Origin of the sequence: Halorubrum sp. ASP1 (genome assembly GCF_005435135.1) — an archaeon.
Taxonomy (GTDB): Archaea; Halobacteriota; Halobacteria; order Halobacteriales; family Haloferacaceae; genus Halorubrum; species Halorubrum tropicale.
The window spans coordinates 1-56,181 of record NZ_SGUA01000003.1 but is presented as its reverse complement, the minus strand read 5'-3'; the positions used below and the strand labels follow the sequence as shown (position 1 = coordinate 56,181).

Genomic DNA, 56,181 nt, shown 5'->3' with positions numbered 1-56,181 from the left:
TTTCGAAAGAACTCTCTATGCAAGACTCGCGCCCTCCATGCAGCACGAATCAGCTGAACCACTCGTCTCCTGTCAGTATCGGCCTGACCGATACAGAGGATGTATCTGACGAGACGGGTATGGGAAGATACTTTTTGAAAAGGACAAAAACCGACGTATGAATCGTCGTGCCCTCCTTGCCTCGCTCGCTACCTATGGGGCCGCCTCGACGTCCGGGTGTCTAGATAGTCTCGCGGGGATTCCGAACGAGTCGTTCCAACTTGGCTACGTCGCAGTTCACAACTCCACCGAGAACGCTCACCAGATTGCAATTCGGGTGAGACGCGACGGCACAAACGTTCACCGTTCGACACACGATATGGCCGGACAGGACGGGGCCGTCGTCGAGAGCGCGATTCCGGAGTGCGACTGGGGGAGTGCCCGTGGACGATACGAAGTCGATGTTCGAGTCGACGATAGCGACTGGGTTACCGAGTCGTTCCAAGGGTACGAGACAGACGGTGGCGACTGTTCGATTGCAATTGCCGAGGGCACGCTCTGGGAAGGAGAACGCCTCGACTTCGGCTACCGCCGAGCGTGTGATTACGATAATCCTCCTGATGGTCTTTGTTCGTTTGACTCGTGATGCACTCGCGCTCTCTATGCAGCACAGCTCTAAAGACATATCACCTACTGAGGGGTTCAACGAAGCCAAACGAGCGACAGCGCCTGGATCTAATTCCCGGTCCAGCGCAGTATCGCGAGCGTCCCCTCGAAGAGGGCGATCATCGTGAGCGTCACGATGATCGGCGCCATCCCGGTCGGGTCCGGGCTGAACAGGAACGCGATCCCGAGGAACGTCCCCCAGAAGATCAGCCGCTTCGCCTCCAGCCACTGCCGGGTGACGAGGTTCATCATGATCGCGAGCATGATGAAAAGCGGGATCTGGAAGACGATCGCCATGAACGCGAGCATGATGACGATCAGGTTGAACGTCTCCGCGAGCCCGAAGGCGATCGTCGCCGCGTCGGAGGTATAGGTGGTGAAATACGAGAAGATCGCTGGCAACACGAGAAAGTGCGCGAAGGCGATTCCGATCCCGCCGAGGATGAGGCTCGTCGGCACCGCCGCGAGGTAGTAGCGCCGCTCGGTCTGGTACAGCCCCGGCCGCATGAACCGGTACGTCTCGTAGACGAACGCCGGGAGCCCGACCACGACGCCCGCGAGGCCGGCCACCTTCAGCCGGGTGAGCGGGAGTTCGAGCGGGCCGTACAGTCGCGGCCGGTTCTCCATCGGCGCCGGGATGTGGTAGCTCCAGAAGTAGTTGATGAGCTCCGTCGACTCGGTGACGACGACGAGCGTCGCGAGGCCGCCGATGAGGAACACGACCGCGAGCCGGCGCATCATCTCCTCGATGTGCACGGCGAGCGGCATCTCCTCGTCCGTCTCCGGGCCCTCGATCCCGTCGAACGGCTCGTCGTCCTCGGTCGTCGGCACGCCGGCGGTCGTGGGGTCCGCGGCCTCGGCGGTCGTCGCCGGGGTGCCGCCGTCGCCGGCGGCCTCGGCGTCGTCCACCGTCGCGTCGTCGGCCGACAGTTCGCCGTCCGCAGACGCCTCGTCGTCCGCAGACGCCTCGGCCTCGACCGACTCCTCGTCGGCCTCGTCACCGTCGTCGAGCGCGGCCGACCGACCGGCGTCCTCGGCCTCGACCACCTCGTCCGGGTCCGAGAGCGTCTCCGGCGACCCGTCGTCGTCGCCGTCCGTCTCGCCCGCCGTGGAGTCGTCGTCGCCGTCGGTCGACCCGACCTCGGGCTCGACCTCGGGTGTCACCTCGGACTCGACGCCCGCGGACGGCTCCGCGTCGGTCTCGGACCCGTCGTCGACGGCGCCGTCGCTCTCGGGTTCGGCCTCGTCGGTCGACCCGTCAGCGGCGGCCGAGTCGTCGTCGCGCGACCGGTCCGAGTCGTCCATTCAGTTTCCCTACGCGACCGGGCGGTTATCAACCTTTTCGGATAGCGGCGCCGCGCGGGACCGATCGGCGTCGCTCCGCGGGCCGTCCCGGAACGGCGCCGGCGGCGGCGCCCGCGGTCGAAAAGGTTGATAACGGCGACGGCCCTCGCCCTCCGTATGGCGAGCGCCCTCGACGAGGACACCCAACGGTCGATCGCGGAGGGCCAGGAGACGGCGAAGGCGTTCCTTCGCTCGATCCAGAAGGACCTCCAGAAGGTGTTCGTCGTCTTCCTCATCGGCTTCCTCGCGACGTTCTGGGCGCTGCGCACGTACATCTGGGACCGGCTCCGCGAGGTGACGGAGTCGAACATGAGCGCCGCGGTCGCCGAGGAGGCCGACATCATCGCGACGACCCCGTTCGAGGTGATCCTCCTCCAAGCGAAGATCGGACTGATCGTGGGCGCGATAACCGCGATCCCGCCGCTGATCTACGTCACCCGCGACGAGCTCCGCGCCCGGGGGATGTGGCCGCAGTCGCCGATCGCTCGGTGGAAGCTCGCGCTGCTCGGGCTGCTCGGCGCCGGCCTGTTCTCCGCCGGCGTCGCCTACGGCGTCTTCGCCTTCTTCCCGCTGATGTTCGGCTTCCTGGCCGAGTTCGGCCTGGAGGCCGACATTCAGCCGACCTACGGGATCGTGATGTGGACGGAGTTCATCGTCTTCCTCTCGCTGTCCTTCGGGCTCGCCGGACAGATGCCCCTCCTCATCACCGGGCTGTCGTACGCGGAGATCGTCCCGTACGAGACGTTCCGGGACAAGTGGCGCTACGCGGTCGTCGCCATCTTCGTGTTCGGCGCCGTCTTCTCCCCGCCGGACCCGTTCACGCAGCTCCTGTGGGCGTTCCCGCTGGTCGCGCTGTACGGGTTCAGCCTCTACCTCGCGAAGCTCGTCGTCACGGCCAAGCGGAGCTCCGACCGCATCCACGTGCTCGGCGCGGTCCGGGACCACTGGAACGTCGTCGGGGGCGCGACCGTCCTCGGCGGCGCGCTCGTGTACGGCTTCTACGAGTACGGCGGCCGGACCGCGGTCAACGACCTCCTGCGGCTCGCGGGGAGCACCCGCCGCTTCCTCGCGCCGGGCGAGGGGCTCGGCCTCGACCCCGCGACCGCGCTCTGGATCTACGCCGCCCTCTGGGCGCTCGCGTTCGCGGCCGTCGCGACGCTGTGGGCGGTGTACACCGACCTCGACACGACGAGCGCGGGCGCGCAGTACGGCGACCCGACCGCGATCGACGTGGGCGAGCTCGACGCCGCGGGGGTGCGGGCGGCCCCCGCGGACGCGTTCGCCGAGATGGGCGAAGAGGAGTCGCTCGCGCTGGCGCAGGCCGCGATCGACGACGACGACCCGGAGAAGGCGCAGGCGATCCTCGACCGCTACGACGAGGTGAACGAGGGGAGCGACGACGACGGCGAGTCGGACGCGAGCGACGCCGACGCCGCGGGCGACGCCGGGGACGGCGGCGACGGGCTGGTCGGCTCCGTCCAGAACCGGACCTCGCGCGCCGGCTCGACGTTCCTCGCCGAGCTGACGGACGGCAACGAGGAGGCGGCCGAGGACGACATCGGCGGCTACTACAAGGACCTCAAGTTCATCTTCGACTCGCTGCGCACGCGGTCGTTCCGGATCGTCGCGGTGTTCGGCGCCGTGATGGCGGCCGCGTTCACGTGGCTGTACCTCGGCGGCCTCGGCACCGTCCGCGCCGACCTCGAACGGCGCGTGCCGGCGGAGGTGGAGGGCGGGATCAACATCATCACGCTCCACCCGGTCGAGGCGCTCATCTTCATGGTGAAGTTCTCGGTGATGCTCGGCATCTTCGCCGCGTTCCCCGTCGCCCTCTACTACGCGTGGCCCGCGCTCCGCGAGCGCGGCTTCGTCGCCGGGCGGATCTACCAGGTGTACCTCTGGGCGGGCGCGCTCGGCGCCGGGATGATCGGCGGCTTCGCGCTCGGGTACACGACCATCGCGCCCGGGATCATCGGCTGGCTCGTCACGGACGCGCGCCTCGCCGACATGGTCATCACCTACCAGGTGAGCGACTTCCTCTGGCTCGTCATCTACACCACGATCGGGATCGGCTTCCTCGCGGACATCCCCATCGCGATGGTGCTCCTCAACAACGCGGGCGTCCCGTACCGCGTGTTCCGGGAGCGCTGGCGCGAGGTGACGATCGGGATCATGCTCGTCGCGGCGGTGTTCACCCCCGCCGACGTGATCACGATGTTCCTCGCGACGATCCCGCTAATGCTGGCGTACGGGATCGGCGTCGGCGTCCTCTTCCTCGTCACCTTCGGCGGGCGCCGCGACCTCTCGCCGCCCGCGGAGTTCATCGGGGAGTGAGCCGCGCGCGCGCTCGGCGCGGTCGCCGGCGGCAACGGCCTCGCGAGGCCCCCGCGACCGACGACTATTCCCGCGCGCGCCCGCAACGGCAGAGTAGAAATGAGCAAGGACTACATCGAGGTCCGCGGCGCCGAGGAGCACAACCTCAAGGACCTCGACGTCCGGATCCCGCGCGAGGAGTTCACCGTCGTCACCGGGCTCTCGGGCTCGGGGAAGTCGTCGCTCGCGTTCGACACCGTCTACGCCGAGGGGCAGCGGCGCTACATCGAGTCGCTGTCCGCGTACGCCCGCAACTTCCTCGGACAGATGGACAAACCGCAGGTTGAGTCCGTCGAGGGGCTCTCGCCGGCCATCTCCATCGACCAGAAGAACGCCGCGAACAACCCCCGGTCGACGGTGGGGACCGTCACGGAGCTCCACGACTACCTCCGCCTGCTGTACGCCCGGATCGGCACGCAGTACGACCCGGTCACCGGCGAGGAGGTCGGCGAGCAGTCCGCCCAGGACATGGTGAACCAGATCCTCGACCTCCCCGAGGACACCCGCGCGAAGATCGCCGCGCCCGTCGTCCGCGACCAGAAGGGCGCGTTCGAGGACCTGTTCGAGGAGCTGGTGTCGGACGGGTACAGCCGCGTCGAGGTCGACGGCGAGCCGGTCGACCTCACGCTCGACGACCCCGAGCTCGACGAGAACTACGACCACACGATCGACGTGATCGTCGACCGCGTCACCGTCTCGCCGGACGCCCGCTCGCGGATCACCGACTCCGTCGAGACCGCCCTCGAAGCGGCCGGCGGCGTCCTCAAGCTGATCGTCCCGGACCCGCCCGAGGACGTGCCGTTCGCGTCGAACGCGCGCTCGACGGGGTCGCTCGCGGCCGACGCCGACGGCGACGACCGGCTCGTCGTGGAGTTCTCCGAGGAGCTCGGCAACCCCAACTCCGACGTGCAGTTCTCCGCGATCGAGACGCGCTCGTTCTCCTTCAACAGCCCGTACGGCGCCTGCCCCGAGTGCGAGGGGATCGGCTCGACGAAGGAGGTCGACGAGGACCTCGTGATCGAGGACCCGTCGAAGCCGCTGAAGCACGTGTTCGAGCCGTGGAGCTACGACCGCACCTACTACTCGCGACAGCTCGACAACGTCGCCGACCACTTCGGCGTCGACCTCGACGCGCCGTTCGAGGAGCTCGACGAGGAGATCCGGCGGCAGTTCCTCTACGGGACCGACGACCTGGTCCACTTCGAGTGGACGACGAAGAACGGCACCCGCGAGAAGACCGAGCGGTTCGAGGGCGTCATCCCGAACCTGGAGCGCCGCCACGTCGAGACCGACTCCGAGCGCGCCCGCGACCACATCGAGGAGTACATGGCCGTGACGACCTGTCCCGAGTGCGAGGGGACGCGCCTGAAAGAGCAGTCGCGGCACGTCCTGGTCGCGGGCACGTCGATCACCGAGGTCAACGAGCTGTCGATCGCCGAGGCCCGCGAGCACTTCGAGGGGATGGAGGCGGAGCTGACCGAGCGCGAGACGACCATCGCCGAGGAGATCCTCAAGGAGATCCGCGCGCGCCTCGGCTTCATGGAGGAGGTCGGCTTGGAGTACCTCACCCTCGACCGCGAGGCGTCGACGCTGTCGGGCGGCGAGAGCCAGCGCATCCGGCTCGCGACGCAGGTCGGGTCGGGGCTCGTCGGCGTGCTGTACGTCTTGGACGAGCCCTCCATCGGGCTCCACCAGCGCGACAACGACCGGCTGCTCGACACCCTCGAAGGGCTCCGCGACCTGGGCAACACCCTCCTCGTCGTCGAGCACGACGAGGAGACGATGCGGCGCGCCGACGAGATCATCGACATGGGCCCCGGCCCGGGCAAGCGCGGCGGCGAGGTCGTCGCCCAGGGCGACTTCGACGAGGTCGTCGCCGCCGAGGAGTCGGTGACCGCCGACTACCTCGCGGGCCGGAAGGGGATTCCGGTGCCCGACGAGCGGCGCGAGCCCGAGGGCGAGCTCGTGGTGCGGGGCGCCCGCCAGCACAACTTGAAGGACTTGGACGTGCCGATCCCGCTCGGCACGCTGACGACGGTCACCGGCGTCTCCGGCTCCGGGAAGTCGACGCTCGTCAACGACATCCTCTACAAGGGGCTCGCCCGCGAGATGAACGACAACACCTCGGTCGACCCCGGCGCACACGACGCGATCGAGGGGCTCGACGACGTCGAGACGGTGCGGCTCATCGACCAGTCGCCGATCGGGCGGACGCCGCGCTCGAACCCCGCCACGTACACGGACGTGTTCGACCACGTCCGCGAGCTGTTCGCGGAGACGAAGCTCTCGAAGCGTCGCGGCTACGAGAAGGGGCGCTTCTCGTTCAACGTGAAGGGCGGGCGCTGCGAGGAGTGCGGCGGGCAGGGCACCGTCAAGATCGAGATGAACTTCCTCTCGGACGTGTACGTCCCCTGCGAGGAGTGCGGCGGGGCCAGGTACAACGACGAGACGCTCGACGTGGAGTACAAGGGGAAGACCATCGCCGACGTGCTCGACATGAGCGTCGCGGAGGCCCACGAGTTCTTCGAGAGCCACCGCGGGCTCGAACGCCGGCTGAAGCTGCTGAAGGACGTGGGGCTCGGCTACATGGAACTCGGCCAGCCCTCGACCACGCTCTCGGGCGGCGAGGCCCAGCGCGTGAAGCTCGCCGAGGAGCTCGGGAAGCGCGCGACCGGCGACACGCTGTACCTCCTCGACGAGCCGACGACGGGCCTGCACAAAGAGGACGAGCGCAAGCTGATCGACGTGCTCCACCGGCTCGTCGACGCCGGCAACACCGTCGTCGTCATCGAGCACGAGCTCGACCTCGTGAAGAACGCCGACCACGTGATCGACCTCGGCCCCGAGGGCGGCGACGGCGGCGGCGAGCTGGTCGCGGACGGCACGCCCGAGGAGATCGCCCACGTGGACGCCTCCCACACCGGGCGCTACCTCCGGGACATGCTCCCGAAGGTCGACCTCGAAGGCCCCCGCGACGACCGCCGGAAGCCGGCGGTGGCCGACGACGACTGAGACGCCCCACCGCGAGCCCGGCGTCTACCCTCGAAGCGGGCGGCGACCGGACGTCCCCGTCACCCCCGCGACGGCGAGGAGCGCGATCAGGTCGGCGGCGAGCGCCGCGATGACGCCGAATCTGAACAGGACCAAGAGACCCAGTACCGCCACGGCGAGCCCGACCGCGGCGCGACGAGCGCGGCCACGGTCGGGGAGCGAGCGGGACACCTGAGCGCCGACGCCGGCCTGCCCCGCGAAGAGGAGGACGCCGAACGGGGACACGGCAGGCATACGGCTCGGTTCCGACCGAGCCTGTATGAATATGTCGGCGCGGGGGAAAGCATCCGGAGCGGGCGGGGTGACCCCCGCGACCCGCATCTTGATGCTGCGGCGCGTCGTCGCCCCGGTCATGCGAGAGATCACGACGGACGACGTGCCGGAAGCGCTCGGCCCGTACTCACAGGGAATCGTCTCCGGCGACACGGTCCACGTCTCGGGGAAGACGGGCGTGGACCCCGACACGGGGGAGGCGCCCGAGTCGGTCGGCGAACAGACGACGCAGACGCTCGAAAACGTCGCCGCGATCGTAGCGGCGGCCGGGACGACCCCGGACGCGATCGTGTCGGCGACCGTCTACCTCACGGACATGGACGACTACGACGCGGTGAACGAGGCGTACCGGTCGTTCCTCTCGGAACCATACCCGGCGCGGACCTGCGTCGAGGTGTCTCGGCTCCCCGCGCCGCTCGACGTGGAGATCACGGTCACGGCGGAGCTCGACGGCGACTGAGGCCGGCAGAACGCGGCGGCGCGAACGGCCGAGCGCGGCGGCCCCGCCCTCAGAACTTCTCCAGCAGGTCGCCGTAGAACTCGCCGCCGCGGTCGTCCGCGAGCTTCTCGACGATGAGCTCCGGCGTCGAGCGCGCGAGGTGCCCCTTCTTCGGCGAGCGGTTCACGCGCAGTTCGCCGTCGACGAGCCCCGCGGCCTCGATGCCGTCGACCGCGACCGCGAAGTCGGCGGCGTCGCGTATCTCGCGGGCCAGGTGGGAGACGAAGACCGCGGTGGCGTCCTGGTCGTCGAGCGCCTCTAGGATGCCCGCGATGATCTTCGCGGAGGCGCCCGGCTCCGTGATCGACTCCAGCTCGTCGACGAGGACGAGCCGGCCGTCCGCGCCGTCGACGAGGTCGCCGAAGTCCCGCAGCGTCGCCTCGAACGCGCCCGCGTCGAGCGTCCCCTGCGACTTCGCGTAGTAGTGGATCTCCTCGAAGCGCTCGACGGTGGCCGACTCGGCGGGCACGGGCATGCCCATCTGCGCGAGGACGACGACCAGCGCGACCAAGTCGAGCGTCGAGGTCTTGCCGCCGGAGTTGACCCCGGAGAGCAGCGTCGCGCCCGAGACGGCGTAGTCGACGGGCTCGACGGCCGCGAAGTCCACGTCGAGCAGCGGGGAGCGGCCGCCCTCGATGCGGAAGCCGGCGTCCGCGTCGGCCGCCTCCGACCCGACGACCTCCGGCATCGCACAGTCGAAGTCGTCGGCGAACCGCGAGATAGCCAGCTCCACGTCGAGTTCGAGGGCGTCGCGCACGAGCTCCTCGACCGGCTCGCGGAGGTCGCCGAGGTCGCTCGCGAGCTCGGCCTTCAGCGTCGCCGCGCGGCGGTCGCGGGCCGCCGACAGCTCGGTGCGCAGCCGCGAGACCGCGCTCTCGTCGTGGTCGACCGGGAAGGAGGGGTCGCCGCCGAAGACGCGCTCCGCCAGCTCCGCCTCCTCGGGCTCTAAGCGGAGCGCGTCGGCGAGGTGCTCGCGGGCGGCGTCGACCGCCGCGTCGTACTCGTCGGCCAGCTCGCGGTCGAGCAGCGAGTCGACGCGGGCGCCCTGCTCGACCAGCGAGAGGAAGTCGGTCCCCTCGATGGTGACGTCGCGCTCGCGGATCGCCTCGCGCAGCCGGTCGTCGGCGACGGACGCCGCCGTCGACACCGCGGCGTCGAGGTCGTCGACGGCGACCGTCAACCGGTCTAACTCCGCGTCGCCGGCGATGGTGCCGTCGTCGTCGAGCCGCGAGAGCGCGTCGCGCAGGCGGTCGATGTCGACGGGGGGGTCGCCGTCCGAGACGGGGTCCCCGGCCGCCGCGGCGGCCTCGTGGACCGCCGCGGCCGCCTCCAGCCGCTCGCGGTTCTCCGCGAAGAAGGCGAGCAGGCGCTCCGGGACCGTCTCCGCGGGGGTCTCCAGCGCGTCCGGGCGCACGCTCACGTCGCCCTCCACGTCGAGGCCGGCGAACGACTCGTCTAAGACGATCACCGAGGCGTACGACCGGCCGAGCTCGGAGACGTCACGGGCGTCCTCGACCGTCTCGACGGAGAGCTCGGGCACCTCGGCCTCGGCCCGCGCGAGCGTCTCGGCGTCGGCGCTCGCGAGGCACCGGTCGCGGACGCGCACGGTCGGGGGGTCGGCGAGCGGCGCGCAGTCCGCGAGCGCCTCGCGGACCGCCGGGTCGGGGTCGCGCTCCGTCGCGGCGGCCGCGAACGCCTGGGCCTCGTCGATGCGCGAGGCGGACGCGCTCGGGTAGAACGTCTCCAGTCGCTTCGCGGCGTAGTCGGTGACGGTCCGCTCGCGCAGCAGGTCGATCGCCTCCCGGTACAGCTCGCGGGCCCGGTCGGTGGCCAGCACCCGCCCGTCGTCGCCGTGGCGGCGGCGGATCGCCCCGCGCGCGATGCGGGCCGCGCGGGCCTCGTTGACGCCCGGCGCGCGGGCGATGGCGGCCACGTCGCCGGACTCGACGGTCGCGGCCGGGTCGTCGAGCTCGCGCAGGGCCGCGGCCGTCTTGGCGCCGACGCCGGGGATCGCCTCCAGATCCATCTACCGGCCGGTATCGCGGCAACGGTCTAAAGCGTGCGGGTCGCTCCCGCGGGCCGCCGCTGCCGAACCCCGGACGGCCGCCGTCGGTTCCGCGTGCGACGGGCTTTTTCGCGCGGGCCGCGAACGCCGGCCATGAGTCAGAACGCGCGGCCCGTCGGCGACGGGTCGCTCGGGCCCGAGACGGCGTCGAAGGCGGCGAGCGCCCGCGGCGCGCTCGCCGAGCGGGACGGCGTGCTCGTCGCGTTCTCGGGCGGCGTCGATTCGGCGGTCGTCGCGGCGCTGGCCCGGGACGCGCTCGGTGAGGACGCCGTGGCGTGTACCGCCCGCAGCGAGACGCTCCCCGCGGCGGAGCTCGACGACGCGCGGCGGGTCGCCGACGAGATCGGGATCGACCACGAGACGGTCGCCTTCTCCGAGCTCGACGACCCGAACTTCGTCGCGAACGACGGCGACCGGTGTTACCACTGCCGGACGATGCGGCTCGGGAAGATGTACGAGACGGCGAAGGAACGGGGGATCGACACGGTCTGTGACGGGACGAACGCGGACGACCCGGGCGAGGGGCACCGACCCGGGCTCCGCGCGGTCGAGGAGCTCGACGTGTTCTCCCCCCTCCTGGACGCCGGAATCGCGAAGGAGGAGGTCCGCGCGATCGCCGACGCCTACGACCTCTCCGTGGCCGACAAGCCGTCGATGGCGTGTCTCTCCTCGCGGATCCCGACCGGCCTCGAAGTGACCGAGGAGCGGCTGACCCGCGTCGAGAAGGCCGAGCGCGTGCTCCGCGAGTGGGGCTTCGAGGGGTTCCGCGTCCGCGACCACGACGGGCTCGCCCGCGTCGAGATCGCGCCCGACGAGCTGGAGCGCGCGCTCGATCCCGCCTTCGCCGACGCCGTCCACGAGCACCTGACCGACCTCGGCTTCGAGTACGTCACCCTCGACATGGCCGGCTACCGGACCGGCAGCGTGAGTCCGGGCGGCGAGGGCGAGCCCGCGGACGACGCGAACGGCGCGGACGGGGCGGACGGAAGCGAGTCGGCGGCGGCCGGCGGCGACCTCGGACGGCAGTACCCGCGCTGAGAGGCCGGAGAGGGGGTTGACGCGACGCCGTTCGGCGTTATCACCCGAGAGAACCCGGCAGGAACGCTTATAAACGGTGTTGCTGAATCGACACCTATGCGGGAGGCACAGACGCTGGCGGTGATCGCCGGCGGCGTCGGCGGGGCCGTCGGGGCGTTCGTCGGCGTCGCGGTCGGCGGGTCGGCGCTCTCGGTGACGCTGACCACCCTCGGGGTCGCGACGCTCGTCGGCGTGGGAGTCATCGCGAGCGCGGTCATCGCCGGCGACGTGGAGTTCCTCGCCGACGCGGACGGCGAGTGAGCGAGCGCGGCCGGAAGTCGGTCGCAGCGGCTGCGACAGCGAGTGCGGCTGCGCCGAGGCGGTCACGTACGTCGAGTACCGCGGCGAGCGGCTGTGAACGGGCGGCTCGACGGACGTTTCCGTCGGCGACATTCGCGGCCGACCGCGCGCTTCAAGGCCCCGCCGCGACGAACGAACGCCATGAGTCTCATCGCGTTCGACTTCGACGGGACGCTCTCCGACTCCGAGATGACGGTCCTGCTCGCCGAGCGGGCGGGCGCCACCGACGAGGTCGCCGAGATCACCGAGCGGGCGATGAACGACGAGATCGGCTACGCCGAGAGCCTCTACCGGCGCGCGGAGCTTCTGGCCGGCCTGTCGGCGGCCGACGCCGAGGACGCCTTCGACGCGGTCCGAATCCGTCCCGGCGCCGCGCGCCTCATCGAGCGCTTACGCGACGAGGGGCACCACGTCGCCGTGCTCACGGGCGGGTTCGAGCGCGGCGTCGAGGCGGCGCTCGACCGCGAGGGCGTCGCCGTCGACACGATCGTCGCCAACCGGCTGCCGACCGACGCGGACGGCGCGCTCACCGGCGAGGCCGAGGGGCCGCTGATCGAGGGGACGAAGGACGACGCGCTCGCCGACCTCGCCGCGGAGGTGGGCGTCCCGATGACCGAGACGGTGGCGGTCGGCGACGGCGCGAACGACCTGCCGATGCTGGAGGCCGCGGGGCTCGCGGTCGGCTTCGTCCCGAAGTCCGCGGTCCGCCCCGTCTGCGACTCGGTCGTCGCCTCCATGTACCGGCTCGGGAAGGTGCTGGAGGCGCACGACGTCCTCGCGGCCGACGAGTGACGCCCGAACCGGTTCGGTCCGGCGGTACCTGACGACGTTCGGCTGAAGGGTTAAAGAGAAACGAAGGGAAATATACGGGTATGAGTGTCTCTGCTGGGGTGGTTCGATGCTGCCGACGCTGACGTATCTCCAGTTTCACCTCGTCTTCAGCCTCCCCGTCCTCGCGCTCCTGTGGTACCTCGCGCCGCGGTACGACGCGGTCCGGCGGCGTCGCGCGACGGCCGGGATCGCGATCCTCGTCGCCATCGCGTACCTCTACACGACCCCGTGGATCAGCTACATGATCCGGCAGGGCGCGTGGGGGTACGCCGACGGCGCGGTGCTCGTCCGCGCGCTGTCGATCCCGCTTGGCGAGTACCTCTTCTTCGCGATCCAGACCGTCGTCACCGCGTTCGCGCTCCACCTGATCGGGTTCGACCCGACGTTCCGCGAGGGCGACTTCGACCGCGCGCCGCGGATCGCCGGCGTCGCGGTCGGCCTCGCGATGGTGCCGATCGGGCTCGGACTCGTCCTCCTCGACCCCTCGTTCCTCTACCTCGGCGGGCTGATCGCGTGGGTCGGTCCCGTCCTCGCGCTCCAGTGGGGGGTCGGCGGCGGGTACCTCGTGCGGACGCCCAAGATGTGGCTCGCGGCCACGCTGCTCCCGGCCGCGTACTTCTGGATCGCGGACCGGATCGCGATCGGAATGGGCACGTGGTACCTCTCGCCCGAGCTGACGACGGGCGTCACCGTTCTCGGACTCCCGATCGAGGAGATGCTGTTCTTCGCCTCGGCCGGCGTGATGACCGTCAACGGACTCGTCCTCTTCGAGTGGGTGCTCGACTGGAACGACCGCCGGGGACGGGCGGTCGGGGAGCCGTCCCCGCCGGGCGACGGTGAGCGCGACGTTCCCGGCCCGGAACCGCCCGCCGACCCGGACCCCGACGTGGTCGATGACTGAGGCGGCGTCGACGGGCGCGGCCGAGTCCCGGACCGCGGCGACGCGCGACCCAGGAGCGGGCGCGGGGGACGCGCCGGAGGCGGCCGACGCCGCGAACGAGCGCGTCGACCGCTGGTTCGCGCGCCGCCCGGCGCTGGCGCTGGCCGCGCTGCTGCCGATCGGCGCCGTGACCCCCCTGTTTCCGGTCGAAGTCGGCGTCGCGACGTTCGCGCTCGGCACCCTCGCCGTCGGGATGGCGCACGGCGCGGTCGACCACCTCGTCCCCCTGCGGGCCGACCCGAGCGTGTCGCTCCGGCGGTCGATCGCGGTCGTCTCGGTCGTCTACGCGGTCCTCGGCGGCGCGGTCGTCGCCGCGTTCTTCGCGGCGCCCGTCGCCGCGTTCGTCGGGTTCATCGCGCTCACGTGGCTCCACTGGGGCCAGGGTGACGTGGCGGCGCTCGCGATCGCCGGCGTCGACCACCTCCCCACGTCGGCGGAGCGGTGGCTGGCGCTCGTCGTCCGCGGGGGCCTCCCGATGGGTGTCCCCCTCCTCGCGCACCCCGAGGAGTACCGGCTGGTGGCCGAGTGGATCGTCGGGCTGTTCCTCGTCGACGCCGGCGCGGCGGCGGCCGCGGTCGATCCGCTGTTCGCGCCCGGCGTCCGGGTCGGCGTCGGGGTCGGGATGGCGGCCGCGACGCTGGCGTCGGTCGGGCTCGGCTACCGTCGCGTGAGGAGCGGCCGCGACGCGGGCGGGTGGCGCCGCGACGTCGGCGAGCTGGCGGTGCTGTGGGCGTGGTTCCTGCTCGCGGCGCCGGTGTTCGCGGTCGGGGTGTACTTCGCGCTGTGGCACGCGCTCCGGCACGTCGGGCGGCTCGTCCTCGTCGACCCCGAGGCGGCGAGCGCGGCGTCGGCCGGCGACGCGGTCGGCGCGCTCGCCCGCTTCGGCCGCGACGCCGCGCCGCTCACGCTCGGCGGGTTCCTCGTCGTGGGCGCGGTCGGGGTCTCGGTGCCCGCCGGCGTGGCGGCGCCGGGCGACCTGCTCGCCGTGTCCCTGGTCGCCATCGCGGCCATGACGCTGCCGCACGTCGCCGTGGTCACGTGGCTCGACCGCCGGCAGGCGGTGTGGCGGCCGGACGCCGGCCGGTGACCGCGGGCCGCGGGGCCGGCGGGGTTCCGGCACCGCATCGCTCTTACTCCGCGGCGACGTTCCCTCCGTCGATGGACGAGATCGCGATCCGGGACCCGCGGCCGGACGACGCCGAGGCGCTGGAGGCGCTCATCACCTCGCACTTCAGCGAGGGGAGCTCCTACGGCGTCGACCTCGGGCTCGACGACCCGACGTACCACGTGCTGGTCGCGGTCGAGGCCGGCGCGGAAGACGCGGGGGAGACCGGTGCCGAGGGGGGCCGCGAGGGCGACCGGATCCTCGGGGTGATGGCGCTCCGGGAGCTCGCGTCCCCCGACGCCGTCGCCGACGAGATGTACTTCTTCGACGACCCCGACCTGCTCCCCGACGCGGGGCTGTACGGGCACCTCGAGATGGGGTACGTCAGGCCGGACGCGACCGGGCGCGGGATCGGGAGCCGGCTGCTCGAACGCCTCCACGCGGTCGGCGCGGACCGCGGCGTCGACTGCTTCCTCGCGGACTCGTGGTACCACGGCGGCGACGACTCCCCGGAGAAGCTGTTCGACGCGCACGGCTACGAGACGGTCCACCGCGACCCGATCGAGCGGTCGGCCGACGAGTGTCCGAAGTGCGAGGGCGAGTGCGTCTGCGAGGGAGCGCTCGCGGTGCGACGGGTCGCGGACGACGAGGTCGACCCGGGAGCGGGCCGGTCGTGAACCACGACCGCGTCCACGCGAGGGAGCCGTCGCACCACGTCGACCGGTGGTCCGTCGGCGTCGTCGAGTCGGTCGGGGAGCGCGACGGCCACTGCGTCGTGACGGTGCGACCGGTCGGGGAAGCCGAATCGGAGGGCGAGGCGGACGGCGACGACGGGCCGATCGAGCTGGTGATCACGTTCGCCGTCAGGGACCTGTTCGTGAGCCGGCTACCGACCGCGGAGGGGGAGTCGCCGGTCGGCGAGCGCGTCTGGTACCGGAAGCGGGGCGGGTGATCCGGAGCCTTCGACACCGCTACTCCAACTGGTGGTAGTCCAGCTCGTGCCCCTCGTCGAGCGCGGCCTGGACCGCCTCGCTCGGCTCGTCGACCGGCTCGCTCCTGAGCGCCATGCCGCCGACGTCGGGGGCGTCGAAGTAGAGGTTACGCCGCCAGTCGGGGTCGCGGTCGGGGAAGTCGGTCCGGTAGTGAGCGCCGCGGGACTCCTCGCGTTCGAGCGCGCCGCGGAGCACCGCCTCGGCGGCGACGATCATGAATCCGAGGTCGACCGCGAGCTCGAACGACTCGCTCGTCACCGGGCCGACGCGGAGGTCGGCCGCGCGGTCGCGGACGTCGGCGAGGCGGTCGAGTCCCTCGCGGAGCGACGACTCGTCGCGGAGGATCCCGGTGTGGTCCCACATCAGCTCGCGGAGGTCGGCGAGCACCGCGTCAACCTCGTTCTCGCCGTCGCTGTCGGCCATCGCCCGCAGGTCGGCGAGGTGCGGATCGACGAGCGTCTCGCGCAGGTCGGTCGGGACCTCGCCCGGTCCGTCGGCGCGGTCGGCGATCCGCTCGCCCGCGACCACGCCGTACGCGACGGTCTCGGCCAGCGAGTTCCCGCCGAGGCGGTTGGCGCCGTGGACCCCCGCCATCGTCTCGCCGATGGCGAACAGCCCGTCCACGTCGGTCTCGCCGTCGTCGTCGACCGCGACGCCGCCCATCCCGTAGTGGGAGGTCGGCGCCACCTCGACCGGTTCCTCCGCCATGTCGACCCCGAGGTCGTCGAACCGCTCGTACATCCGCGGGAGGCGCTCGCGGACGAAGTCGGCGTCGCGGTGGGAGATGTCGAGGTAGACGCCGCCGTTCTCCGTGCCGCGCCCCTCGGCGATCTCCCGCGCGATCGCCCTGGCGACCACGTCGCGGGCGTCGAGTTCCATCTGGTCCGGCGAGTAGCGCTCCATGAAGCGTTCGCCCTCGGCGTTGAACAGGCGGCCCCCCTCGCCGCGGACGGCTTCGGTGACGAGCCGACCGCTCCACGGCGCCCACTCCGGGTCGGTCTCGTCGACCGCCATCCCGGTGGGATGGAACTGCATGAACTCCATGTCCATGAGCGACGCGCCGGCGTCGTACGCCAGCGCCGCGCCGTCGCCGTTGTTCTCGTCGTCGCGCGACGTGTGGCGGTCGTATATCGCCGCGTGGCCGCCGGCCGCGAGGACGACGATACCGGCGTTAAACAGGAGGAACTCGCCCGTGTCCATGTCGAAGCCGACGGCGCCGTGGACCGCGTCGCCGTCGGAGACGAGCTTCGTTATCATCACGTTCTCGCGGTACGGCACCGACAGCTCCTGTGCGCGTTCGACGAGCGTGTCCAACAGCGACTCGCCGGTGTGGTCGCCCGCGAAGGCGGTCCGGCGGAACGACTGCGCGCCGAAGAAGCGCTGGTCGATCTCGCCGCCGTCCGTGCGCGAGTACGCCATCCCCCACTCGTCGAGCTCGCGGAGGCGCTCTGGCATCTGTTCGGTTACCGTCTCCACCTTCGCCGGGTCGTTGACGAAGTGGCCCTCGTTGAGCGTGTCGGCGGCGTGGATCGCCGGCGAGTCCTCGGGGTCGTGGGTGCCGAGGGCACCGTTGATCCCGCCCCGCGCCCAGGTGGTGTGCGCGTCGCCGTGTCCGCGCTTGCCGAGCACGAGCACGTCCTTGACCCCGCGTTCGGCCAGCTCGATGGCGGTGCGCGCGCCGGCCGCGCCGGCGCCGACGACGAGGACGGACACGTCCTCGCGCGCGTACTCGACCGGCTCGTCAGTCGATGTCAGTTCGGCCATGTGCGAAGGGAGGGGCCGCACACTGGTAAGCCTCACGCGCGTGTGCGCACGCGCAAACGAGGAGGCCGGGCTCCGCCTACCGCTCGGCGTCCCATCCCGGGGTTCCGGGCGCGCCCGCGTCGTCCTCGACCTCGCGGACGAGCCGGTCGCGGGCGTCGCGGCCGAGGCCGACGCGCTCGCCGTCGCCGCCGGCGCGCTCGGTCCACGAGCGGATCGCCGCGCCGACCCACGAGTCGGCGTCGCGGGCGGCCTCGCGCGCGTCGCTCATGCGGTCGCGGGTCACCGACAGCGATCCCGGGCGAGAGCCGACGGCGGCGCCGACGAAGCGCGCGCGGTCGTCGGCGGTCGCCTCCCCGTCGCGGAGTCGGGCGACGACGCCGTCGAGATCCGCGGGGTCGGGGTACGCGAACACGGTCGCGCCGAGCGCCTGCGGGCCGAACGCGGGCGCCGGGAGGTCAGCGGGCGGCTCGTCGTCGAGGAGGCGCTCGCCGCCGCCGGCGGCCGCGACGCGCTCGCACTCCGTCTCGGCGCCGAGTTCCAGGTTGTGACCCGGGTACGTCGAACAGGTGCGCGGGTAGCGGTCTGTGTCGTGGATCCGGCACTGGAGCGTCGTCGGGTCGAGGAAGGCGCAGGCGCCGAGCCAGCGCGGCTCGTCCGTGCCGATCGGCGCGACCGGCTTCGGGGGCTTCCGGAGGCCGACGACGAAGACCGGGCGCCCGTCGACCGCGGCGAGGTCGGTCCCGTCGACGGTCACGGCCTCGTCCCGCTCGGCCGGCTCGAAGAGTCGGGGGGCGAGGGCGTCGCCGAGGCCGTCGCCGACGAACCGCGCGACCTCGTCGCGGGTGAGCGGCGCGAGGGCGTACACGTCGTCGAGCGGGGGGCGCGGGCCGGTGCGGTCGGAGCCCGCCGCGGCCGGGTCGAGCGGGCGCCAGTCGACGCAGCAGCCGGCACACCCCTCGCAGTCGAGTTCCATACGTCCGTGGTAACGGTTCGCGCGGTGATAAGCGATCGGCGGCGGGGCGGAGTCGACGGTTCCGGCTACAGCTCGCCCTTCGTGCTGGGCGTGTCGCTGCGGCGCTCGTCGAGGCGGGTCGCGTCGTCGAGCGCCCGCGCCATCGCCTTGAACAGCGCCTCGACCTCGTGGTGGGCGTTGTCGCCCTTCTCGACGGTCGCGTGGAGCGTCAGCCCGGCGTTGTGTGCCAGCGACAGCGCGAAGTGGTCGGCCATGACGCTCGTGAACTCCCCGACCGACTCTTGGGAGAACTCGCCGTCGAACTCGTAGTACGGGCGCCCGGCCACGTCGACGACGACGCTCGCGACCGCCTCGTCGAGCGGGACGCGGCGGTCGGCGTAGCGACGGATGCCGCGCTTGTCGCCGAGCGCCTCGTCGAACGCCTCGCCGAGGCAGATCGCCACGTCCTCGACGGTGTGGTGGTCGTCGATCTCTAAGTCGCCGTCACAGCGGACCGTGAGGTCGAAGAGGCCGTGCTTGGCGAACGACGCCAGCATGTGGTCGTAGAAGCCGATCCCCGTCGAGACCTCGCTGTCGCCGTCGCCGTCGATAGCGAGGGTGAGTTCGATCGTCGTCTCCGAGGTCTCGCGGGTGACGGCTGCGGTCCGGTCGTGCTCGCTCATACCGGCCCGTCGCGGGGGATTCGTAAGTCGGTTGCGGGTGAAATCGCGGCTCGCGGTGGCGCGTGCCTGCGAGCGGCCGCCAGGCCGCGAGGAGCACGCGCGAGGTCGCCGGCGCTACGCGCCGGCTGCCAGAGGGACCTTCGGTCCCTCGCTGGAGTCGGGCGCCGAGCGAAGCGACGGCGGCCGACGAGGCTGGGGAGGGTGAGGCTGCGGTGCTGTGCGGTCGGGCGGGACGCAAAGGGGCAGCCGGGAGGCGGGCGCAGGCGACGCAAGCACTGGAAGGAGCGAGCACCGCGAGCGACTGAAGCGCGCAGCGAGCGTGCGCCCGCCTCCCGGCTGGGGCTTTGAAGAGATTCGCCGGCGACCCGCAGTCAATTGTTTATAAGCAATCAGCGATACATCCGGAGTCCACTATTTAAATCTCGTCCGCCGCGTCCTGCGCCTCCCGCAGCGTGAACTCGCCCTCGTACAGCGCGGTGCCGACGACGACCGCGGCCGCGCCGGCCTCTTTTAAATCAACAACGTCCTCGACGCTCGCCACGCCCCCGGACGCGATAACGGGGACATCGACGGCCTCGACGACGCTTTCGACCGCCTCCCGGTCGATCCCCTCCAGTTGGCCCTCCACGTCGACGTTGGTGAACAGGATGGCGCCCGCGCCGAGGTCCTCGTACTGCGCGGCGGCCGCGGCCGGCTCCAGTCCGGTCTCCTCCGTCCAGCCCGAGACGACGACCTCGCCGTCCTTCGCGTCGAGGCTGACGACGACGCTCCCGGGGTGAATCGCGTCGATTTCGTCGACGATTCCGGGCGTCTCGACGGCCGCGGTGCCGAGGATGACGCGGTCGAGTCCCAGGTCGAGGAGGTCGCGCGCGCCATCGGCGGTCCGGATGCCGCCGCCCAGTTGGAGGCCGACCCCGTCCGGGACGCTCCCGACGACCGCCTCGATCGCCGCCGCGTTGACGCGCTCGCCCTCGAAGGCGCCGTCGAGGTCGACGAGGTGGAGCGTCTCGGCGCCCGCCTCGATCCAGCGCTCGGCGGCCGCGACCGGGTCGCCGTAGCGCTTGCCCGTCCCGCGCTCGCCGCCGACCAGCTGGACGACCTCGCCGTCCTGGACGTCGACGGCGGGGATCACCTCGAACTCCGGGAAGTCGCTCATGCGGGGTGAGAGTCGGGGACGCCGATTAAACGGGTCGGTTCGAGACGAAACGGAGGAGTACGCGGTGGACGTCTCGGAAGGCTCAGTCGCCCGTTTATCAATAGGCACGGTAGATCGAGGGCGGACACCGCCAAAGCCCCGCACAGCACCGCAGCCACACGCCTCTCCGGCCTCGCGGTTCGCGCTCTCCGAGCGCTCACCGCTCCCTCGCGCGTGCCTCCGAGCGGCCGCCGGCGGCGGCCGCTCGGAGGCACGCGCCGCCGCACTTCTCTAAGCAATATATTTCGACGGAACTCGGAAATTCCGGATCCCTTCCCCGCTCACGCCACCGAGATGAGCAGCTGCGAGACCTCGACGTCGAACTCCGCGGGGTCGGTCGCGAGCGCCTCGGCGGTCTCCGCGTCGGCGACCCGTCGCACGACCGTCTCGGCGTCGACCGCGTCGGGAAGCGACTCGTCGAGAACGGCCGTCAGCCGCTCCGTCGGGTACGCGCCGCCGGAGACGATGACGTCCGTCCCGTCGTGCCAGACGCCGAGCCGGGCCCCGATTTCGAGCCGCCGGTCTATCTCCGCCGTCGTGCCGTTCGGGAGGGGAATCGCGCCGTCGATCGCGTGCGCGCCCGTCAGCCGCCACGCCGTCGCGGTGTGACCGGACCGAACGGTGGTGATCCCCTCGTCGGCGACCTGAACGTCCTCGATGCCGGCGTTCCGGAGCCGCGTTCGGAAGGCGTCGACGGCCGCCGTCTCGACCTCGCTCATCACCCGGTCGCGGCCGACCTCGCCCGGAAGCCCGTCGATCGCGGGCCGGAGGTCGACCCGCGTCGCGAAGAAGACGACGGGCGACCCGTCGGCGTCGACAATCTCCGCGAGCGCGTCCGCGACGGGCGCGTACTCGAAGATCCGCGTGCGTTCGAGCGCCCGGACGGTGACGGGGCCGTACGACTGCTCGAACGCGGTGCCCTCGGACGCGTCCGTCCGCCGCCAGTCCTCGATGCGGTCGCTCGTCACCTCGGGGGCCGGAACCGGGCCGTCGCGGCCGCCGAGACAGCCGGCGAGGCCGGCGACGCCGACCGCCGCGCCGCCGGCGAGCAGCCGCCGTCGGGTGGTCGGCCCGAACTGCGCCGAATTCTCTGCGGAGCCGTTTCTCGGTGCCTCTCCCATGCGAATTCGACGGGCGCGACGGGGAAATTCGTGTCGCCGTCGACACGGATCGCTTATGTAACCACCGAGTACAACAACCGAGTGATGACCACCGACGAGAGCGAGACGCGGCAGCGATCGGCCCGGCCACGCACCCGACGACGCTTCCTGACCGCGGCCGGGGCGGCCGGGGCCGTCGCGCTCGCCGGCTGCAGCGCCGAGCGGGTCGACGACGGCGACGGGTCCGACGGCGGCGACGGCAGCGGGAACGGGACGGACGAGGACGGCACCGACGGCGGCGACGGAGAGACGCAGACGCTGACGGTCGCCACGTACACGAACTTCATCGACGCGCCCTCGGTGAGCCCGGGCGAGTGGCTCAAAGAGGAGTTCGAGAGCCGGTACGACGCCGAGTTGGAGTGGGCGACCCCGGACAACGAGGTGAACTACTACATCGAGCGCGCCGCGTCGGGCGCGGGGATCGACGCCGACCTCTACGTCGGCCTCACCACCGAGGACCTCGTGCGCGTCGACGGCGAACTGGACGAGGACCTCTTCGCCGAGGCCGGCGACGTCGAGGGGCGCGACGCGGTCAAGGAGGGCCTCCGGTTCGACCCGTTCGACCGGGCGGTCCCGTTCGACACCGGGTACGTCAGCCTCGTGTACGACGGCACGACGACGGAGGCGCCCGAGACGTTCGAGGGGCTGCTCGACGACGAGCACGCGGGCGCGCTCATCGCGCAGAACCCCGGCGGCTCCTCGACCGGGCGCGCGTTCCTCCTCCACACGATCAGCCGCTTCGGCGACGGCGGCGTCGCGAGCGACGGGGACGGGGAGGCGATCGAGGGCGGCGACGGCGACCCCGACTACGACTACCTCGACTACTGGGCGGACCTCCAGGCCAACGACGTGCGCGTGCTGGGGAGCTGGGACGACGCGTACTCGGCCTGGAGCGAGGGCGAGGCGCCGATCGTCGTCTCCTACTCCACCGACCAGGTGTTCGCCGACATGGAGGGCGCGGACCTCGAGGAACACCAGATCCGCTTCCTGAACGACCAGGCGTACGCGAACCCCGAGGGGATGGCCCTGTTCGCCGACGCCGACGAGCCCGCCCTCGCGCGGCGGTTCATGTCGTTCATGCTGGAGCCCGAGGTCCAGGGCGAGATCGCCCAGCGCAACGTCGCGTTCCCCGCGACGGACGGCGCCGAGCTGCCGAGCGACTACGCCGAGCTGGCCAAGGAGCCGAGCGACCCGGTGACGTTCACCTACGACGAACTCCAGGGCTCGGTCGACGCGTGGGTCGAGGCCTGGGAGCGGCAGTTCGCCGGGAACTAAGCGCGTGGCCGACGTGGGGCCGAGCGCGTGACGGGACCTGACGGCGGCCGCGCGGGGCGGCTGGCCCGCTTGCGCGAGGGCGTCGAGGCGAACGCGCTGACCGCGCTCGCGGTCCTCACCAGCGCCGCGCTCGTCGTCGCGTTCTACTACCCGGCCGCGACGGTCCTGATCGAGGCGGTCGTCGTCGACGGCGCCGTCACCCTCCGCGTCTTCGCGGACGTGCTCACCGACCCGTTCTACTTCGGCGAGCTGGCGCGGCTGCTGTCCGGCGAGCCGCCGGCCGCCGTCGCCCGGTCGCTGCTCTCGCCCGACCGCCGGCTCGGGGTCGTCGGTTTCACCGCGTACCAGGCGGTCCTCTCGACGCTCGCGAGCGTCGCCCTCGGGCTCCCGGCCGCGTACCTGCTCGCGCGCTACGAGTTCCCCGGCCGGCGGACGCTGCGCTCGCTCACCATCGTCCCGTTCGTCCTGCCGTCGATCATGGTCGCGGTGGGGTTCGTCGCCACGTTCGGCGAGAACGGGACGCTGAACGCCGCCCTGACCGCGCTCGGGCTCCCGCGGGTCGAACTCATGTTCTCCCTCGAAGCGGTGGTGATCGCGCACGCCTTCTACAACGCTCCGCTCGTGGCGCGCGTGACGACCGCGGCGTGGGAGTCGGTCGACGCCAGCGCGGTCGAGACCGCTCGCAGCCTCGGGGCGGGACCGGTCCGGGCGTTCTACGACGTGGTCGCGCCGCAGGTGTACCCCGCGGTCCTCACGGGCGCGGCGCTGACGTTCGTGTTCACCTTCGGCACCTTCCCCATCGTCTTGGCGCTCGGCGGGTTCGAGCTCGTGACCGTCGAGGTGCTCGTCTACCGGCTGGTCCGCGACCTGAGCTACGCCGAGGCCGCGGCGCTCGCGATCGTCGAGCTCGCGGTGTCGCTCGCCGTCCTGCTGGCGTACCTCCGGTACGAGGCCCGGAACGCGACGAGCGCGCGGGGGGCGCGCCCGCTGCCCCGGCGCTCGCTGTCACCGCCCGCGCCCACGCTCCGGGAACTGCTGCCGCGGGCGGGGCTGGCCGCCTACGCCGTCGTCGCCGGGGTCGTCTTCGTCGCGCCCATCGCGTCGATGGTCCTCGCGTCGCTGACGGGGGGCGACGGCGCGCTCACGCTGGAGCACTACCGGTTCCTGGTCGAGCGCCAGCGAACGGGGGCGGCGTTCCAGGTGCGGCCGCTGCCCGCGATCTACAACTCGCTCGCGTTCGCGACGGCGGCGACCCTGCTCGCGCTCCCGATGGGCGTCGTCGTCGCGGTGCTGACGACGCGACGCTACCGCGGGCGGACGCTGGTCGACGCGGCCGCGATGGCGCCGCTGGCGGTGTCGGGGATCATCGTCGGTCTCGGGCTCCTGCGGGGGCTCGTCTTCGGCGTCGAGGTCGCCGGGTGGCGGATCGCCGCCGGCGGCGCGGTCGCCATCGTGGTCGCGCACGCGGTCTCGGGGTACCCGTTCGTCGTGCGCACCGTCTCGCCCGGGCTCGCCGGGCTGGACCGCTCGCTCGTCGAGTCCGCGCGGGCGCTCGGCGCCTCGCGGGCGCGGGTGATCCGCGACGTCGAGATCCCCCTGGTCTGGCCCGCGGTCGTCGCGGGCGCGGCGTTCGCGTTCGCGGTCTCGATCGGCGAGTTCACCTCGACGGTCGTGCTCTCGACCGGCGCCGACGCGTACACGATGCCCGTCGCGATCGAACGGTTCATCGGGCGGCGGCTCGGACCGGCGACCGCCATGGGCGTCGTCCTGCTGGTCGTCACGGGGCTCAGCTTCGTCGTCATCGAGCGGCTCGGGGGTGATCACCGTGGGCTCTGAGCGCGACGCGGCGTTCGAGAGCGACGGCGAGGTCGCGGTCGAACTCGACGGCGTGACGAAGCGCTACGGCGAGACGACCGCCGTCGACGACGTGACGCTCCGGGTGCGCGAGGGGGAGTTCTTCACGCTCGTCGGGCCCTCCGGCTGCGGGAAGACCACCACGCTCCGCCTGATCGCGGGGTTCGAGGAGCCGACGAGTGGGACGGTCCGCTTCGCCGGCGCGTCGGTCGCGGGCGTGCCCCCGGAGGACCGCGACGTGGGCGTCGTCTTCCAGAGCTACGCGCTGTTCCCGCACATGACCGTCGGCGAGAACGTCGCGTACGGGCTCAACTTCGTCGACCCGCCCGAGGGCGTCACGCGCGACGAGCGCGTCGCCGAGCTCCTCGACCTGGTCGACCTGCCCGACGCCGCCGACCGCGACCCCGAGAGCCTCTCGGGCGGGCAACAGCAGCGGGTCGCGATGGCGCGGGCGCTCGCGCCCGGGCCCGACGTGCTCCTGCTCGACGAGCCGATGAGCGCGCTCGACGCGCGGCTCCGCGAGCGGCTCCGCGCGCAGGTGAAGCGGATCCAGTCCGAGCTGGACATCACCACGATATACGTCACCCACGACCAGGAGGAGGCGCTGGCGATATCGGACCGCGTGACGGTGATGAACGACGGCGCCCCCGAGCAGGTGGCCGCGCCCCGCACGGTCTACCGTCAGCCCGCGACGCGGTTCGTCGCCGAGTTCGTCGGGGACAACAACGTGTTCGCCGGGACGGTGACCGACGCGTCCGCGGCGGGCGAACTCGCGGTCGAGGTCGACGGCGGCGGCGAGACCCTGCGCGTGCGGACCGACGACGACCCCGGAGCGGCCCCGTCGGTCGGCGACCGGATCGCCTTCTGCGTCCGTCCGGAGAACCTCCGCGTCGCCGGCGCGGACGGAGGTCCCAGAGACGCCGCGGCCCCCGCGGGCGAGAACGCGCTGCGCGCGACCGTCGCCAGCGCGGAGTTCCTCGGCGAGACGACGCGCGTCACGCTCGACTGGGGCGACCGCGAGCTCGTCGTCCGCGTCGTGGACCCGATCGACGGCGCGGTCGCGGTCGGGTTCGACCCCGAAGACGCGCACGTGATCGGGGTCGAATCGCGGTGAACGGCACCGACTACTTATAAATACGTGCGGTGGCGCGTGCCTGCGAGCGGCCGGAGCGAAGCGGAGGCCGCGAGTGAGCACGCGCGAGGGACGCGGTGAGCGCTCGGAGAGCGCGAACCGCGAGGCTGGGGAGGCGTGAGGTGCGCGTTGCTGTGCTGTCGAGGTGGGACTCAAAGGGGCAGCCGGCGAGGCGGGCGCAGGCGACGCAAGCACCGCAACGAGGGAGCGGTAGCGACCGAGTGAGGCGCGCAGCGAGCGTGCGCCCGCCTCGCCGGCTGGGGCTTTGGCGGTGTCGTCCGTCGACTCGCTAACGGCCGTCTACCGAACAGTTCCATCGAAACCAGCCACGTAGTACACGTGTCGAGGCGACACGCCTTACCCCGCGCGCCCCGTTACCTCCGAGTATGGCCTCCGAGGCGTGCGACGTCTGCGAGCGGTCCGTCCGGATCGCCGGCGGGATCGGCGACCTGTGGAACTTCGCGTTCGAGTCGACGCAGGGACTGACGCTCGAACTCACCGACGGCTCGGAGTTCTTCCTCTGTTTCGACTGCATGGAGCGGCTGCCGGACGACCACGAGCCGACCGCCGAGGACGTGGCCGCCCTCCGGGAACGCACCGACCCGGTCGAGGACGACGACAACCACTTCTGGCACTGGGGCTGACGCGGGGCACTCGCCCTCCGCTAATAAAAGGCGACCGCCGCGTCAGTCCGCCTTCGACTCCTCGCCGGACCCGCCCTCGTCTATCTCGGGCGTGGACGGCGCCGGCTCGACGCCGGTATCGGCGGGCGTCTCCGCTCCGTCGGTGACCTCGTTCGACCGCGCGCCGCTCCCGAACAGCCGGTCGAGGATGCCGCGGTCGCTGCGCTTCTCCGCGAGCAGCACGGAGCACTCCACCTCGTTGAGCACGTCTAACACGAGCGAGCCCCGGACCAGCCGCGAGAGCAGCCCCTTCTGCGTCGCGCCGATGATGAGCATCGTCGCGTCGCGGGCGGCGCGCTCGATGCTGTCCTCCACGTCGCCGGTCTCGATCCGGAGCGCCGCGTCCGAGAGGTCGTGCTCGTCGGCCCACTCGGACAGGAACGCGCGGCCCTCCTCCTCCTCGCCGTCCTCGGCGACGTGGAGCAGGGTGACCTCGCCGTCGAACTCCGTCTGGAGCATCTTCGCGACCGCCCCGGAGAGGTCGGAGGCCGGACCGCCAGCGGTCGGCACGAGGATGCGCGAGGCGTCGAAGCCGCGGTCGCGGAACACGAGGAAGTCCGAGGGGAGCGAGTACGCCAGCTCGTCGACGGCGGACTCGGCGCGCCCCGGCGCCCCGTGGGAGTCCTTCCCCCAGCCCATCACGGTCATGTCGGCGCCGTAGGTGCGCGCGGCGTCGAACACCTCCTCGAACACGCGGTGCGACAGGACGACGTGCGTCTCCACGTCGACGCCGAACGTCTCGGCGTCCTCGCGGGCCTGGTCGAGGAGGCCGTGGGCCGCCTCGTGGGCGCCGCGGTCGCGGGCCGCCTCCAGGGAGGTCTGGTCGGGGACGTTCGCGATGTTGACCGCGACGACGGTGCCGTCGCGCTGCTTCGCGATGGCGGACGCGAGCGTGATCAGGTGCTCCTCGGTCGCGGGGTTCGCGAGCGGCACCATCACGCGGTAGTCGCCGCCGCTCGGCTGGACGGAGGTCGCCGCCGAGACGGCCGGCTCGGGCAGGTCCTCGGAGCGGTCGAGGATCCACGTCCCGAGCACGCCGCGCGACTCCACCTTCCCGCGGGCGTACAGCAGGTACCAGAGCAGCGCGAAGACGACGAGGCCGGCGGACAGCAGGATGATCGTCGGGTCAATGTAGTAGATCAGCGCGAACGACGACACCGCGCCGATTATCGGGACGACGGGGTAGAAGGGGACCTCGAAGTCGGGGTCGTACCCCTCGACCTCCGACTCGCGCATCACGATGAGCGCGAGGTTGAGCAGGCCGTACACCACGAGGTGGAGCACCGACCCCATCGTCGACAGCGACTCGACGCTCCCGGCGACGAGGAAGAGGACGATGAGCGCGCCGGTGAGCGCGATCGACTTGTACGGGGTGCCGAACCGCTCGTGGATCTGATTGAGCTTCGGGGTGACGATCTTCTCGCGGCCCATCGCGAAGTTGATCCGGGACGACGAGAGGATCGAGGCGTTCGCGGAGGAGGCGGTCGCGAGCAGCCCGCCGATCAGCAGCATGGCGGCGCCGACGGCGCCCAGCGAGAAGCCGAACAGCGAGTACTCGCCGAACAGCAGCCTGGCGGCGTCGACGACCGCGGTCTCGTTGTTCGCGACCAGCTCGTTCGGCACCGCGGCGAGCAGCACGAGGAGGAACAGCGCGTAGACGACCGTAACGATGATCACCGAGCCGAGGACCGCGAGCGGGAGGTTCCGCCCGGGATTTTTGATCTCCTCGGCGACCGAGGTGATCTGGACGAAGCCCAGATACGAGACGAAGATGATCCCCGTGACCGGGAGCACCTCGCTCGTCGTCCCCGGCGGCGCGAGGGGGCGAAGCGACGACATCTCGGCGTTCAGCAGGCCGACAACGGTGAAGACGGCGAGGATGCCCAGAAGCGACATCACGATGACGATCTGGAGCCCGCCGGTCTCCTTCGCGCCGAAGTAGTTGACGGCGATGAAGAGCAGCGCGCCCGCGAGGCCGATCACCTGCGCCGCCTCCAGCGTCACGAATCCGAGCCCGATCGGCCCGAGGCCGACCAAGGCGTTGACGTACTCGCCGAAGCCGTACATGTAGAACGCCGACGCGAACGCGAGCCCGAGCCAGTTCGCCCACCCCGCGACGGAGCCGAACATGGGGCCGAGCGCGCGGTTGACGTAGAAGTACGCCCCGCCCGACTTCGGCATCGCGGTCCCCAGCTCGGAGGCGGACAGCGCGGTGAACAAGGCGATCACGCCGCCGAGGACGAAGGTGAACGCCGCGAGCGGGCCGGCGCGGGCGACCGCGGTGCCGGGCAGCACGAAGATCCCGGCGCCGATCATCGTCCCGATCCCGATGGTGAGCGCCGCGAGCGGACCGAGGTCCTTCGCGAGCTCCTCGTCGCCGCTCACGGCGGGCCACCTCCGGCGGTTGCGACTCTCGGTGCGTGTATCATACCACAATTCAACCGCCCGGTCGTATAAACCCGGCTGATCCGGGCGACGGCACCGTTTCCGCGAGGCGACGGCGACCGCGCGTCGCGCCTTTTGAACGGAACACAAGGACCATACCCTCACGCGCCCCGGTACGATCTAACAGGTGGATCCCGTGACGAAGAAACGCGAATACCGCGACGACTACGACGAGAAGACGCTGTTCATCCCCGGCCCGACCGAGGTCCGCGACGACGTCATCGAGGCGATGGCCGAGCCGATGTTCGGCCACCGGATGGACCGGATGACCGACCTCTACACCACCATCGTCGAGGACACGAAGGAGTTCCTCGGCACCGACAACGAGGTCGTGATCCTCACCGGCTCCGGGACGGAGTTCTGGGAGGCGACGACGCTCAACCTCGTCGACGAGCACGTCCTCGTGCCGACCTGCGGCGCGTTCAGCGAGCGCTACGCCAACGTCGCCGAGCGGCTCGGGAAGACCGTCCACCGTCTGGAGTACGAGTGGGGCGAGGCGGTCAAGCCCGAGGACGTGCGCGACGCGATCGAGTCCGCGGACGTCCACTACGACATGGTCGCGGGCGTGATGAACGAGTCCTCCACGGGCGTCCGGAACCCGGTCGAGGAGATCGGCGATGTCCTCAAGGAGTACCCGGACACCTACTTCGCCGTCGACGCCGTCTCCTCGCTCGGCGGCGACTACGTCGACATCGACGAACACGGGATCGACGCCGTCTTCGCGTCCACCCAGAAGGCGTTCGCGATGCCGCCGGGGCTCGCCGTCTGCGTCGTGAGCGACGACGCCTACGACCGCGAGGTCGAGAAGGGCGACTCCTCGTGGTACGGCGGCTTCCGCCGCACCATCGACTACTACGACCGCAAGGGACAGACGCACTCGACGCCCGCGATCCCGATCATGTTGGCGTACCGCACGCAGATGAAGCGCATGCTCGACGAGGGGCACCGCGCCCGCGACGCGCGCCACCGCGAGATGATGGAGTACGTCCACGACTGGGCCGACGAGCACTTCGCGATGTTCCCCGAGGCGGGCTACGAGTCGCAGACGGTCGCCTGCATCGAGAACGCGCGGGGGATCGACGTGGCCGCGACGATCGAGGAGGTGAACGAGGAGTACGACATGGCCTTCTCGAACGGCTACGGCGACCTCGGCGAGGAGACGTTCCGGATCGGCCACATGGGCGAGCACACGGTCGAGAGCGTCAAAGCGCTCACCGACGCCATCGAGGACGTGGCGGACCTGTAATCCGGCGCCCGCACCGACCGAGTTCGAGCCGCGTCAGTCCCCGTCGCGGTCGGCGACCAGTTCGATCCGGTAGGTCCGCCCGCCGGCCTCGGTCGGGGTCGCGTCGACGACGACGAACGCGTGGTCGCCGACGTCGACGATGTCGCCGGTGGCGAGCGGTTCGCGCCGCTCGTCGCCGCCGTCCGCGGTCGCGCCCCCGCTCGCCGCCGCGGCGACCGCGTCGGGACCGACGCCGAGCGCCGCCTCCCCCCGGTCGACGGCGCGGCGCCAGAACGCGTCCGAGGGCTGCCGCGGCCCCAGCCGCGACGCCAGTTCGCTCCGCGTGAGTCGTCTCATCGGATCCGCCTCGTCGCGCGCGCCCTTAGCCGGTTCGGATCCCGGCGAGACGGCGGGCGACGGCGACCGCGACGTCGACGGACCGCGCGTCCGGGTCAGTCGGACCGGGCCGCGTCTACAGCCAGAGCAGTTGCGCGTGCCGCGTCCCGTCGAACTCCAGGACGGTCTCCTCGTCGACGAGGCCGGCCTCGACGGCGACGCCGACCGCCTCGGTGCCGACGATGTTCGCGACCTGCGCGCGCCGGAGCCCCTCGACCACCTCGTCGGCGGTCGCCTCGACGGCGTCGTCGCCGCCGTAGAACGCCTCGCTCACGGTGAGCGTCGCGCGCCCGTTGTCGTACGTCTCGCCGAGACAGTCCGGGTCGCAGACGGAGACGAGCCGTCCCTCTGCGGTCTCGCGCTCGCGGAGCAGCATTCAGAAGCCCTCGGGCCCCTCGCCCTGGAGCTCGCGCTCCGGGGCCTCCTCGCCGCCGCGACCGCCGGCACCGCCGCGACCGCCCCGCGGGGGCTGGCCGCCCGGCCCGGGCGCCTGCCCGGTCTGTTCCTCGACCATCTGCTCTTCCGCCTCGCGGCGGAGCTCCTCGGCGCGGTCGGCGACCTCCTCGGCCTGCTCGTGGTCGCCGGCCTCCTCGAGGGCGCGGGCCTTCTCCTCTAAGACGCCCGCGTCGCGGTAGCCGAGGCGGATCGCGTTGTCGAAGCACTTGACGGCGTCCTCGGCGAGGCCGCGCTCGACCAGGAGGAACCCCCGGTTGTACCACGCCTCGGCGAAGCGCGGGTCGGTCTCGACGGCGCGCTCAGCGTGTTCGAGCGCCTGCTCGCCCCGGCCGGACTCCCAGAGGGCGTACGCGAGGTTGGTCTCGGCGGTCGCGGCGTGTTCGGACTCCTCGTCGATGCGCAGCGCCTCCTGGTAGGCGCCGATCGCCTGGTCGAACTCCTCCAACTGAGCGTGGGCGGCGCCCTTGTTCACCCACGCCTCTTGGGCCTCCAGCGAGCCCTCCTCGGCGAAGTTGGCGGCGCGCTCGAACGTCTCCGTCGCCTCCTCGAAGCGGTTGATCCCCATGTACGAGAGGCCGACGTCGATCAGCTGCTCGACGTCGACGTCCTCGCTGCCGATGTTCCGGCGGTCCAGCTCCTCGGTCAGCACCCGGGAGTCGACGGGGTCGACGCGGCTCGGGTCCTCGCCTAACTCGGGCGGGTCGAGGGTGAACGCGTCGTAGTCGGCGTCGACGCCCTGCCCCGAGGAGAACTCGTGGCCGTCGTCGTCGCGTTCGTCGGTCATACGCCCGGATTGGCGGTCACGACGCGTAAGGGTTGCGTCGTGCCGGGCCCGCGGGGGCGACTCCCACGGGTGAAGCTTTTCGTCGGTGGGGCCCGTCTCTCCGCGCGTATGCCCTCCGACTCCCGACTCTCCACGCGGCTCCGGTTCGGCGTCGCGGCCCTCCTCGTCGCCGTCGGCGCCGCCGCCAGCCTCGCGGTCGCACCGGGCTTGCCCGAGCGGATGGTGACGCAGTGGAACGGCGCCGGCGAGCCGACCGGAACCCTCCCGCGAACGCTCGGGATGTGGTTCGTGCCGGGGCTCGCGGCCGGGCTGATCGGCCTGTTCGCGCTGCTCCCGCGGATCGACCCCCTCGGGGAGAACATCGCCGCGTTCCGCGTCCACTACGACCGGTTCGTCGTCGTGGTCACCGCGTTCCTCGTCGCCGTTCACCTCGCCGTGCTCGCCGTCAACCTCGGCTACGCGGTCGACGTGACGACGCTCGCCGTGGCCGGCGCGGCCGCGCTGTTCTACTACCTCGGGACGCTGCTCCCGCACGTCGAGCCGAACTGGTTCGTCGGGATCCGGACGCCGTGGACGCTCAGCGACGACGCCGTGTGGGACCGGACCCACGCGCTCGGCGCGCGGCTGTTCAAGCTCTCCGCCGCGATAGCGGTCGTCGGCCTCTTCGCCGGCGAGTACGCGGTGTACTTCCTCGTCGGGCCGGCGCTCGCGACCGCCGCGGCCACCGTCGCGTACTCGTACGTCCTGTACGCGAGAGGGCCGAACGAGGGGGACGACGGCGACGCCGCGGCCCGAACGGCGAAGTAGGGCCCGCGCCGAGGGGCGTCCCGCGTTCGGGCGAGTTCCGCCCCGGTGCCCGGCGTTTATACCTGCGGCCCCGAAGGGACGTGTATGACCGAGGAGTCACGCGCTGACCGGCGGTCCCCCGTCGGCGAACCGGTGGTCCGGTCGGACCCGGCGGTGACGGGCGACCGGGCCGCGGACGCGGTGGGGTTCGACCCGAACGACCCCGACAGCGTCGCGGAGGCCGCGGAGACGGTGGCCCGCTTCGCGGCCGGCGACGTGAGCGACGACGACAACGTCCTGATGCTGCGCGGCGCCGCCGCCTGCGCGGCGCTCGTCCGCGGCGTGGGGTCGTACAAAGAGGCGGCCGAGCGCGGGGGCGAGGGCGTCTCCGTCGCGTTCATCCGCAAGTGGGCGCGGGTCCACGACCTGCCGCAGGCGGTCCGGCGGCAAGTCGCCAACGGGCGGATCGCGCCCAGCGCCGCGAAACACGTCGCGCGGCTCGGCGGGCGGGACCGCTACCTGCTCGCGTGGGCGACGATAGACGGGGACCTCACGGTCCGCGAGGTGCGCGCCGTCGCGTCGGCGGTCAACGACGGGGCGGACGTCGCGGCCGCGGTCCGCGACGCGGGAGTCGAACTCGGCCGGCTTCAGCTCCGGCTCCCGGCGGACACCTACGTCGAACTGCGCCGCCGGGCCTCCATGGAGACCGTCGAGCCGGGCGCCATCGTCGCGGACGCGCTCGACGAGTACCTCGGCGACGACCGGTAGACGACGAGACCGAGGGAACCGCGCGTCGCCGACTAGGCGGCGTAGTCGGTCGCGAACCGCTCGGCGGCGGCGGCGACGGCGTCCCGCGCCGCGACGACCTCCTCCCACGCGATCGTCTCGTCCGGGTAGTGCGCCTCGTCGATGGTGCCGGGACCGAACAGCACCGCCGGGATCCCGGCGGCGACGAAGTGTCGCGAGTCCGCGCCGTACGTCGCGCCCCGCGGCTCGACGTCCGGGTGGCCGGTCGCGGCGAGGCCGGCGCGGACCGCCTCCACGACCGGCTCGTCGACGGCGATCTCGGCCGGCTCGAACTGGACCGAGAACCGCTCGAACCGGGGCGGGTGCTCGCGCAGCCAGGGGTCGTCGGTCGCGACCCGGTCCAGCCGCTCGCGGAACGCCGCCTCCACCTCGGCGACGGTCTCGCCGGGCGCGACGCCGATCCGGAACTCCGCGTCGAGCGTCGCCGGGACCGTCGAGGCCCACGAGCCGGCCTCGACCCGACCGCAGACGACCGGCCACGGGACCGGGAAGGACTCGTACAGCGGGTGCGACACCGACTCGGCGCGCTCGGCCTCTAAGTCGGCGAACGCCTCTCGCACGGCCTCGAACCGCGGGAGCACGTCCTCGCCGCGCCACCGGGTGGCCGCGTGCGCGCTCCGCCCGTCGATCTCCAGCCGGGCCATGAGCGACCCCTCGCAGGCGACGACGGGGCGCAGCTCGGTCGGCTCCGCGACGATCGCCGCGTCGCGCTCGAAGGGGAACGGGCTCGCGAGCGCGGCGGTCGCGGCGCCGTAGCCGCCGTCCTCCTCGCCCGCGACGGCCTCGACGACGAGCCGGAGCCCGGACGGTGGGAGGTCGACCGAGCCATCCGCGACCCCCTCGCGGACGTCCACCGCGGCGCCGACGCAGGCCGCCAGCCCCGACTTCATGTCGGCGGCGCCGCGGGCGGTGAGCGTCTCGCCGTCGCGGCCGGGCGGCGCGTCCCGGGCCGCACCGTCGCCCCAGACCGGCTCGAACGGGTCGCTCGACCATTCGGCCGGCTCGGCGGGGACGACGTCGAGGTGGCCGTTCAACACGAGGGTGGGGACCGAGTCGTCCCCGTCGCCCGCGTCGGTCGCGTCGGTCGCGTCGCCGAGTTCGAGAACGCCCGCGACGCTGCGCCGCCCCTCGACGGCCGCCGCGTCGAGGTCGTCCGGAAAGGAGGGGTGGTCCGCGAGGACGGCGGGGTCGGCGTCCCAGGCGTACGTCTCGAAGCCGAGGTCGGCGAGTCGCTCCGCGACGAACGCGGCCGCGGCCGCCTCCTCGCCGGCGGTCGAGCGGTGCCGACAGAGGTCGGCGGCGAACGCGCGCATGTCGAAGTCCATGGTCGCGGCGACGGCGGGGGCCGGGAAACCGTTTCGGGTGGCGACGCCGACCCCTACCGCGGTTCTAAACGTTTATCCGTCGGCTGACCCTACGACAGTTCGTCTGGGCCGGTAGCTCAGTTAGGGAGAGCGTCCGGCTTTTAACCGGACGGTCGGGGGTTCGAATCCCTCCCGGCCCGTACAGCGAGACGGTGAGCAGCGCGAACCGTCGAGCGAACCGGTCGGGAGGGATTCGAATCAAGGAGCGGGAGGTGAAGCGAGCGTAGCGAGCGAACGGGAGCGACCGTGGTTCGAATCCCTCCCGGCCCGTATCCTCGCGGGTCGTAGCATTGCTCGCCGCGAGGCCGTCGAAAGGGGAAGAAAGCGCGTGGAGCGTCGGCGCGGGCTCAGTACCCGAGCTGTTCGCGCACGAGGACGACCGTCGTGCGGCCCTCCTCGGTCTCGCGGCGGTAGATCAGCTGCTTCGCGATGGCGGACTCGACGCCGTACGCCTCCTGCGCGCGCTCGTTCTCCAGCGGGTACGCGACCGACTCGAGCCGGTCGAGGGCGTCGTCGAGCGTCGGAACGATCTTGTTGATCCCGGTGACGATGACGACGTTGCCCGCGGCGAACGGGTACGCGCCGATCCGGCTGCCGGAGAGGTCGGCGGCGACGAGCTCGCCCGTCTGCGCGACCGCGTTGATGCCGCCGAGGAAGTAGTCCGCGGTCTGGGACTCGCGCCGCGCGGCCTGTCGCTCCGCGTCGTCGTCGATGCCCCAGATCCGGTCCGGGAGGCTCTCCCACTCGTGGTCGCCCTCGCTCAGGAACTCGTCGAACCCGATCTCTTCGAGCGTCGTCGAGTGCCCGTTCATCACGGAGACCCCGGCGGGGATCTGCGACGTCACGGTCTCCAGCGCCTCGTCGGCGTTGTCGACGACGACCACGTCGAAGCCGCGCTCCTCTAGGTTCGCGACCGTCTCCTCGACCGTCTCGTCGTCGGGAAGCTCGTCTAGTTCCGCGTCGATCTCGGCGTCGTCTGCGTAATCGGCCTTCTGCTGTGGCATGGTGAACGTGAGAACCTCGTCGGATCATCGGAGGGCCGGGAGTCACTTAACCGCTCGCGGACACCGCCGTCCGGTGGTTACGCGGGTGTTACCCTCGTGTCGTCGGCGACGAATGTGGGGATCAGTAGCGCGGGACTCGGTGGGGAGAAGTGAGGATCCAGACCGGGGAACAAGCGCGTCGCTACGCGGGTCCGATCGTCGATAAAAGTCGCGTGTCGTCGGGCCCGAAGGGGCGCGCGACGGTCGGTCTGCGGACGGTTCGGCGAAGCGGCTGCGGTCGGATTGGGGTGTGAAGGCGTTAGCCGAGCTTCACATCGCGCCGCCCATACCGCCCATGCCGCCCATGCCGCCGCCCATGCCGCCGGGCGCGCCGCCGGGGCCGCCGTCGTCGCCGCCGTCATCGGTGCTGCCGCCCTTGAGGTCGCCCGCGGCGATGACGTCGTCGATGCGGAGGATCATGACGGCCGCCTCGGTGGCGGACTCGATGGCCTGGGTCTTGACGCGGAGCGGCTCCACGACGCCCTCGGCCTCCATGTCGATCACGTCGCCCGTGTAGGCGTCGAGACCGGCGCCGAACTCGCCGCCGTCGTGGCGGGAGCGGAGGTCGACCAGCGAGTCGATGGGGTCGAGGCCCGCGTTCTCGGCGAGGGTGCGCGGGACGACTTCCAAGGCGTCGGCGAACGCCTCGACGGCGAGCTGCTCGCGGCCGCCGACGGAGTCGGCGAAGTCGCGGAGCTGGAGCGCCAGCTCGGCCTCGGGGGCGCCGCCGCCGGGCAGCACCTTCCCGTCGAGCAGCGTCGTGCGGACGACGCCGAGCGAGTCGTCGATGGCGCGCTCGACCTCGTCGACGACGTGCTCGGTGCCGCCGCGGAGGATGAGGGTGACGGACTTCGCCTCCTCGACGTCCTCGACGAAGATGCGCTCGTCGCCGCCGATGTCCTTCTGGGCGACGGAGCCGGCGAAGCCGAGGTCGTCCGTCTCGATGTCGTCGAGGTTGGAGACGACGCGGCCGCCGGTCGCGCGGGCGAGGCGCTTGAGGTCGTCGGACTTCGCGCGGCGGACGGCCAGGATGCCCTCCTGCGCGAGGTAGTGCTGCGCCATGTCGTCGATGCCGTCACCGACGAAGACGACGTCGGCGCCGATCTCGGTCAGGTGGTCGACCATCTCGCGGAGCTGCTCCTCCTCCTGGTCGAGGAACTGCTGGAGCTGGTCGGGGTCCGTGACGTTGACCTCGGCGTCGATCTCCGTCTCCTTCACTTCGATGGCGCCGTCGAACAGCGCGACGTCGGCGTCCTCGACCGCGAAGGGCATGTTCTCGTCGACGCGCTCCTTGTCGACGATGACGCCCTCGACGAGCTCGGACTCGTCGATGGAGCTGCCGACGACCTTCTCGACGGAGACGTTCTCCGTGTCGATGCCGTCGTCGTCCTGGACCGCGAGGACGGCGTCGACGACGAGCTCGGCGAGGAGGTCCTTGGAGTTCTCCGCGCCCTTGCCCGTCATCGCCGTCTCGGCGATCTCGACGAGCGTGTCGCGGTCGTCGGCGGAGACGTCGATGGCCTCCTCGTCGAGGATCTCCTTGGCCTTCTCGGCGGCCTGGCGGTACCCCTGCGCGAGGGTCGTCGCGTGGATGTCCTGGTCGAGGAGCTCCTCGGCCTGGTCGAGGAGCTCACCGGCGACCACGACCGCGGAGGTGGTGCCGTCGCCGACCTCCTCCTCCTGCGTCTCGGAGACCTCGACGATCATGTTGGCCGCCGGGTGGTCGATGTCCATCTCCTTCAGGATGGTGACGCCGTCGTTCGTGACGACGACGGACCCGCCGGAGTCGACGAGCATCTTGTCCATCCCTTTCGGGCCGAGCGTGGTGCGGACGGACTCCGCGACCGCCTTGCCGGCCGTGATGTTCATGTTCTGCGCGTCCTTTCCGGAGGTACGCTGCGACTCTTCAGAAAGTACGATCATGGGCTGATTGCCCATCCGCTGACGCTGTGACATTACAGCCATTGATTGATTGTGATTCTATATAAACCCTTCGCTCGTATCGTGCGGAACCGCAACACGGTGGGGGAGTATCGGCCGGTATGCGGTGCGTTCACACGGGTCTTTATATAGAACACCAGATCAACTGCTGGACGCGCATTGTTTATAAACGGACCGCGGTGGCGCGTGCCGACGAACGCCCGGAGGGCGTGAGTCGCACGCGTGAGGGAGTCGCTGGCTCCCGGAGCGAAGCGGAGGGTGCCAGCGACGAGGCTGGGGAGGTGTGAGGCTGCGGTTGCTGTGCGGTCGGGGTGGGGCTCAAAGGGGCAGCCGCGAGGACGCCGTAGGCGACGCAAGCACCACAGCGAAGGAGCGGTAGCGACTGAGCGAGGAGCGCAGCGAGCGTACGGCGTCCTCGCGGCTGGGGCTTTGCAGGTAGTCACCGTCGATCTGTGGTCAGCTGTTTATAAGCCAGCGGCTGAGGCTTTGACAGTACTCACGACACCGCTGGTAACAACACTTCATAAACAAACAGCGACGGCGACGCCGAAAGTGATAACGGATCCTGCTTACTGCGGCGCGCTGAAGCTCACGTCGTCGTCGAGCTCGTTCGACATCCGCTCCAAGTACGAGTACACCGCGCCGTGCGGGGCGCCGTCGAGCAGCATCCCGACCGCGCGCCGGACCACTTCCAGCTCCTCGGGCTGGCCGACGGCGCCGACCGTCGAGCCGTAGACGACGACGTTCGCGCCCGACAGCTCCTCAATCAGTTCGCGCGTGCGACCGTTCTCGCCGATGATCCGGCCCTTCTTGCGTTGGAGGTCGTTGTCGTTGCGGGTGTGTTCCGACAGGTCGATCAGATCGAGCGTCCGGAGGTCGTGGTCGAGGATCGACAGCGCCGTCTCCGGCTTGAAGCCGCGGCCGATCGCCTTGATCACGTCGGGGGCCACCATCGCCGCGACCGGGTCGTCGCGCTCCTCGATGGCGACGCTCCCCGACTCGGAGTCGATGTCGAGCCGCACGTTCGCCCGCTCTTCGATCTCCCGCATCGTCTCGCCGCCGGCGCCGATGACGACGCCGATCCGGTCCTGCGGAACCGTCACGTGTTGCATGCCACGGGGTACCCGGCGGAGCCTTTTAAGCGTGTTCCGCCGCGGGCGGTGTGTGGCCGCGTGACGGTGGTCTTCGGCCGCTTACGCCGGAGCCCGCGTCGGTCTACTCGGTCGCCCCTTCGTCCGACTCCGGTTCGCCGTCCGCTCCCGGCTCACCCGTCGGATCCGGTTCGGGCTCCGTCACGTACGCGCGGAGGTCGTCGGGGTCGACGTCGATCCCCTGACGCGTGAAGAAGGCGGCCACGTTCTCGCAGTCGCGCGTCAGGAACTCCCCGGCGTTGGGGTGGTGGACCGTCACCGCCTGCCCGAGGTCGATGATCACCAGCTCGCCCTCGTGGATGATCATGTTGTACTCCGAGAGGTCGCCGTGGATCAGCCCGGCGCCGTACAGGCGGCGCATGTACTCGCGGACGACCTCGTAGGCGGTCTCGGGGTTCTCCACGTCGACCTCGCTCAGCCGCCGGGCGCGGTCCTCGGCGTGACCGACCAGTTCCATCACGAGGACGTTGCGCTGGACCGCGATCGGTTCGGGCACGCGGACGCCGGCCTGTCGCGCACGCGAGAGGTTCGCGAACTCCTTGCGGGTCCACGCCAACACCACCGCCTTCTTGTCGCTCGCGATCCCCTCGAAGCGCGGGTCGCCCTCCAAGTAGTCGCGCATCTGCCGGAAGTTCGAGGAGTTGATCCGGTACACCTTCACCGCGACCTCGCGCTCGGGCGTGACGCCCTCGGGGCCGCCGCCGGCGGCCTCCGACCCCGGCTCCGGCCGCTCGCCCGCCTGCCCGCCGAGCGCCTCGAAGACGCTCGCCTCCTTCCCGGTCGACACCGGGCCGCCGAAGGCGTCGACGTAGCCGTCTTGGACCAGCTTGTACACCGCGGCCAGGGTGGCGTCGTCGAACACCGACTCCTGCAGCTTGAACTGCTCGGTGTCTTTGATCCGCTTGCGGAACTCGTCGAACTCGCGGTCCTGCCGCCGGGCGATCCGGTCGGCCTCGGTGTCGGAGACGTCGAGCTGCTCCCACTCGTCGCCGGGCTGGTCCGCGGGTTCGAGCAGGCCGAAGTCCTCGCTCATTCGTCCCGGGGTTCGACGCGACGAGGGATAAGCGAGGGGGTCGCGCGGCGCGGGAGGTCCGCCGCGCTACAACACGTCGAGCGCGTCCTCGACCGGCATGTGGCCGTCGCGGACGGCCTCTAGGATCGTCCGCCGCTCCCCGGTCTCGGGGTCGACCTCGTCCGCGTCGCCGTCGCCCCCGCCGACCTCGCCGAGCGTCACCTTCTCGGTCTCACCGACGAACTCGGGGAAGTCGGTGCCGTCGGCCAGCGCCGTCTCCTTCTTCACGCGGTAGGAGCCGGCGTCCGTGGTGTAGAGGTCGCCCGGGTGGAAGAAGTACCAGTCCTCGCGGTCGAACCGGACCGCGATCCGGGCCTTCGCGCCGAAGTTCCGCGCGAAGAAGAGCAGCGCCTCCACCTCCTCGCCGGTGAGGTAGATGGGGTCGCCCGCGCTCGACTTCGCCTCGATGGCGTAGAACCTCTCGCCGTCGCCGGCGAGCACGTCGGGCAGCTCGCGCTCCGTGGCGGAGCCGCTGGCCGGCGCGCGCATTACCGCGAACCCCGCCTCGTCCAAGGCGTTCACCAGCTCGCGCTCGCGGCGGTCCCCCTTCCGGTTAGCGGACACGGTCGTCGTCACCCGGTTCGGTCATGGGCGCCGTAGGCGCGAGGCGGGCAAAAGGGCGGCGGGTTCCGGCGCCCGAGTGCCGCGACCGCGCGCGATCACCCTCGCAGCCGCCACCACAGCGACCGGATCCTGTAGCCGAGCGACCCGCGCTGGTACCCGCTCCACCCGCTTATTCCGCCGGCGAGCGTCGACGCCTCGTAACCCGCCTCGTCGAGCACGCGGGTCGCGCGCTTGGCGACGATCCCCATCTTACAGACGGTGACGACCTCGCGGTCGTCGGGGATCTCGTCGAGCCGGCGGCGGAGTTGGGCGTCGTCGCCGCTCCGGAGGTCGTCGTACACCGGCACGTTCCGGCTCCCGTCGATCGCGCGGCGCCCGTAGTCCGACTCGGGCCGAATGTCCAGCAGGAACGGCTCGTCGTCGGTGCCGAGGCGTTCGTCGAGTTCGTCCGGGCGGATGCGGCTCATGGGCGGACGGACGGCCACGCGGGGGAAACCCCTGCCGACCGCGGCCGGCACTCGGCGACCGGGACCACTCTCACTCCCGCATCCGCTCGGCGTGCTCGACGACGACCCGGCCCAGCCGCTCCGTGCGGCGCCGGATGTCCCCGTCGGTGATCCGCGGCCCGCGGTCGGGGGCGGCCGCCGCCGTCTCGACCTTCGAGGAGGCGCCCTGGATCCCGACCTCGTGGGGGACGGTCCACGCGTGGACGTTCCGGAACGTCGACCGGAGGTGTTCCAAGGTCCCGCCGTAGGAGCCGCCGCCGGCGGTCGCGAGCAGCCCCACGGCCGTGTCCGCGTACTCGTCTGAGCCGCAGAAGTCGTGGAAGTTCTTGAACGTCGACGAGTAGGAGCCGCGGTAGACGGGCGTGCCGGCGAGGACGCCGTCGGCCTCGCGGACGCGGCGCTTCAGGGCCTCGCTGTCGCCCTGCGCGCCTTCGTCGGGATGGAACAGCGGGAGGTCGACGGCCGCGAGGTCGATCAGGTCGGTCTCCGCGCCGGCGTCGGCCGCGGCGTCGAGCGCGACGCGGAGCGCGGCCCGCGTGGTGCTGTCCGCGCTCCGGCTGCCGGAGACGGCGGCGATTCGGGTCATGATTCGGGTTCGAGGTCCGACCACAAAAACGCGGCCGATCGACGGAGCCGTCGGGCGCTCACCAGGCTCCGCCGCTCGCCGCGCCCGTCGCAAGCCTCGCGACCGGCACGGGGCATTATTGCCCTCGCCGCCGACGTGGTCGGTATGGACGAGATTGCCTTCGGCACGGACGGCTGGCGCGCGACGCTCGACACCTTCACCGACGAGCGCGTGCGGATCGTCGGGCAGGCGGTCGCCGACCACCTCGACGCGGCCGGTCGCGACGAACCGGTCGCGGTGGGGTACGACGCCCGCGAGACCTCCGAGGGGTTCGCCGAGAGCCTCGCCGAGGTGCTCGCCGGCAACGGCTTCGACGTACTCTTGCCCGAGCGCGACGCGCCGACGCCCGTCATCGCCCACGCCATCGTCGCCCGCGGGCTCGCCGGCGCGTGTATGGTCACCGCCTCGCACAACCCGCCCGAGTACAACGGCGTGAAGTTCATTCCCCACGACGGCGCGCCCGCGCTCCCCGACGTGACCGAGGACGTCGTCGACCGGCTCGCGGAGCCCGCCCTGCTGCCCGAGGCCGAGCGCGGCGGAATCGAGCGCGTCGACCTCGTGAGCGACCACGCCGACGCGGCCCGCGAGGTGGTGGGCAACCTCGCCGGGGCGGAGGGCGGCGTCGACCTCTCCGGGCTCACGGTCGCGTACGACGCGATGCACGGGAGCGGGCGCGGCGTCACCGACGCGCTGCTCGAATCTGCGGGGGCGGAGGTCGTCCGCCTGCGCTGCGAGCGCGACGTGACGTTCGGCGGCGACTCCCCCGAGCCCTCGGCGGAACATCTCGGGGAACTGGCCGACCGCGTCACCGACCCCGACAGCGACGTGGGCCTCGGGATCGCCAACGACGGCGACGCCGACCGGATCGCGGTCGTCACGCCCGACCGCGGCGTCCTCGACGCGAACCTCTTCTACGCCGCCTGCTACGACCGCCTGCTGGAGGCCGACTCCGGGCCCGCGGTCCGCAGCGTCTCGACGACGTTCCTCGTCGACCGCATCGCGGAGGCGCACGGCGAATCGGTGTACGAGACGCCGGTCGGCTTCAAGTGGGTCGCCGAGGCGATGGGCGAGCACGACGCGCTGTTCGGCGGCGAGGAGTCGGGCGGGTTCACCCTCCGCGGCCACGTCCGCGAGAAGGACGGCGTGCTGATGGCGCTGCTCGCGGCCGCGACCCACGCCGCCGAGCCGTTCGACGCGCGCGTCGACCGCCTGCTCGACGAGCACGGGCATATCGCGGCCGGGAAGGTGTCCCTCGACTGCCCGGACGACCGGAAGGAAGGCGTCCTCGACGAGCTGGAGGACCACATCCCGGAGTCCGTCCGCGGCTCCCCCGTCGCGAAGGTCGTCACCCTCGACGGGTTCAAGCTCCTCTTGGAGAGCGGCTCGTGGCTGCTCGTCCGCCCCTCGGGCACGGAGCCGAAGCTGCGCGTGTACGCAGAGGCGGACTCCGAGGCCGCCGTCGACGAGCTCCTCGACGAGGGGCGGGACCTCGTCGAGCCGCTGGTCTGAGAACGGGGCGGGCCGACCGATCGGAGCCCCGGCCGCCCGGACGAGTTTCAGTTCCGCCTTGCGTTCGGCTCGTTTATTTATAAATTAACCGCGTATCGTCGCGTACGGCCCGACGCGGCCGAGAGACACCATGCCCGACGAGCCGCTGCCCGCGACCGAACGCACCGACGCCGAACCGAGCCCGACCGAGCGCGGCGAGCCGCCGAAGCGCGACGCGACCGATCGGAGCGCCCGAGCCGAGCCGGACCGAACGACCGATCCGCCGCCCGACCGGTCCGACGGCGACGCGGCCTGCGAATGCGACCGCGGGCCGGAGGCCGAGGCCGACGAGGCGGGCGAGCCCGACACGCGCGAATACCGGCTCGAACGGCTCCGACTGTGGCGGACCGTCGTCACGCTCGCGGTCGTCGTCGCCCGCCTCATCCGGTCGCTCTGAGCCGGCGGTCGCCGCTCCGATCGGGTGCCTTTTTAGGTGATACCGCCCAAGCTGAACGTATATGTTCAAGGCCATCGTGGGCGCGTCGACGTTTCAGGACGCGCTCGATTCGGTGAGCGTGTTGGTCGACGAGTGTAAGATCCGCCTGAACGAGGAGGAGCTCTCCATCCGGGCCGTCGACCCCGCCAACGTCGGCATGGTCGACCTCACGCTGGAGGCGGCCGCGTTCGAGTCGTACGACGCGGACGGCGGCGTCATCGGCGTCAACCTCGCTCGCTTGGAGGACATCGCCGGCATGGCCAACTCCGGCGACCTGATCCACCTCGAACTCGACGAGGAGACCCGCAAGCTCCACATCGAGATCGACGGCCTCTCGTACACCCTCGCGCTCATCGACCCCGACTCGATCCGCCAGGAGCCGGACATCCCGGACCTCGATCTCGCCTCCGAGATCGTCGTCGAGGGCGCCCAGCTCGACCGCGGGATCAAGGCCGCCGACATGGTCTCCGACCACATCCGCCTCCGCGTCGACGAGACCGACGAGGCGTTCTTCATCGAGGCCGAGGGCGACACCGACGACGTGAACCTCAAGCTCGACCGCGAGGACCTCATCGCGCTCACCGCCGGCCCCGCCGACTCGCTGTTCAGCCTCGACTACCTCAAGGACATGAACAAGGCGATCCCCTCCGACGCCGAGGTCACCGTCGAGCTCGGCGAGGAGTTCCCCGTCAAGCTCCACTACGGCTTCGCCGAGGGGCTGGGGAACGTGACCTTCATGCTAGCTCCGCGCATTCAGAGCGACTAACGCGCCCGAATTCTGCCTTTTCGGGAGGAACAGCGGTCTCGTTTTTCGACCCGACTCACTCGCCGTCCACGACCGGGATCGACACCGTCACCCGCGTTCCCCGCGGCTCCCGCTCGCCGTACTCCACCCCGGCGCCGACCGCGGCGGCGCCCCACGCGACGACCCACAGTCCCAGCCCGGAGCCGTGTTCGAGGGCGGTCTCCCGCCCGGACTCGACCGCCTCGACCTCGTGGTCGGGGATCCCGGGCCCGTCGTCCGCGACGGTGAGGACGAATCGGGGGTCGTCGCCCCCGCTCTCGGCCTCGGCACCGCCCTCTCCGCGGAGCGAGACGCGCACCCAAGCCCCGCCGTCCTCGCGCTCGGTCCCCTCGCCGTCGTGGTGGTCGACCGCGTTCTCCACGGTGTTCTCGACGACCGCGCGGAGCGCGTCGGGCCTCACGTGGGTGGTCCAGTCGGCCGCTCCGCCGCCGTCGGTCTCCGCGTCGGGCTCGCCGGCGACCGCGAGTTCGACGACGGCGTCCGGGTCGCGCTCGCGGGCGTCGGCGACGACCGCGCGGACGAGGTCGCGGACGTCGGTCGCCGCGGGGTCGCTGTCGGCGAGGAGCCGCTCGACGGTGCCGGCCTTCTCGCCGAGCGCGGCCAGCGCGCCGGCGCGGCGCTCGACGGCGTCCGCCATCCGGACCAGCTCCGGGTCGTCGAGGCGGTCGCGGAGGATCTCGCCGTAGCCGTGGACGACGCCGGCGTCGTTGCGGAGGTTGTGGCGCAAGATTCGGTTGAGCACCTCTAACTGCTGGCGGCGGCGCTCGCGCTCGGTGACGTCCGAGAGGACGACCGTGTAGCCGACGTGGGTCCCGTTCGGATCGGTCAGCCGAGAGACCGACACCGCGTACGTGCGGCGACCGGCGCCGTCGGCGGTGTCGACCTGAACCGTCTCGCGGGAGCCGCCGCCCGCCTCGTCGTCGCCGGGGTCGTCGTCGGCGGCGTCGATCGCCTCGTCGCCGATCCCGACGGGCAGGTCGAGGAAGTCGGCGAGGGGCCGGTCGCGGGCGGTCTCGGCGTCGACGCCTAACACCGTCTCCGCGGCGGGGTTGAGCCGGACGACGCGGCGGTCGAGCGCGAGCGCGACGATCGGGTCCCGGAGGTCGTCGATCGCGGTGCGCTCGGCGGCGCGGCTGGTGGTCGGGTTCCGGTCGAACATCTCCGCGCGGTCGAACGCGTACGCGTCCAGGATCACGTGCGGGACGAACATCACCGGCGCGAGCTGGAGCTGCGGGACCGGGCCGAGCTGGAGCGTCCACGCGACCAAGGCGAACCCCGGCGGCAGCGAGCTCAGGGCGACCGCCGCGCTCTCGCGGCGGTACAGCGGCCCGTAGCTGAGCAGCGTGTCGACGAGGAGGAAGACCGCGCTGGCGACGAGGACGGTCTCGACGGCGACGGTGAGGTACGCCCACGGACCGAACGCGTACGAGACGGTCTCGACGCCGAAGACGGGGGCGCGCGAGAGGTCGGTCCAGAAGGCGCCGTGGAGGGGGTTCGTGGCGACGAGGACGGACGAGAGGAGGCCGAACCCGGCGACCGCCCCAAACAGGCGGCTCCGGACCACGTCGCTCCGGCCGGTGTACTCCAAGGCGAAGCCGAGGAAGGCGACCCCGGTCCAGATCACGCCCAGCCACATCGCCGTCTCCAGCGCGGCGCGGACCGCCGGGTCGACGACGAGCAGCCCGACGCCGTAGGAGACGCACCACGTCGCCTGCGCGGCGAAGACGCCGAGGAACCAGTCGACGCCGGGGCGGCCGCGGTGTTGGCGGATCGCCCACGCGAGCGCGACCGCCCCCGCCCCGCCCGCGAGGGATCCGACGGCGGGCCAGGCGGGAACGAGGTCGAGGGCCATGTGCGAGGCACGACGGCGACGGCGGGCGTAAAACTGTCGTGCGGAGGCGGGACGGCCGCTCACCGCCCGCCCGGAGCGCTCACCCGGCCCGGCGTCCGAACGCGAGCGCCACGGGCGCGAGGAGCAGCGCGCCGATCAGGAACGGCGACGCGACGGCGACCGTGTACAGCACCGCCATCAGCGGCGGGCCGACGGTCCGCCCGAGGCTCGACGCGCCCTGCGTCACGCCAAAGGCGGCCCCCTGGTCGGCGTCGTCGGCCGACGCGGAGACGAGCGTCGCCAGCGAGACGTTCACGAGGGCGTTGCCGAGCGAGAGCGCGGCGAGCGCGGCGAGCAGCGCGAGCAGAGGGAGCGTGAGCCACCCCGGCCCGCCGAGGGCGACTCCGCCCGCGACCCGGTCGACCAGTCCGGTCGCGGGGATCGCGGCGAGCGCGCCCGCGAGGACGACGGACCCGGCGGCGACGAGCGTCCGCGAGGGGACGACCCGCGAGAGCCGACCGACGACGACGCCCTGGTTCACCGCGCCGAGGACGCCGACGTAGGTGAGCAGGAACGCCGCGGCCGTCGCGTCGTAACCGAACGCGTCCGCGACGTACGGGATGAACATCACCTGGACGCCCGCGAACGCGACGGCGACGACGAAGTACGCGACCGTCAGCGGCCGGAGCGACGCGGACGCGAGCGCGTCGCGGAACTGGCCGATCGCGGTGGTGCGCCCGCCGGCCGCCGCCGGGCGCGTCCGCGTCGGCTCCTCGAGGAAGAGGAACCCGACGGCGACCGCGAGGAAGCTCATCCCCGCCGCCGCGAAGCTCGGCAGCGAGTACGGCGTCGCGGGGACGAACGCCGGGAGGAGCGCGTCGGCGCGAGCTACCACCGCGTCGGCGGCGAGCAGGCCGCCGATCGCCGGCCCGAACACGAACCCGAGCGCGAACGACGCGCCGACGAGGCCGAGCGCGCCCGCCCGCCGGTCCCGCGGCGTGATGTCGGCGACGTACGCCTGCGCGGCGGCGATGTTGCCGCCCATCGCGCCGGCCAGCGTGCGGGAGGCGAAGAGCACCGCCAGCGCGGCGACGGGGCCGAAGCGCGCGCCGGCCGAGCCGGCGTAGCCGAACGTCACCCACGCGACGCCGGCGGCCGCGAGCGACGCCAAGAGGACGGGACGGCGCCCGATCCGGTCGGAGAGCCGGCCGAGCGTGGGCGCCGCGACGAACTGCGCGAGCGAGTAGGAGGCTGCGAGCAGCCCGATGAAGGCGTCGCTGACGCCGAACGACCGGACGTAGAAGGGGAGGATGGGGATCACGATCCCGAAGCCGACGAGGTCGATGAACACGACGCCGATCACGACGGCGAGCGCGCGGCGGGGGTTGGCGACGGCCGGGGGGCGGTCGGCGCCGTCGCCGTCGGCGGCGTCGGCGTCACTGACGGCGGCCGCGTCGGGGTCCGCGGTCGGCGCGGCGCCGGCTTCCGGGTGTGTCACGGTGTCGAGAGGTCGCGGGGCGACTTAAGTCGGCGCTACAGGTGGCGCTCGATGACGCGCTTCGCGGCCTGGCCCTTCTCCTTCCAGCCGTACCCCTCGTCGTACACGTGGCGCTTGGCGTCGACGAGTTCCCCCGGCGTCGACTCCTCGAAGCCGCCGCGGTCCCACGCGCCCGACTCGCGGAGCCACTCGATCACGTTCTCGCGGGTCTCGGGCCACGAGAGGCCGACCATCTCGTACCACGCCACCATCGCGAAGACGGCGTTGTCGTGACAGCCCGGCACGGAGCCGTGCTGATAGACGGTGCGCATCGGCTCGCGGGTGGGCTCGGAGACGCGCTCCTTGAACTCCGCGGCGGTGAGCAGGCGGAGCCGGTCGCCGTCCTCGACGACGCGCTGGTCGCGGCGGAGCGCGCCGAGCGCGGCCTTGTGGAGCCCGCCCCAGTCGGCGGGGACCGCGTCCCGCAGCGCCGCCTCCGAGAGGCCGTCGGGCTCGGCGGACAGCACCGAGAGGAGGTCCGTGTAGGCCTTCTCGACGGTCGGCCAGCTCACGCCCTCGAACTCGCAGTCGGCGTCGTGGAGGCTGTTCGTCGTCCGACAGCCCGGGCACGGGTAGCGGAACGTCGGCACGAGGCGACGGTTCGACGCCGCGGGAGTTAGGGGTTTCGCGACGGCGCCCGCGGACGTTGGGGGGTTCCGAAACGTTTACTCGCCGTCCGGTCGCGGATCAAGACGGTATGACAAAGGTCAGCGTTATCGGTGCGGCGGGGACCGTCGGAGCCGCGGCGGGCTACAACCTCGCGCTGCGCGACGTGGTCGACGAGCTCGTCTTCGTCGACATCCCGGACCAGCGCGAGACGACGATCGGACAGGCCGCCGACGCGAACCACGGCGTCGCCTACGACTCGAACACGACCGTCCGGCAGGGAGAGTACGAGGACACGGCCGGATCGGACGTCGTCGTCATCACGGCCGGCATCCCGCGGAAGGAGGGACAGACCCGAATCGACCTGGCCGGCGACAACGCGCCGATCATGGAGGACATCGGGTCGTCGATCGCCGAGCACAACGACGACTTCGTCACCGTCACCACGTCGAACCCGGTCGACCTGCTCAACCGCCACCTCTACGAGGCGGGCGACCGCGACCGCCACAAGGTGATCGGCTTCGGCGGCCGGCTCGACTCCGCGCGCTTCCGCTACGTCCTCTCCGAGCGCTTCGACGCGCCCGTCAAGAACGTCGAGGCGACGATCCTCGGCGAGCACGGCGACGCGCAGGCGCCGGTCTTCTCGAAGGTGCGCGTCGACGGCCGGGACCCGTCGTTCGACGCCGACGAGAAGGAAGAGATCCTCGCGGACCTCCAGGAGTCCGCGATGGACGTGATCAGCCGGAAGGGCGCCACGCAGTGGGGGCCCGCCACCGGCGTCGCCCACACGGTCGAGGCCATCCTCAACGACACCGGCGAGGTGCTCCCGTGCTCGGTCGTCCTCGACGGCGAGTACGGCTACGACGACACGGCGCTCGGCGTGCCCGCGAAGCTGGGCTCGAACGGCGTCGAGGAGGTCGTCGAGTGGGACCTCGACGAGTACGAGGCCGATCTGCTCGACGAGGCCGCCGAGAAGCTCTCCGAGCAGTACGAGAAGATCGCGTAGGGCCGTTCGCGGGGGTCGGCCGCCGACACCCACCGGATTTTTATCGCTGCCGCGTCGCTTCGGAGCATGAACCGCGCCGAGATCGACACCGACGACCTGCTGAAGGTCGTGTTACTGCTCGTCGTCGTGTGGCTTCTCCTGGAGATCGTCGGGACCGTCTTGGAGGTCGCGTTCTGGCTGCTCGACGCGCTCCCGACGCTGATCGGGATCGCGCTCGTCGTCGTGATCGCCTTACACCTCACCGATCGGATCTGAGGCGCCCGCCGACGTGTTCAGCCTCAACGTCCCGCTGCCGCCCGGCGTCGACCGCCTCGCGGCCGATCTCCACCCGAAACTGTCGGGGTTCGACCGCGTCCGCGAGCGCCGCACCCTCGTCTGTAAGCGGTTCGGCGTCGCGGACGTACGGGACGGGGAGCGCGACGAGGACGAAGGAGGTGGGCGGGAAGGGAGTCGGGAGCCGCCGCCTCGGGAAGAAGCCCTCGACCGCCTGCGCGAGCGGCTTCGTCGGCCGCTCGCCGGCGTCGGCCCCTTCGAGGTCGCCGTGACCGGGATCGACGTCTTCGACGCGCCGCGGTCGGGGTCGCGGCCGGTCGTCTACCTGAGCGTCGAGAGCGACGGACTGGATCGGCTCCACCGACGGCTCTGCGCGGCGTTCGGGGCGGTGGAGGGAATCGAGGGCGACGACTACGTGCCGCACGTCACGCTGGCGCGGGGCGGGAACCCGGAGCCGGGCGTCGTCGCCGACCTCGTCGACGCCGCGTTCGACCCGGTCCGGTGGCGGGTCCACGCGCTCGACGTGTGGGACCCGGAGTTCCGGGAGGTCGCGTCGAGCGTTGAGCTGTAGCGTTACGCGGTCACGCGGGGTCGGTCGGCGTTACGCCGGCGTCGGCCGCCTCGTCGTCGTTCGGCTCCTCGACCGCGTGGTGCGGCCCCACCGGACCGTGCGTCGGGCAGACGCCGGCGATGGGGGTCGCGTTGAGACAGCAGGCGCGCCGTCCGCTCGCGACGAGGCCGCGCGAGAGCGGATCGCCGCAGCGGGCGCAGTAGACGTCGGCCTCGGAGGTCGCCTCGCCGTCGGGGGTCGCCTCGCCGTCGGGGGTCGCCTCGTCGGCGCCGGCCATCCCTCAGCGCTCGCGGATCCGCATCGGCACCGGGTGGTTCGGGTGCATCGTCAGCGACCCGCGTAAGGAGAGGTCCGGCCCCTCGTAATCGAGGTCGAACCGCGAGCAGACCGTCGCGAGGATGATCTTCGCCTCCAGGAGCGAGAACGCCTTCCCGATACAGTGGCGAGGCCCGCCGCCGAACGGGAAGAACGCGAACCGGGGGCGCTCGCTCCGGCGCTCCGGGGTCCAGCGGTCCGGGTCGAACGCCTCGGGGTCGTCGTACCAGCGCCCGGACCGGTGGATCGCCCACTGGGACACCATCAGCGCCGACCCCTCGGGGATGCGGTACCCCCCGAGCTTCACGTCGAGCTTCGGTTCGCGGAACAGCGTGTACACCGGCGGGTAGAGCCGCATCGACTCGTTGAGGGCGCGCTCGGTGTAGTCCATGTCGCGGACGGCGGCCGCGGTCAGGGGGCCGTCGGCCGTCGCCTCCCGGGCCTCGCTCGCGACGCGGTCGCGGGCCTCGGGGTGGTTCGAGAGGAGGTAGAACGCGTACGTCAACGCGAGCGCGGTGGTGTCGTGGCCGGCGAGCAGCATCGTCACCAGCTCGTCGCGGAGGTTCTCGTCGGTCTGCTCGCCGCGGTCGCGGGCGCGGAGCAGGACGGAGAGCAGGTCCATCGGGAGGTCGGCGTCGGGGTCGCCGGGCGGCCCGCGGACGCCGGTGCCGTCGGGCCCGGCGGGGTCGACGCTCGGGTCGCGCTCCGTACCGCGGCGGCGGGCGACGATGTCGTCGATCACCGATTCGAGCGTGTCGATGGCGGCGTCGAACTCGCGGTTCTCCCGAGTCGGCAGCCAGTCCGGGATCAGGAACCGGCGGGGGTCCGGCTCGAACCGGGCGCCGAGCGGTTCGAGGTTCTCCTGGACCGTCTTCACCTCCTCGTCGCTGATGTCGGCACCGAACATGGCCGTGACGATGATCTTCACGGTGAGCCGCGCAAGCTCCAGCTGGACGTCGACGACGTCGCCGTCCTCCCAGTCGGCGACGTGCGACTCGGCGTGGTCGGCCATCACGCCGGCGAGCGCGCCGATCCGGCGGTTGTGGAAGGCGGGGTTCGCGAGCCGGCGCTGGCGCTTCCACGTGTCGCCCTCGCTCAGCAGGAGGCCGTCACCGAGGAGCGTATCCATCGCGTCGTCGAACTGCGGCTTGCGGTAGCGTTCGGCGTCCGCGACGAGCACGCGCTCGACGTCGGCGGGGTTCGTGAGCAGGTACGTCTCTCGCGGGCCGAGGTCGAGCCCCACCACGTCGCCGTAGCTGTCGGCGCAGGCGCGCAGGAATCCGAACGGGTCGTCAGCGAACTGGCGACCGTTCCCGAAGAGGGGGTCGCCGAGCGGTCCGGGCGGCGTAACGGACATACGATTTCTGGGGGTTGAGCGGGGTTAAACGTTCGGCGGAGGGGAAGGGTACGCGGGGGAAAAACGCGGAGAACGAGACCTCGGAAGAGCGGGCGGGCCGCGGCGTCGACGGGGCGTTGCCGGAAGAGCGGGCGGGCCGCGGCGTCGACGGGCCGTTACCGGGCGTCGAGGCGCTCGACGCGGGCGATCAGCTCGTCGACGGCCGCCTCCTGGTCGTCGGTGGCGTCGACGATGCGCTCGGTCGCGTCCTCGGTGCGGTCGGAGCGCTCGCGGACCGCCTCCAGCGAGGAGGTGAGCTCCTCGACGGTCGCGGCCTGGTCGTCGGTGGTCCGCGCGACCTCCGCGACGCCCGCGGCCGCCTCGTCGACGGCGTCGGCGATCTCTTCGAGGGAGTCGAGCACCGTCTCGATCTCGGTGCCCGCGTCCTCGATGCGCTCGTGGGAACGCTCGACGGCGGTCGTCGTCTCCGCCGACTGGGTCTGGAGCTTGTCGAGGCTCTCCGTGATCTCCTCGGTGTAACCGCGGGTCTCGTCGGCGAGCTTCTTCACCTCCTCGGCGACGACCGCGAAGCCGTCGCCGCCCTCGCCGGCGCGGGCGGCCTCGATGTTGGCGTTCAGGGCGAGCAGGTTCGTCTGCTCGGCCACGTCGGAGATGACCTCGATGACCTCCTCGATGTCGTCCATGCGCTCGGAGAGCGCGCCGACGCTCTCGACTAGTTCGTCGCCGATCTCGACGACGTCCTCGGTCGCCTCGCGGGCGTCCTCGCTGGCGTCGAGGCCCTCGTCGGCCGCCTCGCTCGCGGCGACGGCCGCGGAGTCGACCTGGTCGGCGGTGGCGGCGACCTCCTCCATCCCGGCGGAGAAGGACTGCATCTCCGAGACGCTCTCCTCCAAGAGCTCGTTCTGCTCGTCGACGTTCTCCGCGATGTCGGCGGCCGCGGCGCTCGCCTCCTCGACCGTCTCGTCGAGGTCGCGCGCCTTCTCGTGGACGCCCGAGGAGAGCTCGTCGAGGTTGTCGGCCATCCGGTTGACGACGTCGACGACGCGGATCAGGTCGCCGTCGAGGTGCTCGAAGGAGTCGCGGTGGCCCGCGCGGGCGTCGAGGTCCCCCTCGCCGATCGCCTCGGCGGTCTCGCGGACCTCCGCGACCAGCTCGCTCGTCGCGTCGCGCTCGTTCACCGTCTCCGTCCGGTCGATGACGACCTCGGTCACGCCGACGAGCTCGCCGTCGTCGTACAGCGCGGTCGCCGTGAACTCGATGTGGCGCTCCTCGCCGTGGCGGTCGACCATCGTGCTGGCGTCGCGGTAGCGGTCGCGCGCGGAGTCGCACGGCTCGACGCCGTACACCTCGTCGGCGTTCGTCGGCGCGTCGAGGACCTTGTCCGCGAGCGTGTCGGCCCGGCGGCCGTCGGGGTAGAAGAGCTCGGAGACGTGGCCGTGCCCGACCGCCTCGTCGCGGTCGACGCCGGTGAGCGTCGCGATCGACTCGTTCCACTCGGCGACGTTCCCGTCGCAGTCGAGGATGAACGTCGGGATGCTGGTGGCGTTGAACACCTGCTCGAAGCCGGCGCCGGCGAGCGTCGCCGCGCGGTTCACGCCGGCCTCGTCGGCGACGCCGTGCCCCTCCTCGCCCGGGCCGACGGCCTCGTCCGCCGCGGCCGTCCCGGCGTCCGTTCCCTCGCCGTCCTCGACGACGACGCCCCCGTCGGGGACCGACCGGGAATCGCTCCCCCACCCGAGTGCGTTCCGCAGGCGCTCGCGAAGTCTACTCATGTCTACGTCACCGTCTCCCAAGCGCCATCATAAAGCGTCCGTCCCGATATTCGATTCTGATAACCTCGACGAGCGGCCTCGGGGCGGCGGGGACCGCGCCCCGCAGCGTTCAATGGCGTCGGGCGGCTACGTCGGTCCGAGACCGATGGACGCCGACGCGGTGCGCGAGCGGGCCCGAGACCTCCCGACGGAGCCGGGGGTCTACCAGTTCCGGGCGGGCGAGGCGACGCTGTACGTCGGGAAGGCGCTCGACCTCCGCGACCGGGTGCGGTCGTACGCGGACCCGCGCTCGGGGCGGATCAGGGGGATGGTCGAGCGCGCCGACCGGATCGAGTTCGCGGTCACCGACACGGAGACGCAGGCGCTCCTCTTGGAGGCGAACCTCATCAAGCGGCTCCGGCCGCGCTACAACGTCCGGCTGAAGGACGACAAGTCGTACCCCCTGGTCGCCTTCTCGGACCACGAGGTGCCCCGGATCGAAGTGACCCGCGACCCCGAGGCGGGCGCGGTCGCGTACGGTCCCTTCACCGACGTGGGACGCGTCGAGACCGTCGTGAAGGCGATCCGCGACGAGTACCGGCTGCGCGGCTGCTCGGACCACAAGTACGAGGGCCGCGACCGGCCCTGCCTCGACTACGAGATGGGCATCTGCTCGGCGCCGTGTACGGGCGAAATCTCGCCGGAGGAGTACGCCGAGGACGTGGCCGCGGCGCGGCGCTTCTTCGAGGGCGAGACCGGCGTCCTCGCCGACCCCCTCCGCCGCCGGATGGAGGCGGCCGCCGAGGCGAACGAGTTCGAGCGCGCCGCGAACCTCCGCGACCGGCTGGAGGCCGTCGAGGCGTTCCACGGCGAGGGCGGCGAGGCCGTCAGCGACCGGAGCGACGACCGCACGGTCGACGTGCTGGCGGCCGCCGTCGAGGGCGACGCCGCCCGCGTGGCCCGGCTCCACAGCGAACGGGGCCAGCTCGTCGACCGGAGCCGGCACCGGCTGGACGCCGCGGCGGTCGAGGGCGCGGACGGCGGCCCCTCGTCCGCCGACGCCAACACCCCGGCCGCCGTCCTCGCGGCGTTCCTCGCGCAGTACTACGCCGAGCGGGAGTTCCCGGACGCGGTCCTGCTCGCCGAGCGGCCCGCCGACCCGGACGTGGTCGACTGGCTGGAGGGCGAGGGGGTCGCGGTCCGCGTGCCGGGCGCCGGCCGCGAGGCGAAGCTGGTCGAGCTCGCGCTGAAGAACGCCCGGAAGCGCGGCGGCCGCGACGACCCCGTGGGCGCGCTCGGCGAGCGGCTCGGGATCGCCCGCCCCGAGCGGATCGAGGGGTTCGACGTGAGCCACGCGCAGGGGACCGCGGTGGTCGGCTCCGACGTGTGCTTCGTCGACGGGAGCGCGGAGACGGCCGACTACCGCCGGAAGAAGCTCACCGAGCGCAACGACGACTACGCGAACATGCGCGAGCTGGTCCGGTGGCGCGCCGAGCGCGCGCTCGACGGCTCGGACGACCGCCCCGACCCGGACCTCCTCCTCATCGACGGCGGCGACGGACAGCTGGGGGCCGCCCGCGACGCGCTCGCGGAGACGGGGTGGGACGTGCCCGTCGTCGCCCTCGCGAAGGCGGAGGAGCTGGTCGTCACCCCGACCGGGACCCGGCGGTGGGACGACGGCGCGCCCGAGCTCCACCTCCTCCAGCGCGTGCGCGACGAGGCGCACCGCTTCGCGGTCGCGTACCACCAGACCGTCCGCGACGAGGTGGCGACTGTCCTCGACGACGTGCCCGGCGTCGGCCCCGAGACGCGCCGCCGGCTGCTCCGGCGGTTCGGCTCGGTCGAGAACGTCCGTGACGCCTCCCGGGAGGACCTCATCGACGTGGACGGCGTCGGCGACGCGACCGCGGACACGCTCCGCGAGCGGCTGTAAACGCGGGTCTCTCCCTCGCGGCGGGCGCCGTCACTCCGGCTCGACGGCGCGCTCGACGACCGCCGCCTCCGCCTTGCGGAGCAGTTCCCCGGCCGTGCTCGTCGCGCAGTCGAGCGCGGCCGCGACGTCCGCGACGGTCCCCCCGCGGGGCACCTCGTAGTACCCCGCCGAGACCGCCGCCTCCAGCGCCGCGCGCTGTCGGTCGGTCAGCCGGGAGGGGGTCCGCCGGCGCTCGAACTCCCGGACCCGCTCGATGGTGAGGTCGGCGAGGTCGGCGAGGTCGTCGTGGAACGCGCTGAGCGCTTCGGCCGCGCCCGCCGCCTCGAACCGCACGTCGCCGTCCTCGCGGAAGACGACCGGCGGGAGGAATATCACCCGCGACGCCGCGACGGTGTCGAGGAGGGCCGCCGGGAACTCGTAGTCGTCCTGTCGGAGGAAGGCGTAGGTCCCGCCCGCGCCGCGCACGAGGCTGCGCGCGACCAGCGAGTCGAGCGCCTCGACGGCGGCGGTCGTCGCGTCGCGGTCGCCGTCGAACCAGAGCAGCGTCGTCGCGTCCGCCGTCGGACTCCACATCAGCAGCTCGGCGCGAGCGATCGGCGACTCGCCGACGATCGATCGGTGGAGGGGGTGGCGGAGCCGCTCCGGGTAGGCGGCCGAGAACCGGATCCGTTTCATGCGGCGCTCGCTCCCCGTTCGGCGCTCCCACACATCAATCCGCATGGTTCGGCGCGGCTTCGGGACGGGTTCGAGAGGCGGGGCAGACTGAAGCGGTCAGCGGGAACGCGGAGGGGGCGAGATCGGTCAGCGGGAACGCGGAGGGGGCGAGATCGGTCAGCGGGAACGCGGGATGGGTG

At 71.8% G+C, this 56,181-nt stretch carries 52 protein-coding genes and 1 tRNA gene; 26 read left to right on the top strand and 27 right to left on the bottom strand.

What is annotated here, in order from left to right; genetic code table 11:
- Positions 1-157 precede the first annotated feature (157 nt).
- Positions 158-625, top strand: coding sequence for a hypothetical protein (locus EXE48_RS05210; RefSeq protein ID WP_137710919.1), 468 nt, complete (start codon positions 158-160; stop codon positions 623-625).
- An 89-nt stretch (positions 626-714) separates the two neighbouring features.
- Here EXE48_RS05210 and EXE48_RS05205 read toward each other — a convergent pair whose 3' ends face one another.
- Entirely contained in the window at positions 715-1,950 is a 1,236-nt protein-coding gene (locus EXE48_RS05205; RefSeq protein ID WP_137710918.1) for a twin-arginine translocase subunit TatC, read from the bottom strand.
- A gap of 156 nt (positions 1,951-2,106) precedes the next feature.
- Here EXE48_RS05205 and tatC point away from each other — a divergent pair, with 156 nt between their 5' ends.
- On the top strand, positions 2,107-4,323 hold the full coding sequence (tatC, locus tag EXE48_RS05200; RefSeq protein WP_137710917.1) for a twin-arginine translocase subunit TatC: 2,217 nt from the start codon (positions 2,107-2,109) through the stop codon (positions 4,321-4,323).
- 99 nt (positions 4,324-4,422) lie between these two features.
- Positions 4,423-7,374 carry an excinuclease ABC subunit UvrA gene (gene uvrA / locus EXE48_RS05195; protein WP_137705105.1) on the top strand — a complete coding sequence of 984 codons (2,952 nt, stop codon included), beginning with the start codon at positions 4,423-4,425 and terminating at the stop codon, positions 7,372-7,374.
- Positions 7,375-7,398: 24 nt separating this feature from the next.
- On the opposite strand, the gene EXE48_RS05190 is transcribed toward uvrA, so the two are convergent.
- On the bottom strand, positions 7,399-7,647 hold the full coding sequence (locus EXE48_RS05190; RefSeq protein ID WP_137710916.1) for a hypothetical protein: 249 nt from the start codon (positions 7,645-7,647) through the stop codon (positions 7,399-7,401).
- Between the two features lie 118 nt (positions 7,648-7,765).
- Here EXE48_RS05190 and EXE48_RS05185 point away from each other — a divergent pair, with 118 nt between their 5' ends.
- Complete coding sequence (locus EXE48_RS05185) at positions 7,766-8,146, top strand: RidA family protein (RefSeq protein ID WP_137710915.1); 381 nt, start codon at positions 7,766-7,768, stop codon at positions 8,144-8,146.
- Positions 8,147-8,195: 49 nt separating this feature from the next.
- On the opposite strand, the gene EXE48_RS05180 is transcribed toward EXE48_RS05185, so the two are convergent.
- The gene (locus EXE48_RS05180) at positions 8,196-10,211 is read right to left on the bottom strand and encodes a MutS-related protein (RefSeq protein WP_137710914.1); all 2,016 of its coding nucleotides are present in this window, start codon (positions 10,209-10,211) and stop codon (positions 8,196-8,198) included.
- Between the two features lie 132 nt (positions 10,212-10,343).
- Between EXE48_RS05180 and larE the strand changes: the two genes are divergently transcribed.
- The 7 genes from larE to EXE48_RS05145 all read left to right on the top strand — a co-directional run bounded on the left by larE (position 10,344) and on the right by EXE48_RS05145 (position 15,455).
- The gene (gene larE / locus EXE48_RS05175; protein ID WP_053770336.1) at positions 10,344-11,288 is read left to right on the top strand and encodes an ATP-dependent sacrificial sulfur transferase LarE; all 945 of its coding nucleotides are present in this window, start codon (positions 10,344-10,346) and stop codon (positions 11,286-11,288) included.
- 96 nt (positions 11,289-11,384) lie between these two features.
- Entirely contained in the window at positions 11,385-11,588 is a 204-nt protein-coding gene (locus tag EXE48_RS05170; RefSeq protein WP_053770335.1) for a hypothetical protein, read from the top strand.
- Between the two features lie 180 nt (positions 11,589-11,768).
- On the top strand, positions 11,769-12,419 hold the full coding sequence (gene serB / locus EXE48_RS05165; RefSeq protein ID WP_137710913.1) for a phosphoserine phosphatase SerB: 651 nt from the start codon (positions 11,769-11,771) through the stop codon (positions 12,417-12,419).
- Positions 12,420-12,525: 106 nt separating this feature from the next.
- On the top strand, positions 12,526-13,359 hold the full coding sequence (locus EXE48_RS05160; protein ID WP_053770333.1) for a lycopene cyclase domain-containing protein: 834 nt from the start codon (positions 12,526-12,528) through the stop codon (positions 13,357-13,359).
- On the top strand, positions 13,352-14,485 hold the full coding sequence (locus EXE48_RS05155) for a Brp/Blh family beta-carotene 15,15'-dioxygenase (RefSeq protein WP_053770971.1): 1,134 nt from the start codon (positions 13,352-13,354) through the stop codon (positions 14,483-14,485). Before EXE48_RS05160 ends, EXE48_RS05155 begins: the two co-directional genes overlap by 8 nt.
- A gap of 71 nt (positions 14,486-14,556) precedes the next feature.
- Entirely contained in the window at positions 14,557-15,180 is a 624-nt protein-coding gene (locus tag EXE48_RS05150) for a GNAT family N-acetyltransferase (RefSeq protein ID WP_053770332.1), read from the top strand.
- Positions 15,177-15,455, top strand: a complete 279-nt coding sequence (locus tag EXE48_RS05145) for a DUF7861 family protein (RefSeq protein ID WP_053770331.1) — start codon at positions 15,177-15,179, stop codon at positions 15,453-15,455. Before EXE48_RS05150 ends, EXE48_RS05145 begins: the two co-directional genes overlap by 4 nt.
- 19 nt (positions 15,456-15,474) lie before the next feature.
- Here the strand turns inward: EXE48_RS05145 and EXE48_RS05140 are convergent, their stop codons facing one another.
- From EXE48_RS05140 to EXE48_RS05120, 5 genes are all read right to left on the bottom strand, one after another.
- Positions 15,475-17,259 carry an L-aspartate oxidase gene (locus tag EXE48_RS05140; protein ID WP_137710912.1) on the bottom strand — a complete coding sequence of 595 codons (1,785 nt, stop codon included), beginning with the start codon at positions 17,257-17,259 and terminating at the stop codon, positions 15,475-15,477.
- A 76-nt stretch (positions 17,260-17,335) separates the two neighbouring features.
- Positions 17,336-18,232, bottom strand: a complete 897-nt coding sequence (locus EXE48_RS05135; protein ID WP_053770329.1) for a YkgJ family cysteine cluster protein — start codon at positions 18,230-18,232, stop codon at positions 17,336-17,338.
- A 65-nt stretch (positions 18,233-18,297) separates the two neighbouring features.
- Positions 18,298-18,894 carry an imidazoleglycerol-phosphate dehydratase HisB gene (hisB, locus tag EXE48_RS05130; RefSeq protein WP_137705094.1) on the bottom strand — a complete coding sequence of 199 codons (597 nt, stop codon included), beginning with the start codon at positions 18,892-18,894 and terminating at the stop codon, positions 18,298-18,300.
- A 415-nt stretch (positions 18,895-19,309) separates the two neighbouring features.
- Complete coding sequence (gene hisA, locus EXE48_RS05125; RefSeq protein WP_137710911.1) at positions 19,310-20,050, bottom strand: 1-(5-phosphoribosyl)-5-[(5-phosphoribosylamino)methylideneamino]imidazole-4-carboxamide isomerase; 741 nt, start codon at positions 20,048-20,050, stop codon at positions 19,310-19,312.
- Positions 20,051-20,370: 320 nt separating this feature from the next.
- On the bottom strand, positions 20,371-21,210 hold the full coding sequence (locus EXE48_RS05120) for a DUF6517 family protein (protein WP_137710910.1): 840 nt from the start codon (positions 21,208-21,210) through the stop codon (positions 20,371-20,373).
- 84 nt (positions 21,211-21,294) lie between these two features.
- Here EXE48_RS05120 and EXE48_RS05115 point away from each other — a divergent pair, with 84 nt between their 5' ends.
- The 4 genes from EXE48_RS05115 (at position 21,295) to EXE48_RS05100 (ending at position 26,154) form a co-directional block, all read left to right on the top strand.
- Positions 21,295-22,524 carry a thiamine ABC transporter substrate-binding protein gene (locus EXE48_RS05115; RefSeq protein WP_137710909.1) on the top strand — a complete coding sequence of 410 codons (1,230 nt, stop codon included), beginning with the start codon at positions 21,295-21,297 and terminating at the stop codon, positions 22,522-22,524.
- Between the two features lie 27 nt (positions 22,525-22,551).
- Positions 22,552-24,360, top strand: a complete 1,809-nt coding sequence (locus EXE48_RS05110; RefSeq protein ID WP_137710908.1) for an ABC transporter permease — start codon at positions 22,552-22,554, stop codon at positions 24,358-24,360.
- Positions 24,350-25,492: an ABC transporter ATP-binding protein gene (locus EXE48_RS05105; protein WP_137710907.1), complete on the top strand. Its 1,143-nt coding sequence runs from the start codon at positions 24,350-24,352 to the stop codon at positions 25,490-25,492. The genes EXE48_RS05110 and EXE48_RS05105 overlap by 11 nt, the downstream gene beginning before the upstream one ends.
- A 404-nt stretch (positions 25,493-25,896) precedes the next feature.
- Positions 25,897-26,154 (top strand): DUF7561 family protein, encoded by a 258-nt coding sequence (locus tag EXE48_RS05100; protein WP_049932058.1) that lies wholly within the window; start codon positions 25,897-25,899, stop codon positions 26,152-26,154.
- 42 nt (positions 26,155-26,196) lie between these two features.
- Here the strand turns inward: EXE48_RS05100 and EXE48_RS05095 are convergent, their stop codons facing one another.
- A complete protein-coding gene (locus EXE48_RS05095) occupies positions 26,197-28,578 on the bottom strand; it encodes an amino acid permease (protein WP_137705087.1) in 2,382 nt (793 codons plus the stop codon).
- 196 nt (positions 28,579-28,774) lie between these two features.
- Between EXE48_RS05095 and EXE48_RS05090 the strand changes: the two genes are divergently transcribed.
- The gene (locus tag EXE48_RS05090) at positions 28,775-29,884 is read left to right on the top strand and encodes a pyridoxal-phosphate-dependent aminotransferase family protein (protein WP_137710906.1); all 1,110 of its coding nucleotides are present in this window, start codon (positions 28,775-28,777) and stop codon (positions 29,882-29,884) included.
- A gap of 33 nt (positions 29,885-29,917) precedes the next feature.
- On the opposite strand, the gene EXE48_RS05085 is transcribed toward EXE48_RS05090, so the two are convergent.
- The 3 genes from EXE48_RS05085 to EXE48_RS05075 all read right to left on the bottom strand — a co-directional run bounded on the left by EXE48_RS05085 (position 29,918) and on the right by EXE48_RS05075 (position 31,499).
- Complete coding sequence (locus EXE48_RS05085; RefSeq protein WP_137705086.1) at positions 29,918-30,220, bottom strand: hypothetical protein; 303 nt, start codon at positions 30,218-30,220, stop codon at positions 29,918-29,920.
- A 115-nt stretch (positions 30,221-30,335) separates the two neighbouring features.
- A complete protein-coding gene (locus tag EXE48_RS05080) occupies positions 30,336-30,635 on the bottom strand; it encodes a DUF424 domain-containing protein (protein WP_053770320.1) in 300 nt (99 codons plus the stop codon).
- Positions 30,636-31,499 carry a tetratricopeptide repeat protein gene (locus tag EXE48_RS05075; RefSeq protein ID WP_053770319.1) on the bottom strand — a complete coding sequence of 288 codons (864 nt, stop codon included), beginning with the start codon at positions 31,497-31,499 and terminating at the stop codon, positions 30,636-30,638.
- Between the two features lie 108 nt (positions 31,500-31,607).
- Between EXE48_RS05075 and EXE48_RS05070 the strand changes: the two genes are divergently transcribed.
- Together EXE48_RS05070 and EXE48_RS05065 are read left to right on the top strand one after the other, a co-directional pair.
- Positions 31,608-32,306: an SdpI family protein gene (locus EXE48_RS05070; RefSeq protein WP_137710905.1), complete on the top strand. Its 699-nt coding sequence runs from the start codon at positions 31,608-31,610 to the stop codon at positions 32,304-32,306.
- Positions 32,307-32,390: 84 nt separating this feature from the next.
- On the top strand, positions 32,391-33,053 hold the full coding sequence (locus tag EXE48_RS05065; protein WP_137710904.1) for a DUF7119 family protein: 663 nt from the start codon (positions 32,391-32,393) through the stop codon (positions 33,051-33,053).
- A 32-nt stretch (positions 33,054-33,085) separates the two neighbouring features.
- Here the strand turns inward: EXE48_RS05065 and EXE48_RS05060 are convergent, their stop codons facing one another.
- Entirely contained in the window at positions 33,086-34,417 is a 1,332-nt protein-coding gene (locus EXE48_RS05060; protein WP_137705084.1) for a M20/M25/M40 family metallo-hydrolase, read from the bottom strand.
- A 105-nt stretch (positions 34,418-34,522) separates the two neighbouring features.
- Between EXE48_RS05060 and EXE48_RS05055 the strand changes: the two genes are divergently transcribed.
- A tRNA-Lys gene (locus tag EXE48_RS05055) sits at positions 34,523-34,596 on the top strand.
- 207 nt (positions 34,597-34,803) lie between these two features.
- Here EXE48_RS05055 and EXE48_RS05050 read toward each other — a convergent pair.
- The 7 genes from EXE48_RS05050 to EXE48_RS05020 form a co-directional block, all read right to left on the bottom strand.
- Positions 34,804-35,460 (bottom strand): lactate utilization protein, encoded by a 657-nt coding sequence (locus tag EXE48_RS05050; RefSeq protein ID WP_137710903.1) that lies wholly within the window; start codon positions 35,458-35,460, stop codon positions 34,804-34,806.
- 309 nt (positions 35,461-35,769) lie between these two features.
- Entirely contained in the window at positions 35,770-37,422 is a 1,653-nt protein-coding gene (gene thsA / locus EXE48_RS05045) for a thermosome subunit alpha (RefSeq protein ID WP_137711036.1), read from the bottom strand.
- A 587-nt stretch (positions 37,423-38,009) separates the two neighbouring features.
- Entirely contained in the window at positions 38,010-38,552 is a 543-nt protein-coding gene (locus EXE48_RS05040; protein ID WP_053770313.1) for a 16S rRNA 3'-interacting factor aDim2p, read from the bottom strand.
- Positions 38,553-38,655: 103 nt separating this feature from the next.
- Complete coding sequence (rio1, locus tag EXE48_RS05035) at positions 38,656-39,624, bottom strand: serine/threonine-protein kinase Rio1 (RefSeq protein WP_137710902.1); 969 nt, start codon at positions 39,622-39,624, stop codon at positions 38,656-38,658.
- Positions 39,625-39,690: 66 nt separating this feature from the next.
- Positions 39,691-40,239, bottom strand: a complete 549-nt coding sequence (gene hjc / locus EXE48_RS05030) for a Holliday junction resolvase Hjc (RefSeq protein WP_137710901.1) — start codon at positions 40,237-40,239, stop codon at positions 39,691-39,693.
- 83 nt (positions 40,240-40,322) lie between these two features.
- Complete coding sequence (locus EXE48_RS05025; RefSeq protein ID WP_053770310.1) at positions 40,323-40,694, bottom strand: rhodanese-like domain-containing protein; 372 nt, start codon at positions 40,692-40,694, stop codon at positions 40,323-40,325.
- A 70-nt stretch (positions 40,695-40,764) separates the two neighbouring features.
- Positions 40,765-41,319 carry an NADPH-dependent FMN reductase gene (locus tag EXE48_RS05020; protein ID WP_053770309.1) on the bottom strand — a complete coding sequence of 185 codons (555 nt, stop codon included), beginning with the start codon at positions 41,317-41,319 and terminating at the stop codon, positions 40,765-40,767.
- A 144-nt stretch (positions 41,320-41,463) separates the two neighbouring features.
- Between EXE48_RS05020 and EXE48_RS05015 the strand changes: the two genes are divergently transcribed.
- The 3 genes from EXE48_RS05015 to EXE48_RS05005 all read left to right on the top strand — a co-directional run bounded on the left by EXE48_RS05015 (position 41,464) and on the right by EXE48_RS05005 (position 44,108).
- Positions 41,464-42,867 (top strand): phosphohexomutase domain-containing protein, encoded by a 1,404-nt coding sequence (locus tag EXE48_RS05015; protein ID WP_137710900.1) that lies wholly within the window; start codon positions 41,464-41,466, stop codon positions 42,865-42,867.
- Positions 42,868-42,997: 130 nt separating this feature from the next.
- Positions 42,998-43,303: a hypothetical protein gene (locus EXE48_RS05010; protein WP_053770307.1), complete on the top strand. Its 306-nt coding sequence runs from the start codon at positions 42,998-43,000 to the stop codon at positions 43,301-43,303.
- A 61-nt stretch (positions 43,304-43,364) separates the two neighbouring features.
- Entirely contained in the window at positions 43,365-44,108 is a 744-nt protein-coding gene (locus EXE48_RS05005; RefSeq protein WP_004599283.1) for a DNA polymerase sliding clamp, read from the top strand.
- 55 nt (positions 44,109-44,163) lie between these two features.
- Here the strand turns inward: EXE48_RS05005 and EXE48_RS05000 are convergent, their stop codons facing one another.
- From EXE48_RS05000 to EXE48_RS04990, 3 genes are all read right to left on the bottom strand, one after another.
- Positions 44,164-45,999 carry a sensor histidine kinase gene (locus EXE48_RS05000; RefSeq protein WP_137710899.1) on the bottom strand — a complete coding sequence of 612 codons (1,836 nt, stop codon included), beginning with the start codon at positions 45,997-45,999 and terminating at the stop codon, positions 44,164-44,166.
- Between the two features lie 79 nt (positions 46,000-46,078).
- Positions 46,079-47,476, bottom strand: a complete 1,398-nt coding sequence (locus EXE48_RS04995) for an MFS transporter (protein WP_137710898.1) — start codon at positions 47,474-47,476, stop codon at positions 46,079-46,081.
- A gap of 35 nt (positions 47,477-47,511) precedes the next feature.
- The gene (locus EXE48_RS04990; RefSeq protein WP_121563330.1) at positions 47,512-48,105 is read right to left on the bottom strand and encodes a DUF7474 family protein; all 594 of its coding nucleotides are present in this window, start codon (positions 48,103-48,105) and stop codon (positions 47,512-47,514) included.
- A gap of 107 nt (positions 48,106-48,212) precedes the next feature.
- Here EXE48_RS04990 and mdh point away from each other — a divergent pair, with 107 nt between their 5' ends.
- From mdh to EXE48_RS04975, 3 genes are all read left to right on the top strand, one after another.
- Positions 48,213-49,127 carry a malate dehydrogenase gene (mdh, locus tag EXE48_RS04985; protein WP_053770303.1) on the top strand — a complete coding sequence of 305 codons (915 nt, stop codon included), beginning with the start codon at positions 48,213-48,215 and terminating at the stop codon, positions 49,125-49,127.
- Positions 49,128-49,193: 66 nt separating this feature from the next.
- Positions 49,194-49,382, top strand: a complete 189-nt coding sequence (locus tag EXE48_RS04980) for a DUF7554 family protein (RefSeq protein WP_053770302.1) — start codon at positions 49,194-49,196, stop codon at positions 49,380-49,382.
- Positions 49,383-49,395: 13 nt separating this feature from the next.
- Positions 49,396-49,971: a 2'-5' RNA ligase family protein gene (locus EXE48_RS04975; RefSeq protein ID WP_137710897.1), complete on the top strand. Its 576-nt coding sequence runs from the start codon at positions 49,396-49,398 to the stop codon at positions 49,969-49,971.
- A gap of 10 nt (positions 49,972-49,981) precedes the next feature.
- On the opposite strand, the gene EXE48_RS04970 is transcribed toward EXE48_RS04975, so the two are convergent.
- The 3 genes from EXE48_RS04970 to EXE48_RS04960 form a co-directional block, all read right to left on the bottom strand.
- Positions 49,982-50,248: a hypothetical protein gene (locus tag EXE48_RS04970; protein WP_053770300.1), complete on the bottom strand. Its 267-nt coding sequence runs from the start codon at positions 50,246-50,248 to the stop codon at positions 49,982-49,984.
- Positions 50,249-50,251: 3 nt separating this feature from the next.
- Positions 50,252-51,643 (bottom strand): cytochrome P450, encoded by a 1,392-nt coding sequence (locus EXE48_RS04965; protein ID WP_053770299.1) that lies wholly within the window; start codon positions 51,641-51,643, stop codon positions 50,252-50,254.
- Between the two features lie 155 nt (positions 51,644-51,798).
- Positions 51,799-53,415, bottom strand: coding sequence for a methyl-accepting chemotaxis protein (locus EXE48_RS04960; RefSeq protein WP_053770298.1), 1,617 nt, complete (start codon positions 53,413-53,415; stop codon positions 51,799-51,801).
- A 145-nt stretch (positions 53,416-53,560) separates the two neighbouring features.
- Here EXE48_RS04960 and EXE48_RS04955 point away from each other — a divergent pair, with 145 nt between their 5' ends.
- Positions 53,561-55,327, top strand: a complete 1,767-nt coding sequence (locus EXE48_RS04955; protein ID WP_137710896.1) for an excinuclease ABC subunit C — start codon at positions 53,561-53,563, stop codon at positions 55,325-55,327.
- Positions 55,328-55,357: 30 nt separating this feature from the next.
- On the opposite strand, the gene EXE48_RS04950 is transcribed toward EXE48_RS04955, so the two are convergent.
- Entirely contained in the window at positions 55,358-56,002 is a 645-nt protein-coding gene (locus EXE48_RS04950) for a helix-turn-helix domain-containing protein (protein ID WP_199236349.1), read from the bottom strand.
- Between the last annotated feature and the right edge of the window lie 179 nt (positions 56,003-56,181).

Coding starts and splice junctions, on each gene's coding strand:
- EXE48_RS05140 (WP_137710912.1), bottom strand. CDS start 17,259: ATGGCCGAACTGACATCGACTGACGAGCCGGTCGAGTACGCGCGCGAG.
- hisA (WP_137710911.1), bottom strand. CDS start 20,050: ATGAGCGACTTCCCGGAGTTCGAGGTGATCCCCGCCGTCGACGTCCAG.
- EXE48_RS05005 (WP_004599283.1), top strand. CDS start 43,365: ATGTTCAAGGCCATCGTGGGCGCGTCGACGTTTCAGGACGCGCTCGAT.
- EXE48_RS05100 (WP_049932058.1), top strand. CDS start 25,897: ATGGCCTCCGAGGCGTGCGACGTCTGCGAGCGGTCCGTCCGGATCGCC.
- EXE48_RS05020 (WP_053770309.1), bottom strand. CDS start 41,319: ATGACCCGAATCGCCGCCGTCTCCGGCAGCCGGAGCGCGGACAGCACC.
- EXE48_RS05170 (WP_053770335.1), top strand. CDS start 11,385: ATGCGGGAGGCACAGACGCTGGCGGTGATCGCCGGCGGCGTCGGCGGG.
- EXE48_RS05040 (WP_053770313.1), bottom strand. CDS start 38,552: ATGCAACACGTGACGGTTCCGCAGGACCGGATCGGCGTCGTCATCGGC.
- EXE48_RS05010 (WP_053770307.1), top strand. CDS start 42,998: ATGCCCGACGAGCCGCTGCCCGCGACCGAACGCACCGACGCCGAACCG.
- tatC (WP_137710917.1), top strand. CDS start 2,107: ATGGCGAGCGCCCTCGACGAGGACACCCAACGGTCGATCGCGGAGGGC.
- EXE48_RS05160 (WP_053770333.1), top strand. CDS start 12,526: ATGCTGCCGACGCTGACGTATCTCCAGTTTCACCTCGTCTTCAGCCTC.
- EXE48_RS05085 (WP_137705086.1), bottom strand. CDS start 30,220: ATGAGACGACTCACGCGGAGCGAACTGGCGTCGCGGCTGGGGCCGCGG.
- EXE48_RS05210 (WP_137710919.1), top strand. CDS start 158: ATGAATCGTCGTGCCCTCCTTGCCTCGCTCGCTACCTATGGGGCCGCC.
- larE (WP_053770336.1), top strand. CDS start 10,344: ATGAGTCAGAACGCGCGGCCCGTCGGCGACGGGTCGCTCGGGCCCGAG.
- EXE48_RS05070 (WP_137710905.1), top strand. CDS start 31,608: ATGCCCTCCGACTCCCGACTCTCCACGCGGCTCCGGTTCGGCGTCGCG.
- thsA (WP_137711036.1), bottom strand. CDS start 37,422: ATGATCGTACTTTCTGAAGAGTCGCAGCGTACCTCCGGAAAGGACGCG.
- EXE48_RS05050 (WP_137710903.1), bottom strand. CDS start 35,460: ATGCCACAGCAGAAGGCCGATTACGCAGACGACGCCGAGATCGACGCG.
- mdh (WP_053770303.1), top strand. CDS start 48,213: ATGACAAAGGTCAGCGTTATCGGTGCGGCGGGGACCGTCGGAGCCGCG.
- EXE48_RS05060 (WP_137705084.1), bottom strand. CDS start 34,417: ATGGACTTCGACATGCGCGCGTTCGCCGCCGACCTCTGTCGGCACCGC.
- serB (WP_137710913.1), top strand. CDS start 11,769: ATGAGTCTCATCGCGTTCGACTTCGACGGGACGCTCTCCGACTCCGAG.
- EXE48_RS04965 (WP_053770299.1), bottom strand. CDS start 51,643: ATGTCCGTTACGCCGCCCGGACCGCTCGGCGACCCCCTCTTCGGGAAC.
- EXE48_RS05080 (WP_053770320.1), bottom strand. CDS start 30,635: ATGCTGCTCCGCGAGCGCGAGACCGCAGAGGGACGGCTCGTCTCCGTC.
- EXE48_RS04950 (WP_199236349.1), bottom strand. CDS start 56,002: ATGAAACGGATCCGGTTCTCGGCCGCCTACCCGGAGCGGCTCCGCCAC.
- EXE48_RS05015 (WP_137710900.1), top strand. CDS start 41,464: ATGGACGAGATTGCCTTCGGCACGGACGGCTGGCGCGCGACGCTCGAC.
- EXE48_RS05065 (WP_137710904.1), top strand. CDS start 32,391: ATGACCGAGGAGTCACGCGCTGACCGGCGGTCCCCCGTCGGCGAACCG.
- EXE48_RS05025 (WP_053770310.1), bottom strand. CDS start 40,694: ATGAGCCGCATCCGCCCGGACGAACTCGACGAACGCCTCGGCACCGAC.
- EXE48_RS05075 (WP_053770319.1), bottom strand. CDS start 31,499: ATGACCGACGAACGCGACGACGACGGCCACGAGTTCTCCTCGGGGCAG.
- EXE48_RS05000 (WP_137710899.1), bottom strand. CDS start 45,999: ATGGCCCTCGACCTCGTTCCCGCCTGGCCCGCCGTCGGATCCCTCGCG.
- EXE48_RS04960 (WP_053770298.1), bottom strand. CDS start 53,415: ATGAGTAGACTTCGCGAGCGCCTGCGGAACGCACTCGGGTGGGGGAGC.
- EXE48_RS05150 (WP_053770332.1), top strand. CDS start 14,557: ATGGACGAGATCGCGATCCGGGACCCGCGGCCGGACGACGCCGAGGCG.
- rio1 (WP_137710902.1), bottom strand. CDS start 39,624: ATGAGCGAGGACTTCGGCCTGCTCGAACCCGCGGACCAGCCCGGCGAC.
- EXE48_RS05135 (WP_053770329.1), bottom strand. CDS start 18,232: ATGGAACTCGACTGCGAGGGGTGTGCCGGCTGCTGCGTCGACTGGCGC.
- EXE48_RS05205 (WP_137710918.1), bottom strand. CDS start 1,950: ATGGACGACTCGGACCGGTCGCGCGACGACGACTCGGCCGCCGCTGAC.
- EXE48_RS05120 (WP_137710910.1), bottom strand. CDS start 21,210: ATGGGAGAGGCACCGAGAAACGGCTCCGCAGAGAATTCGGCGCAGTTC.
- EXE48_RS04980 (WP_053770302.1), top strand. CDS start 49,194: ATGAACCGCGCCGAGATCGACACCGACGACCTGCTGAAGGTCGTGTTA.
- hisB (WP_137705094.1), bottom strand. CDS start 18,894: ATGAGCGAGCACGACCGGACCGCAGCCGTCACCCGCGAGACCTCGGAG.
- uvrA (WP_137705105.1), top strand. CDS start 4,423: ATGAGCAAGGACTACATCGAGGTCCGCGGCGCCGAGGAGCACAACCTC.
- EXE48_RS05190 (WP_137710916.1), bottom strand. CDS start 7,647: ATGCCTGCCGTGTCCCCGTTCGGCGTCCTCCTCTTCGCGGGGCAGGCC.
- EXE48_RS05115 (WP_137710909.1), top strand. CDS start 21,295: ATGACCACCGACGAGAGCGAGACGCGGCAGCGATCGGCCCGGCCACGC.
- EXE48_RS04955 (WP_137710896.1), top strand. CDS start 53,561: ATGGACGCCGACGCGGTGCGCGAGCGGGCCCGAGACCTCCCGACGGAG.
- EXE48_RS04970 (WP_053770300.1), bottom strand. CDS start 50,248: ATGGCCGGCGCCGACGAGGCGACCCCCGACGGCGAGGCGACCCCCGAC.
- EXE48_RS05180 (WP_137710914.1), bottom strand. CDS start 10,211: ATGGATCTGGAGGCGATCCCCGGCGTCGGCGCCAAGACGGCCGCGGCC.
- EXE48_RS05185 (WP_137710915.1), top strand. CDS start 7,766: ATGCGAGAGATCACGACGGACGACGTGCCGGAAGCGCTCGGCCCGTAC.
- EXE48_RS05155 (WP_053770971.1), top strand. CDS start 13,352: ATGACTGAGGCGGCGTCGACGGGCGCGGCCGAGTCCCGGACCGCGGCG.